This is a genomic window from Pseudarthrobacter sp. LMD1-1-1.1, assembly GCF_040676255.1.
Lineage (GTDB): Bacteria > Actinomycetota > Actinomycetes > Actinomycetales > Micrococcaceae > Arthrobacter.
On record NZ_JBEGHP010000012.1, the window covers coordinates 1007644 to 1063833 of the forward strand.

Consider the following 56190-nt stretch of genomic DNA (forward strand, 5'->3'; position numbering starts at 1 on the left):
TCCTTGACCCAGGCCAGCTGTTCCTCGCCGTAGATGTCCTCCAGCCACACGTTCTCGTCGACGGGTTCCGGCGCGGTTTCCCGGGAGTTGCTGCCGGAAGTGTCCCGGCCGGAGCCGGGTACGGACGCTTGATCAGCTGCTGTGGTGGTCATGCGCCCCATCCAAACAACATCCCCCATGGCTGGCAAGTCAAGCGTCCGGCGCACGCTCCGCTTCCAGCCCGTACGCTGGATGGCGTGGAAATATCGCAGAGCAACCGGGCCGTCATCATCGGTGGCGGTCCCCGCGGCACCAGCGTGCTGGAGCGGCTGCTCGCCCACACCGCCGTCGCCGGCAACCCGAAAACCGGCCTGCACATCGACGTCGTGGACCCCTGCCCGGCAGGCCCTGGACATGTGTGGCAACCGGGCCAGTCCCGGCTGTTCCTCATGAACACCCAGTCCTTCTACCCCACCCTGGTTCCCGAGGACCCTGCCCTTCCCGCTCCTGTTGCCGGCACCACGTTCGACCAGTGGCGGGCCCGGCAGCAGCGGGACCCGTTGCCGGCCCTCACCGCGGGGGACCGGGCGGAGCTGGCGGTACTGGGATCAAATGATTTTCCCAGCCGCGCCCTCTACGGACGCTACCTGCGCTGCACAGTGGAGGAATTGCTGGGCACGGCCCCCGACGGCGTCACCATCGAATTCCACGAAACGACCGCTGTGTCGGTGCGCCCCGCCGGGGACGGAATGTTCGACGTCGGCCTGGCCACCGGGGAGGGCATCCGCGCCCATTCCGTGGTGCTGGCCCTGGGGCACATCCCCTCCCGGCTGAATCCTGAACAGCGGGAGCTCCAGGCCGCCGCCGGGCACCTGGGCCTGCAGTACTTTCCCCCCGCCGTCCCGGCGGACGTGGACTGGTCCCTGATCCCCGCCGGCGAGCCGGTCCTGGTCCGCGGCATGGGCCTGAACTTCTTCGACACCATGGGCCAGCTCACCGAAGGCCGCGGCGGCAAGTTCGTGTCCAACGGCGCAGGCCTGGAGTACGAACCGTCCGGCCAGGAACCCCTGATCATCGCAGCGTCCCGGCGCGGGACCCCGTACCGTGCCAAGGCGGCACTGGACGGCTACTACGCCTCCTCCATCACGCTCCGCTACCTCACCGAGGCCGCCATCGAGCGGCTGGCGAAGGCCGGGATCCGCCCTTCGTTCGACCATGACCTGTGGCCGCTGCTGCACCGCGACGCGCTGTGGGCCTACTACTCGACGCTGGTGCGCTCGCAGCCCGGCGCAGTGCCCGACGCGCCCGCGTTCCTCGCAGCGCTGGAGGAAGCCCTGCAGCCGCACGCGCACAGCGCCGCGAACTGGGAGGACGGCGTTGAGAGCGTCCTGGCCGTCCACGTGGGTCCCCGGCACCGCCTGGACCTGCCCGGGCTCGCGGCTCCACTGGCAGGCCGTTCGTTCGATTCCCGCAGGGGCCACGACGCCGCCGTGGTGGAGTTCCTGCTCGACGATGCCCGCCGGTCGGCCCTGGGCGAGGACGATCCGGTCAAAATGGCCATCGCCGCGCTGCACCACGGGCGCGCCGTCCTGAAGACGGCAGTGGCCGACGGCGGCATCACCGACGAGTCATGGGTCGTAGGCCTGCGTGGCTGGTTCGAATCGTTCGTGGAGGGCCTGGCCAGCGGACCGCCGGCGCTGCGCTCCGAACAGCTCGCCGCCCTGGCCAGGGCCGGGGTGGTCAGCTTTGTTGGGCCGGACCCGAAATTCCGGGTGGACCGGAAGGCGGCCATGTTCACCGCTGCTTCGCCGTGGGTTTCCGCGCCGCCCGCCACGGCCCGGACCATGGTGGAAGCACTGGCCCCCGGAAACCGGGTCTCGGCCAACGATTCACCGGTACTGGAGCAGCTGCTGGCCGATGGGCTGGTGCGGCCCAAACTCATGATGACCGCCGAAGGTGCCCCCATCGAGTCCACCGGCCTGGACGTGGAGGCGCACCCGTACCGCCCGGTTGCGGCCAACGGGTCAGTGACCGAGGGCCTGTTTGTGCTGGGGCTGCAGTTGTCGTCAGCGCAGTGGGGCACCGCCATCGCCGCCGAGGCCGTCCAGCCCGGCGGCCCCGCGTACCGCAGTGGCCAGCGCACGCTCCGCGATGCGGACGAGATCGCCGTCGCCATCCTTCGCCGGGCTTAACTCACAGGGCTTAACTCGCAGGGCCTTAAACGGCGATGCGCCATCACTTATGGCCGCTGAACCGGCGGAACAGGGACCACAAGTGATGGCGCATCCAGGGTATTAGCCCCGCAGGCAGGCGCGGTAGGCGGCCATGGCCTGGCCGTAGTTCGCCTGCCCCCTGACGTCAGCGGGACGGGTGGGCTTGACCGGCGGAACACAGACCGGCTGCGCCGGCGTATCGGCTCCCACCAGCACGGCCACCTTCACCACGGTGCCGGACTCGACGGCGGTGAGCACCAGGGTTGCCGCGCCCTCCGCCGCCCCGGCCGGGACAGCCAGGTCCACCGAAGCCGCACCGGCGGCCACCGGTACTGTGCCCAGCGCGGTGACCTTGCCGGCGGCATCGGTGAACGAAGCCTCCAGGGCCGTGTTCACCGGGCTGCCCAGGGAGGTCAGGTCAAGCTTCGAGACCGCCAGGGTGACGGGCCCACCGGGCTTGACCCCGTCGGCGGTGGTGTTGGTGACCGCCACCGAACGCCGCGCGAAGTCCGGAGCCACAGGGCTGCTCTTCTGGAGGTAGCCGATCCAGGCGTCCCGGTCCACCAGCCCGGAATCCCGGGTATTGGTGCCCTCGGTGAAGATCCGGAAGTTGTCGCCTCCGGTGGCCAGGAAGCTGAACGTGCCCACCCGGTAAGACCTGGCCGGGTCCAGCAGTTCACCGTTCACCCGCACCGCGGTGATCCGGTCACCCGCGGCCCGGGCGGCGTCGTAGGTGTAGTTCACGTTCTTGGACAGGCCCAGCTGCAGGTAGGCGCGGCTGGGGACCGTGCCGTCCGGGTTGGTCTGCCACTGCTGCTCCAGCAGGGTCTTGAACTGCGCACCGGTCAGCGACGTGGTCCACAGGTTGTTCACGAACGGCAGGACCGCGTTGGCCTCCGCGTAGGTGATGGTGCCGTCCGGCGCGTAGTACAGCTCGTTGCGCAGGCCGCCGGGATTCACGACGCCGATTTCCGCGCCGCCGAGGCCGGCGGGCTTCAGCGAATCGAGCAGGGAGTCGGCCACCAGGTTGCCCAGGGTGGATTCGCTGCCGCGGTCATCGCGCTTGGCGGCGCCGGTGGCATCGGTGGTGAAAGCCGTGGTGATGTCCTTGGTGACCGAACCCACGGGGTGGTTGCCCACCACAGCGGCGTCCGCCAGGGCCTTCTTGACGATGGCGTCGACGGCGGCCACGCGCGGGTAGGCAGCCACCAGGCCGGCGGCGGCGTCCGTGGTGCGCTTGACGTTCCCGGCCTTGTAGGCGGTCACCTGCTTGCTGGCGGTGTCCACGGTCAGCTGGATCTGGCCCACGTTCTCGCCGTAGTTGCCGGTCTGAACGATGGGCCGGGTCTTGCCCGCCACGCCGGGAACGGGTGCGTCCCAGGCGTATTCCTTGTGGGTGTGGCCGGTGAAGATGGCATCAACGTCGGCGGACGTTTCGGTGACCAGCCTGGCGAACGGGCCGCCGGCTGCCACTTCCTGCTCCAGGGTGGCGCCTTCCACCACACCCGAGCCGGCGCCGTCGTGATCTTCCACGATGATGACGTCGGCAATCTTGTCCGCGGTGATCTTCGCGGCCACCCGGTTGATGGCGTCCACCGGGTCCCCGAAGTCGAGGTCGGCGATGCCGGCCGGCGTCACCAGGGACGGAACCTCCTGGGTGACGGTGCCGATGACGGCCACCCTGACGCCGTTCAGGTCCAGCACGGTGTACTCCGGAAGTGCCGGCTCGGTGGTGCCCTTCTTGTAGACGTTGGCGCCCAGGTAGGGGAACTTCGCATTCGTGCCTCCGGCGATGACGCGGTCGCGCAGGTCCGCCCAGCCGCCGTCGAACTCGTGGTTGCCCACAGCAGATGCCTTCAGTTCCAATGCGTTCAGCACGTCAATGGTGGGCTGGTCCTTGGCGACGGCCGAGGCGAACAGGGAGGCACCGATGTTGTCGCCCGCGGACAGGAACGCCGTGGTCCCCGGAGCGGCGGCGGCGCGCAACTTCTCGATGGTGCCCGCGAACTGGACCGTATTGGCGTCGATCCTTCCGTGGAAATCGTTGATGTTCAGGAGGTTCAGGTCAACAGTGGCAGGTGTGGATGCCAGATCCAGGCCCACCACCACAGGATCGTGGTCGCTGGCGCGGAACTGGTCCGGCGTGTAGTAGTCGGTGACGTTGCTGTTGTAGCGGCTGTACTCCAGCGCCACGGATTCCACCGAGTTGATGTTCCAGATGTCCGCGCCCGTGACCACACCGTTGGCGGCGGGGGAAGCGAGGATGTGGTCGAGTGAGCCCACCAGGCCGCCGAAAAGGTAGGAGTGCTTGGCTGAGCCGTCGGGGTTGCGCGCCTTGTCATCCTGGTTGACATACCCCGCGCCCGTGAGGACGTTGATGGGGTCTTCCTTGCCATAGGAGTTGAAGTCACCGATCAGGAACACCTTGTCGGTGCCCTTGTCCTGCTGGAGGGAGGTGGCAAAGTCCAGCAGGGACTTGGCCTGGGCCGTGCGGGCGAGGTTGGAGGCGCCCTGGCCCTTGTCCGTGTCGTCCGGGGTGGCGGCCGAGCCCTTGGACTTGAAGTGGTTGGCAATGGCGATGAACTCCCTGCCCGCGGCCCCGCCGACGGGCTTGAACACCTGGGCCAGCGGTTTGCGGGCGCTGGCGAAGGCAACGGTGTCGTTGTGGATGATGGATTCACCCACGGGTTCTGCCACGGCCTTCTTGTAGATGAATGCGGTGCGGATCATGTCCTCGTCCGTCAGCGGCGGAGCGTTGGCGGGCGTACGGACGTAGTCCCAGATGCCGGGCGTGGGGATGTTCAGGGCCTCGACCAGCTTGGCCAGGGCATCGTCCCGGTCCTTGCCGAACTGCGCGGAGTTCTCCACCTCCATCAGGGTCACCACGTCAGCGCCGGAGTTGCTGATGGCGGCAACGATCTTGTCCTGCTGGCGCTTGAAGTTCTCCGCGTTGGCTGCACCGCGGGCGTCGCAGCCGCCACGGACGGTGATGGGGTTGCCGGCGCGGTCCTCGTAGAACGTGCAGCCGGAGAGCATGTCACCGGTGGTGGGGAAGTAGTTCAGGACGTTGAACGAGGCGATCTTCAGATTGCCGCCCACGGCAGCGGGGGCCGCGGTGCGGGTGGCACCAAAGCTGGCCGGCTGGACGGTGGCCTTGTTGGCCTCGGTCAGGTGGGTCAGCGGCTGGAGCTTCCAGGAATTGTTGGCGTAACCCAGCACCACGTTGGTGGTGAAGTCCACCGGCGAACCCACGCGGACGGGGTCCGTGGTGGTCAGGTACGGCAGGACCTCGGCCTTGGTGGCGGCGTCCTTCAGGAAGTTGGTGCTGGACCCGTCGTCGAGCTTGATGCCGCGGGCAACGTTGTCAGCCACCACGGCGGTGTACCCGGCGGAGCCGAACGGTGCCACAGCTGTGGGCTGGACCAGGGGAGTGGTCCCGCCCGCCAGGCCAATCTCGCCGTACTGGTTCAGGCTGTAGTTGTCGCTCACCGTCATGGGCCCCTGGGGTGCCAGCAGCATGCCTTCCAGGGATTCGCGGAAGGTTTCCGCGGCGGGAAGGGTGAAGATGGTGGGCTTGACCTCGGGGGCAGCGTCGGTGAGCTTGGTGAGGCCTGCCGCTGCCGTGACGTTGAGCTGGGTCATGCCGTAGTACTCGGCCACCGTGCCCGTCACCTGGACGTAGTCACCGGCCTGCACCGAAGCCACGGTGGCGGGGGAGTAGACGAAGATGCCGTCGGATGCGGCGTGGTTGGTGGCCGTCAGGTCACCGCCCGTGCCGGGGGTCTGCAGGTAGTAGCCGTTGAGGCCGCCCGTGGGAAAGGCTGCCGTGACTTTGCCCTTGGTGGTGACGGTGGCTCCGGCCAGCGGGCTTTCCGTCCCGGTGCCCTGGATCTCCGCGATGGTCCTGGAAACGGGATCCGGCGAGGGCGCGGGGTCCGGAGCCGGAGCTGTGCCGCCCGAAGGTGTTGGCGTGATGGCGCCAAGGAGCGTGAAGTCAGCGGCGTTATTGTTGCTGTCCGCCCCGGCGGCCCTGTTGAGGCTCTTCACATCGGTGTTTCCGGCAGGCGCCGCAGCAGCCTGGGTCTCAAAGGTGTTGGAGGCGCCGTAGCCCAGAAGGTCTGCCACGCCGGCTGTTTCCACCACGGAACCGGTGGGAAGCGCGACGGCGGTGGGCTGCTTGGCGAGCACGATGGTTCCCGAGGCCCCGGCGAAGTTCATGGCGCCCGCCACCAGGTCAGGCTTGGGCAGGTCTGCGCCGTTGGTGCCATTGCTTCCGCCCTGCACCAGGTAGTAGCCCTTGGCCGGGATGGACCCGGACAGGGCAGCCACCCCGCTGGGCGCCGCAGCGCCGGTCCCGGAGCGGTACTGCACGGACCAGCCCTCGAGGGAGACCGGGGCATCCGAAGTGTTGTACAGCTCCACGAATTTGTTCTTGTAGGCGGCGCCGCTGCTGCCGCCGCTGAGGTAGGCCTCGTTGATGACAACGGGGGAGGTGCCGGCCGCGGCTGAGACCTCCGCGGCTGCCGGGACAGCTGCCAGCGGGGCGGCGATGAGCCCCGCGGACAACGCTGTGCCCAGCGATAACTTCCATGTTTTTTGATGCATCCGCTCTTACTTTCATTGAGGTGTCCCGGGTGGGGACCCGGTGGAGTGCGTCCGTGGTTGTACCGATCGGACGTGGGCCCGGACCCTGCTCCTGGTCAAGTGGTGTCCGGCACATGACAACAGCGCTGAATGAACGCAGGGTGGCTAGAGCGTGCATTCGGCGGGACGTTCCCCAGCGGAGCGGCCCGCCCTGCGGTCCGGGGCTTCCCTAGCCACGGACCGGAGGTGCTGTTGGCGGGAGTGATGCTGCCGGCAGACACGCAAATGTGCCGGCAGTCACAAACAATACCCGCGGGTAGCTTTGGGTCCCGGGTTCGGCAGGGGATTAGTCCAAAGAATTTACGTCCGCGCAACAGGGCAGGCAGGGGCTGTTAAAGCAAAAAACCCCTGGCGGCCGGTGCCGGCTGCCAGGGGTTCCCTTGCGGAAGGTAAGAGATTCGAACTCTTGGTACGGGGTTACCGCACACTGGTTTTCAAGACCAGCTCCTTCGGCCGCTCGGACAACCTTCCTCAGCTAGTAGTGTTTCATAGGCGCTTGCCTGCAACAAAACAGGCCCGGGGAAGCGCCCGGTGCACACTGGATGCAGCCAGGATTTTAGTCAGGAACGGGAGAGGTCCATGAAAGCCGTCTACATATCGGAACCGGGCGGCCCGGAAGTGCTGGAAGTGCGGGACGTGGACGCCCCTGTGCCCGGCCAGGGCGAAGTGCTGATTGACGTGGTGGCAGCCGGCCTGAACCGGGCCGATGTCCAGCAGCGCAGGGGCTTCTACCCGCCGCCGCCGGGTGCCTCCGAGGTCCCCGGGCTGGAAGTGTCAGGACGGATCGCCGGCTTCGGACCCGGTGTCAGCAAGCCGTTCTCGCTGGGGGACAAGGTAGTGGCCCTGCTGGCAGGCGGCGGCTACGCCCAGCAGGTGGCGGTCCCGGCCGAGCAGGTGCTGCGCGTCCCCGAAGGGGTTGACCTGGTCACCGCCGCGTCGCTGCCCGAGGTGGCTGCGACCGTGTACTCAAACCTCATCATGACGGCGCAGCTGCAGCCGGGCGAGACGGTCCTCATCCACGGTGCCACCGGCGGGATCGGCACCATGGCCATCCAGCTCGCCAAGGCCTTCGGTGCCAAGGTGGCCACCACGGCCGGAAGTGACGAGAAAGTCAGCACCGCCAAAGCCTTCCTCGGGGCGGACATCGCCATCAACTACAAAGAGGAAGACTTCCCGGAGAGCCTTCGGCGGCAGAACGAAGGCAAGGGGGCTGATGTCATCCTGGACGTGGTGGGGGCCAAGTACCTGCCGCAGAACGTGGATGCCCTGGCCGACTACGGGCGCCTGGTGGTGATCGGCCTCCAGGGTGGCACCAAGGGCGAGTTGGACCTTGGCCTGCTGTTGAAGAAGCGGGCGGCCGTGGTGGCCACCGCGCTTCGCCCCAGGCCCGTGGCGGAAAAGGGTGCCATCATGACCGCCGTGCGCGACGCTGTGTGGCCGCTGGTGGCAGACGGCAGGATCCGTCCCCTGGTTGCCAAGACGTTCCCCCTGGACCAGGTGGGCGCGGCGCACCGGTACTTCGACAGCGGCGACCACGTGGGCAAGGTCCTCCTGGTGATGTAAGGCCCCGGATGCATACCCGGTATTGCGTTCCGAATGCTTCCGGTTTAGGCTGCCTATACGCGGTATGCACGGGTCTTGGGGGCCTGTGCATGCCGGCAATGACTAAGCCCGGGGGAGCACCATGTCGATTCGCCACAGCCTCCTCGCCCTGCTGCAGGACCAGCCACGCTATGGCTACCAGCTGCGGGTCGAGTTCGAGAACCGCACCGGAGCCACCTGGCCCCTGAATATCGGGCAGGTGTACACCACCCTGGACCGGCTGGAACGCGATTCCCTGGTGGCCAAGGAAGGCGACGACGGCGAGGGCCACGTGGTGTACAGCATCACCGCCGCCGGCAAAGCGGAGGTGCAGAGCTGGTTCGCTGCCCCCGTGGAACGGAACAATCCGCCCCGCAACGAGCTCGCCATCAAGCTGGCGCTCGCCGTCACCCTGCCCGGGGTTGATGTCCAGGCCATCATCCAGGCCCAGCGCGTGGCGTCCATCAGGGCCCTGCAGGACTACACCAAAGCCCGGCGTGACACCGCGGCGAACCAGCGGGCCACGGATACCGCCTGGCTCCTGGTCCTGGACTCGCTGATCTTCCAGACCGAAGCGGAAGTCCGCTGGCTGGACCTCTGTGAGGCCAGGATGGTCCAGCAGGCGCAGGCCGCGGCCGCGGGGTCCGCCCGGAAAACGTCCAACGGGGTCACGGAAGACGCCCCGCTCAACGCGGACAGCCGCCGGTGAGCGTGCTGGGGCCGCAGCAGGTCCTGGAACTTGCCCAGGTTGGCCGGACCTTTGGGGAAGGCGCGACGGCGGTGGCAGCCCTCCGCGGCGTCGACCTCACGATCTGCGCGGGGGAGTTCGTCGCAGTGATGGGTCCGTCGGGCTCAGGCAAGTCCTCCCTGCTCGCCGTTGCCGGCGGACTGGACCGGCCGACGTCGGGCGCTGTCTTTGTCGAATCCACGCCCCTGGCCGGGCTGGGCCTGAACGAACTGGCCCGCCTGCGCCGCCGCGCCGTCGGCTACGTCTTCCAGGACTTCAACCTGGTCCCCACGTTGACTGCCGGCGAAAACGTGGCGCTGCCGCTGGAGCTGGATGGAACATCCGCGAGGAAGGCGCACCGGCAGGCCGCGGATGCGCTGCGGCAGGTGGGTATCCCGGAGCTGGCGGACCGGTTCATGGACCAGATGTCCGGCGGCCAGCAGCAGCGCGTGGCGATCGCCCGGGCCATCGTGGGCCAGCGGCGCCTGATCCTGGCGGACGAACCCACCGGTGCACTGGATTCGACCACCGGCCACGGGGTCATGGAGGTGCTGCGGGCCCGGGCCGATGCCGGAGCCGCCGTCATGCTCGTCACCCACGAGGCCAGGCACGCCGCCTGGGCGGACCGGGTGGTCTTCCTGCGCGATGGACGCATCATTGACCAGGCGGCGGCCATGCACGACCCCACGATGCTCCTGACGCAGGCCGGACTCTGATGCCGCTCGACCTCGCTCCCGCGCCGCAGGGCCGCCGGAGCGGCCGCCGAGTTGCCTTGCGGCTGGCCCGCCGCGACATCGCCCGCCATAAGGGGCGCTCGCTCCTGATCGTCCTTCTGATCATGCTGCCGGTGGCGGGCATGACCGGCGCCGCCACCCTCTACCAGAGCTCCCAGCGCACGCCCGGGGAGATTGTCCGGTACGAACTGGGCAACACCCAGGCGAGGTTCAGCGTCCTGCCGGTACCCAGCGCTGACTCCCTGCAGGACCCACTCAACGACGGTGTCGTCGCTTCCAGCTCCGGCCGCTACGACCCGGACTTCCAGCGGACAAACCCTGCCGACGCCATTCCTGCGGGCTACGAGGTCCTTCCGCAGCGGACGCTCACGCTGACCACCGGCGTGGGCGCGGCCCTGGTTTCCTTGCCGGGCCGCGAGGTGGACGCGCTCAATCCGGCCTTTGACGGCAAGTACAGCCTGCTGGCCGGCCGCGCACCGCGCGACGGGACGGAAGTGCTCGCCTCGCCCGGGCTGATGACGCGGTTCCACCTCGCCTTCGGCCAGGAATTTACGACGTCGGCAGGAACCTTTGTCCCGGTGGGTACCATCCGTGACGCGTCCGCCGCGGACAGCAACAGCATCCTGTACCTTAAGGCCGGCCAGGCGCCCGCGGACCTGGCACCGGGCCCTTCGACCCGCCAGTCCGTGTCCTATTACCTGGTGGGCCCCGAGCCGGTCACCTGGCAACAGATCAGGGAGGCCAACAGCGAAGGCGTGGGCGTGCTCTCCCGCAGTGTGGTGCTGGACCCGCCGCCCGCCGGCCAGCGCACGGTTCCCGGTTCCCAGCTGCACGACAACACCCCTGTCCTGGTGACCGTCTATGCCACTTTCGGCCTGGTCGGTGCGCTCGCACTGCTCGAGGTAGGCCTGCTGGCCGGTGCCGCTTTCGCCGTCGGTGCCAAGCGCCAGGTACGTGAGCTGGCACTGCTGGCCTCCTCCGGAGCGGACACTGCCACCGTCGGAGCCGTCGTCACTGCCGGTGGACTGTGGCTTGGCAGCCTGGCCGTGGCCGCCGGCGCCGCAGTGGGGCTGGGGGCTGCGGCCGTCGTCGTCCACGTGGTCCGTTCCACCGGCTCCGCCCGGCTGGCCGGCCTGCACCCGGACCTCCTCCTGACAGCCGTGGCCATGGCCATGGGATTGGGCGCCTGCCTGCTGGCCGCATTGGTCCCGGCGCGCCAGGTGTCAAGGCAGGCCGTCCTGGGTGCGCTCAAATCCGGGCGGGCGCCAGCGCCCACGGGGCGCCGCACCACGGTGGCCGGCGTCGTCGCGCTGGCACTTGCCTCAGGGCTGCTGATGGGCGGCTGGCTTCTCAGCAATTCCACGAACGATCCCGACCAGCGGGCGGAGCAACTGCCCGTGGTGGCCACCATGCTGATCGCCGGAGCGGTGGCCGCAGTTGCGGGCCTGGTAATGCTGACCGGATGGCTGATCGCCCGGCTGACGTCCCGGACGCGCTGGCTGTCCCTCTCCCTCCGGATGGCGGCGCGGGATTCGGCAAGGAACCGCGGCCGGAGCGTCCCCGCCGTGGCCGCCGTACTCGCCGCCGCCACCCTGGCCAGCGCTGCCCTGGTGCTGTCAGCCAGCCAGCAGGCCGGGCTGCGGGACTCGCATTACTGGGGCGCCCTGGAAAACCAGGCGTACCTGCCGCTAACGGTGGACCAGCCACTCGCTGCCGATGGCAGCATGCGGCCGCCCGTGCACATTGACGCCGGCGTGCTCTCCGCAGCGGTGGATGGTGCCCTGGGGACGGTTCAATGGACCCGGCTCATCACCGCCCCCGCAAGCCTGCGGAACTGCCCGGAGGGCCCCGCCGATCCTGGCCTGCCGGCGCTGACGGACACCTCGAATTGCCTGTTGTTTTCGCTTGCCAGGCCGCAGGCCAATACGTGCCCGACGACACCCGTGGGACGGGTAGTGGACCCGGGGGACTGGCGGTGCCGCGGGTCCATGGTCAATGAACAGCCCTCCGGCAGGGCCATCCTGGTGGGCGGCGCGGACGACATCCGGGCAGTGTTGGGCTGCGACCCCTCTGCGGAGTCCCTGGCGGTGCTGGAGGCCGGTGGGATGGTGGTGACCAACCCCGTCTTCGTCCGTGACGGATCTGTGCTGCTGCAGGCGCAGGATGTGCGGACCCAAGGGCCGGCGCCGTCAGGGCCGGGCACGGTGCCCTCAGTGGTGAGGAGCACTTCCCTGGCCGCAGCGGTGCTTGAGCCGGTGGTCCCGGTCCCCTACTACGGGGTTGTCTCACCGGAAACCGCCGCACGCCTGGAGCTCCACGCAGAGCCTGCCGGGCTGCTGGTTCAACTGGCGGCGTATCCGTCGGAGGCCGAGGCGGATGCAGCCTCCGCCGCCATCGCGGCCGTCTACCGGCAACCCGGCATGGCCTTCCGGGCCGAGCCGGGCATTTCCCAGGGCAGCCAGTGGATGACCTGGTCCATTGTGGCCGCGGCGGCCCTCATCACGTTCAGCGCAGCGGGCATCACCACCGGCCTCTCCCTGGCCGATGCCCGTACGGACCATGCCACCCTTGCCGGGGTGGGCGCCTCACCACGGCTGCGTAAGGCCCTGGCAGGATCGCAGGCCCTTTTCACCAGTGGCGTGGGCGCCCTGCTGGGAGTGCTGGCAGGGGTGGTACCTGCGCTCCTGCTTGTCCTGTCGACGGACATGCGGACGGCAGTGGACATTCCCTGGCTGCACTTGCTGGCCCTCGTGATGGCGGTACCGGTGACGGGCGCGGTGCTTGCCTGGACCTTCACCCCGTCCGGCCTGCCCTTGTCCCGGCGCAGCCTGGCATAAGGGCAGAGCCTCCGTCCCCTCATTCGTCGCCGCGTCGCTGCCGCTCACCGCACGGCCCGGCGCCGCGCCGCCGTGGCCGCTAAAGCGCGGACCGGCGTTGGTAGGGTGCCCAGTAGGAAAAGTGGGAAATCTCTCAAGGAGGAGACATGGCCGGAGTGCCTGACCAACGGAAGAACGGATCCCGGGCGGAGGGCGGGCTGGCTACTGATCCGGATCTTCCCCCGCCTGCCGTGGACGGCGCCCGGCTCGACGCCGAGGACCGGAAATGGACTCCGGCAAAGATCGCACTCTGGGCCGCGATCGCCCTGCTGGGCGGCGTCGCCTGGTTCATGCTGGCAATCGTCCGCGGCGAGACCGTCAACGCCATCTGGTTCGTCTTTGCCTCCGTGTGCACCTACCTGATCGGGTACCGCTTCTACTCCAAGGTGATCGAACGCTACATCACCAAGCCTGACGACCGCCGCGCCACCCCGGCCGAGTACAAGGCAGACGGCAAGGACTACGTCCGCACGGACCGCAACGTGCTCTTCGGGCACCACTTCGCCGCCATCGCCGGCGCCGGCCCGCTGGTGGGCCCGGTCATCGCGGCCCAGATGGGCTACCTTCCCGGAACCATCTGGATCATCGTCGGCGTCGTCTTCGCCGGCGCCGTCCAGGACTACCTGGTGATGTTCTTCTCCATGCGCCGCGGCGGCCGCTCCCTGGGTCAGATGGCCCGCGAGGAACTCGGCGTCATCGGCGGCACGGCGGCCCTGATCGCCACCCTGCTCATCATGGTGATCATCGTGGCCATCCTGGCGCTCGTCGTCGTGAACGCTTTGGGTGAAAGCCCGTGGGGTGTGTTCTCCGTGGGCATGACCATCCCCATCGCCCTCTTCATGGGCGTCTACCTGCGCTACCTGCGGCCCGGCAAGGTCATGGAAGTCTCCATCATCGGCTTCGTCCTGCTGATGGCGGCCATCATCGGCGGCGGCCTGGTGGCCCAGACCGAGTGGGGCGCAACCGTGTTCCACTTGGACAAGGTGACCATCGCCTGGGGCCTCATCATCTACGGCTTCATCGCCGCCATCCTGCCGGTGTGGCTGCTCCTGGCCCCGCGCGACTACCTCTCCACCTTCATGAAGATCGGCGTGATCGTGATGCTCGCGCTGGCCATCATCGTGGTCCGTCCCGAGGTCACCGTTCCCGCATTCAGCGAATTCGCCAGCCGGGAAAACGGACCCGTGTTCTCCGGGGCCCTGTTCCCCTTCCTGTTCGTCACCATCGCCTGCGGCGCCCTGTCCGGCTTCCACGCCCTCATCTCGTCCGGCACCACCCCCAAACTGGTGGAGAAGGAACGGCAGACCCGCTACATCGGCTACGGCGGCATGCTGATGGAATCCTTCGTGGCCATCATGGCCCTGGTGGCAGCCATCTCTATCGACCGCGGACTCTACTTCGCCATGAACGCCCCTGCAGCCCTGACGGGCGGGACCGTGGAAACGGCAGCCACCTGGGTCAACAGCCTGGGCCTGAGCGGTGTCAACATCAGCCCGGACCTGCTGTCCGAGACCGCCCGGAACGTGGGCGAGCAAAGCATCGTGTCCCGGACCGGCGGCGCCCCCACGCTGGCCGTGGGCCTGGCGCACATCATGCACCAGTTCGTCGGCGGCACCGCCCTCATGGGCTTCTGGTACCACTTCGCCATCATGTTCGAGGCGCTCTTCATCCTCACCGCTGTGGACGCCGGCACGCGCGTTGCCCGCTTCATGCTGCAGGACTCCATCGGCAACTTCGTCCCCAAGTTCAAGGAAGCCTCCTGGCGGCCCGGTGCCTGGCTCTGCACCGCCATCATGGTGGCAGCCTGGGGCGCGGTGCTGCTGATGGGCGTCACCGATCCGCTGGGCGGCATCAACACCCTGTTCCCGCTGTTCGGCATCGCCAACCAGCTGCTCGCCGCCATCGCGCTGGCCGTGGTCCTGGCCATCGTCGCCAAGCGCGGCACCTTCAAGTACCTGTGGATCGTGGCCCTGCCGCTGGCGTTCGCCGCGGTGGTCACCATCACGGCGAGCTACCAGAAGATCTTCTCCTCCACCCCGGCTGTGGGGTACTTCGCCAACAACGCCGCCTTCAGCAAGGCGCTGGCCGACGGCAAGAAGGAGTTCGGCACCGCGAAATCGGTCGCTGCGATGGAAGCCGTGGTCCGCAACACGGCCATCCAGGGCTGGCTGTCCGTGATCTTCGTGGTGCTGAGCATCATCGTGATTGCGACGGCGCTGCTCGCCACGGCCAAGGCATTCCGGGACCGGTCGGCAGGGGTGGCCACCACCGACAACGAGGACCCGGCTGTTCCGTCGCGCGTCTTTGCCCCCGCCGGGCTGGTGCCCACAACCGCCGAGCGTGAGCTTGCTGCGGAGTGGGCGAAGGTGCCCGCAGAGGCCCGCCTTGAACGGGCCGGGCACTGATGAGCACGGGCATGGCCATGGTTGCCAACGGGTTCCGCGGGTTTGCCCGCTACCTGGGCGGCGTCATGGGCGCGGACGCGTACGCCAAGTACCTGGAACATCACCGGGCGGCCGGGCATGCAGAAGCACCCCTGACCGAGCGGGAGTTCTGGCGGGACCGCACCGACCGCCAGGACAGCAATCCCCAGGGCCGGTGCTGCTGATTGAGCCCGCAGCGGACAAGCCTGCCACAGGGCTTCACCGGTGGGCCCTGTGCCGATGGGCCGTGAGAGTATGAACGCATGAGCGATCCCAATGACACTCAGGCAGCTGAGGACCTCCCTGTAGAAGGCACCCCCGTTGATGACAACGAGGCACCTGTCCAGGCCCCGTCTGACGGGGACGGCAGGCCGCGGGGCAGCAGCCTGCAGGACCTGGTGGATGAGCCCGCCAAAGTGATGCGGATCGGCACCATGATCCGGCAGCTCCTCGAAGAGGTGAAGTCCGCACCGCTGGATGACGCCGCGAGGGGCCGGCTCGCCGCCATCCACAAGCGCTCCATCAAGGAGCTTGAGGACGGCCTCGCACCCGAGCTGGTAGCGGAACTGGACCGGATCAACCTGCCCTTCTCCGACGACGCCACGCCCTCCGACGCCGAGCTCCGGATCGCCCAGGCCCAGCTGGTGGGATGGCTCGAAGGCTTGTTCCACGGTATCCAGACCGCCATCGCTGCCCAGCACGCCGCCCGGGAACACGCCGCAGCCCAGCTGCAGCTGCGCCAGCTGCCGCCCGGCACCATGATTGCCCCCGGCGTCGTGATTGGGGAAAACGGCGAGCCACAGCGGGCCCCGGCCGGCGCCCGGCCGGGGCAGGCTGCACGGCCCGGCCAGCGTGAGGACCCGGACCACGGCCCGGGCCAGTACCTGTAGGCCCCGCTTGGGCTTTTTCAGCGCCGCCAGGCAGGGGCGCAAGGATGACGCGGAACTGGGCAAGGGGTTGTGGCGCCGCGCGCACGACCGCTTCCACCGGGGCCTGGACCGCTTCCACCAGGTCCTCGAGGGCGTGGAGGATGACCAGCTGTACGGCGAGCTGGTGGACATCGCCAACCAGCTCGCTGCCCTGCTTCCGCGCGTCCGGACTGTCTGCATGGAGGCGCAGCGGCGTGCCCCAAGCGACGGGCTGGACATACCGGCGGCCCTGGCGGACGTCCATAGATCCTTGTCCAAGGCAGGGAACTCGCTGGCAACGACGGCAGAAGCGGCGGCTATGCTGCGGCTCGCCGTGGGGCCGGTACCGGTGGGTGCAGCATCCGTCCACCGCCGCGCCGAGTCTGTCTTCCAGCAGGTGGAGGACGCCGAGAGGCAGCTTCACGCGGAATAGCTGCGCGGGTGCCGCCGGAATATTCCCGATTTGGAAGCTTACTTTCCAGTTAAGCGTGTGGCTGACAGGGCCCGAATCAGGGGCGCCGGGGCGGGCAGCTTTGGCAGGATGAAAGCATGACTTTTTCACCTACCTTGACTTTCAACGACGGAAACACGATCCCTCAGCTCGGCTACGGTGTGTGGCAGGTTGAGGACGACGTGGCTGAAAAGGTCGTGCGCCAGGCGTTCGAGGCCGGCTTCCGGCACATCGACACCGCAAAGATCTACGGCAATGAGGCAGGCGTGGGCCGTGCCATTGCAAGCTCCGGCCTGTCACCGGAAGAAATCTTCATCACCACCAAGCTGTGGAACGCGGACCAGGGCTACGAGTCCACCCTCGCCGCTTTCGAGGAGTCCATGGACCGGCTCGGCCTGGAAACCCTCGACCTGTACCTGATCCACTGGATGCAGCCCAAGCAGGACAAGTACGTTGACACCTGGAAGGCGCTGATTGAACTCCAGAAGCGCGGACGGGTGAAGTCCATCGGTGTCTCGAACTTCACTGCAGAGGGCCTGCAGCGGCTTATCGACGAAACGGGCGTGGTGCCGGCCATCCACCAGATCGAGCTGCACCCCTACTTCAGCCAGCGCGAACTGCGCGAGTTCGGTGCCCCCAAGGGCATCCTGACCCAGGCATGGTCCCCGCTGGGCCAGGGCGGGGAACTGCTGCAGGACCCGGCGGTCGTCTCCATCGCTGCCAAGCACCAGGCCACCCCGGCCCAGGTGGTCATCGCCTGGCACCTGACGATCGGCAACGTGGTGATCCCCAAGTCCGTGACGGAGTCACGGATCAAGGAGAACTTCGCAGCCCTCGAGGTATCCCTCGATCCGGAAGACGTCGAAGCCATCAACAACCTGGACCGGACCGCCGGCGGCGAAGGCCGCATCGGACCCGATCCCGCGGTCTCCGACTTCGCCTAGGCCGCGACGGCGGCACCGGTCCCAGCGGCCGGTGGAAGCCCGCCAAGCCAAACTCCAGCCCGTGCTGCCGGCAACCGCCAGGCAGCACGGGCTGAGGCCTTTAATGTGGGCTGTACCGGGCCCGGAGGACGCGGCCGGTCAGGCAGCGATCTGGACGTGTTCCACGGTCACGGCGTCCACCACGGCCCAGCTGTCCTCGCCGTGGCAGTGCCGGCCGGCGAAGCGCTCGGCTTCTTCAAGCGTGTCAAAGACCTCGGACCGGGCCCGGCCGCAGTCGGCGTCGAAGTACGTCACGTGAAATTCCTGTGTTGCTTGGTTTTCCATGAATCCAGTCTGCAACCGGGGTCTGACATTTGTTGGAACCGACTCCGCGTGTTGTGGACAGACGCGAGTCGGACGAACCGGGAATTGCCGTCCATCAGTGCCCGGGATGAGCGATCGTCCGATTTCTCCCGTCGCCGGTTGTCTCCTTCAGGTGCGCTTCGAGGACATCGCGGACCGAGGTCCACTCTTGCCGGCCATAGCGGTCGTTGTTGACGTGCTGAAGCTCCGCCTCGCCGCTGAACATGCTGACGAAGTACTGCATGCCCTGCCACGCCGGGAAGGCCTGGTCATTGTCCTTCGAGAAATGGCGGCCGATCCTGCTTATGGCCGCCAAGACTGTGGTGGTCCCGGCCCATTGCAGGGCGAAAGGCGTCTCTGTGAGTTCGGTCATCGTCCGGGCTATGCTGCGCGCCGTGACGCGGTCGCCGGCTATTTCGACCACGCGGGGCGCGTCCTCATCGAGGGCGGTAAGGGCGACAAACCTTGCGACGTCATCTTTGGTCGTGAAGTCGAGGACCTGGTCCGGTGAGGACCAGAACAGGACCCGGCGGCGCTTAAACAGGATCATCGGCGCCTGCCCGGTGAGCATGTCGGTGAACGCCCCGTTCAGCACGGAAGTTACACGGAGGGGTGCGGCGTCGAGTTGGGCGGCGAACTCGCGGCGGAGCTCGAAGTTGCGGTTGCTGCCGGGGGTGACCCGGCGGTAATCCGCGGAGTAGTCCGACGGGATGAACCGCGCCACCCCTGCTTCGACGGCGGCCGCAAGGAGCGACCGCTGCGCGTCGACGATTACCGGACGCGCACCGCTGACGGCGGAAATGACGGTATCTACTCCGGACAACGCGGAGGCGAGGGCGGCCCGATCCGTGTAGGCGGCCTCGTAAATCTCCACACGGTCCTCCCTGCCGTAGATGCCGTGGGCCGTTCCGCTTCCGGGGCGTGTCAGGACCCGGACCGCGGCTTCGCGGCGGAGGAGTTCGCGCACGATGCGCTGGCCGAGGTCACCGGTGGCTCCGGCGACGAGGACGGTGATGGTAGTGATGATTTGCTCTTCTCGGTAGGTGTCGGTGCGGCGCCGGCGGGAGAATCTGTGCGAGGCCCACGGGTTGCAGGAGCCCAAGCGATGCCCTGCGCAGGGACGCCGGCGGGCGGCCGGGCCGCCCAAGCCCAGGCCCTTCGGATTTGGCCCCCATGCAGAAATAGTACTTGGCGACGGCGAGGGCTGGCCGCGGCCGAGCAGGGGAGTGCTTGCCACTGGGTGGAAACATCTACAGCGTAATGGCGTCTTCAAGGGCGATAGTGGGAGGTGACGTTCCGCAGCCGTCTGTGAAGCAGTTATTTGCTGCCCAGGCGGAGTACGCGCTCCTGCGCCAGCATGGCGGTCCGGCTGGCTTTGTCTGCCGCCCGTGCGGCCTGTTTCGCTTCGGCCGCGGTGGTGGCCAGCCGCTTGCGGGAGCGGTCAAGGCGTTCTTCGGCGGCCTTGAGCCGGCTCCTGAGTTCAGCCGTTTCCTGCTGCAGGTCCGCGATGTCCGCACGCGCCTGCTCTTCCTGCTCCCGCAGGCTGCCGGCCAGTTGGGATGCTGCTTCTTCGGCCTCCAGGGCCTCCGCGAGGGCGGCCCTGGCCCGTTCCAGCGCGGGCGGCGAGGCCGGGCGGGGAGTCTGCCGGACTGCCTCAAGCCGGGGCTTTGCCGGAGTTGGCCCGGTGCCGTGCGGCGGCGTCGTCCGCGTCTTCGATGCCGCCACGTTCGCCGCCGGCGTTTCCCCGCCCGGCGGCTTCGCTTCTGCCGTCTTCTTACCGGCCAACCGCCGTGCAGGCGGAGGAGTACCGGCGGCCCGGTTCGGCGGCGCGGCCGGGAGCAGGCCGGGGAGGGCCACCGCACCGTCCAGGTCCACGTCGTTGACGCCGTCTGCGGAGAGGACTTTCAGCAACCGCCCGCTGGCAACGGCGTTGGCTGCACCCGTGTCCGCCGTCAGGGCCCGGAGGGTTTCCTCGACGTCGGATGCCATCGCGTCGCTGATGGGCCGGCCCTGCTCCCGGGCCACAGCCCGGGCGGTGTCGACGGCGTCTGCGAGCATGGTGCGCCGCTCCCGGCCAAGTTCGCGCAGGGCAGCAGCGTCCAGTGAGTCCTGGGCGGCCCGCATCCGTGCCCCAAGGTCGCCCAGCCGGGCCGGCACGTCCGGCCGGTGCCTGGCAAGCATGTTGAGCGCCCAGGCGGCGACGGAAGGTTTCGGCAGTGCCCGCACCGCTGCCGCGAGGTCCTTGTCCCGGCCCGCTGCCTCCTTGGCGGCGGCGGCGCGGGCTGCAATGAAGTCCTCCAGCGCCCCCGCATACAGCCGGTCGGCAATGTCCGCCAGGGCTTCGTCTTCCATGCCGCCATCTTAGGTGCCGGGAACGCTGCCTTCCGTAGATTCACCGGCGTGGGAGACCGGCACACGCCCCCACGGCCGGTGCGGGAAAAGGCACCCTGTTACTCGCAGGCCGGGAGGGGTAAGTTGCACGAATGGACGATTCATATCAGGTCATCGTGGTTGGCGGCGGTTTTGCCGGGAAAGCTGCGGCTGAAGAGTTGGGCCGCAAAGGTGTCCGGGTTCTGCTGCTTGACGCCAACAGTTACCAACAGTTCCAGCCACTCCTCTACCAGGTGGCTGCGTCCCAGATCGGCGTGTCCACGGTGACGCGGCCGCTGCGCGCGGAGTTCCGCGGAATCAACAGCGTCCGGGTCCTGACGGCGGAGGTGACCGCCATCGACGCGGCGAACCGGACCGTGACCACCGCGGACGGGTCCACCTACCGGGCCCAGGCCCTGGTCATTGCCACGGGGGCAGTTCCGAATTTTTTCAACACCCCGGGCGCGGATGAGCATGCCTACCCGCTGTACTCGGTGGCGGATGCAACGCGGCTCAGCGCGGCCATCACCGCCATCCTGGACGAGGCCGACCGCGAGCCCGGGGCAGGCGCCGACGTCATTGTGGTGGGCGGTGGCCCCACCGGCGTCGAGACTGCCGGCGCGCTGGCCGAAAACGTCAAATACCTCGTGCCGAAGTACTTCTCGCCGGAGCTGGCGGATCGCTGCCATGTCCATCTGGTGGATATGGTTCCAAACGTCCTTGCGGCCTTTTCGGAGAAATCGCAGGCGTATGCCCGGGACCGCCTCACCAAACTCGGCGTGCAGCTGCATATGGGCCAGCCCGTGGCTGACGTCCGCCCGGACGGGGTGACCCTCAAAGACGGGACGGTGATTCCTGCCCGGGTGGTGGTGTGGGCCGGCGGGCTGCAGGCCGGGCGGATCATTACCGAGTCCGGCCTGAAGCAGGGCAGGGGCGGCCGCGTGGACGTCCAGCCCGATCTGAGCGTCCCTGACGTCGAGGGCGTCTATGTGCTGGGCGACTCTGCCAACATCACCGACGCCGCCGGGAACAAGCTGCCGCAGCTCGGGTCGGTGGCCCAGCAATCGGGTAAGTGGGCGGCCCGCAACATCTACGCGGACCTTACCGGCGGTGTGCGCGAGCCCTTCCGCTACTGGGACAAGGGGTACATGGCCATGGTGGGACGCGGCGCGGCGGTCGCGGAACTGGGCCGCCGGCGCCTGCAGCTGCAGGGGCCCTTGGCATTCGTGTCATGGTTGGCGGTCCACCTGGCCCTGCTCCCCGGATTCCAGCAGAAAGTCAGGGCGCTGTTTTCCTGGGCCAACGGCTACGTCACCCACAGCCCCTCCCAGGTGGTGGTGGGCAGGCCGGATTAGGGCCCTTCACCCGGCGGATGGGGCTGGCTGCCGGGCGCCAGCCCCGGTGGGCGGGCGCCAGCCCCGGTGGGCTGGCGCCAACCCGGTGGGCTGGGCCGCCGTCGTCAGTTCCTTTCGAAACTCACCAGACGGCCCGCAACGGCCCACCCGGATGCCTCGTAGGAGGCGGCAGCGTCCGGATTGACCACCATATGCAGGTACTCGGCGCCATGGAGGAATGCCTCCTCCGCCATCGCAGCGAACAGGCCCCGTTCGAAGGCCTCTTTCCCGGGCCCCTGCGGAGTTCCGTGATGGCCACCGCCGCGAAGGCATCCCGCACCTGGATGCGTCCCTTGGCGACGGGGTGGTCGAAAACGGTGATTTCGACGGCGTCATAGGTCTCCATCGGTGCCAGGGCCACCTGGGAGTTTTCAGGGAGCTCCACAGCCGCGTCGAGCCCGGCTGTCGGGGCCATGAGCAGGACCTGCTCAGCCACGGGAGCGAGGCCGCCCGGTGCCAGGCCCTCTGCGGCGCCGGCGTCGGCGCAAAGCAGGGTAAGGCGCACACCGGGTTCGCCCGCGGCCTGGCCTGCAAGTTTCTCAGCGTCAGGTTCCGGCCAGCCAGCCACGTACTCCTTGCCTGCGGGGTCCTGCCCCATGCCGGCCTCGACGACGAAGCCCGCGCCGATGGGGTCTGCGCCGCGTTCCTGGAGGTCCGCCCAGGCGGGAACCCAGCCGATTGCGGGAAGGCCGTGTTGTTCCGGCATGGGCAGCTCCTCACGTTCGGCAGCGTCAGGACAGGTCCTTCCGATGCGGCTTGGCAGGTTCCCTGTCAACGTATCGGATCGGCACGTGGGCCGCCAGCGGACCGGCACGGCGGAGCCAGGGCTGACGCTTCGGTGCAGTGGGTCAGGGCAGGTGGGCGAAGGATATGCCTGCCGCGAGCAGTTTGTCCACTGCCTGTTTCAGGCCTTCCGCTGTTCCGCCGTTGGGGTGGTTCCCGTGGCAGATGACCACGTCCCCCGCCCGGGCCTTGCCCACCTCCCTGGCAACGACGGCGGCGGGATAGGTTGCGCCGCCGTCGCCATTGATGCTGAAGCCCACCGGCTTGACGCCCAAAGCACCCAGGATGTCCGTGGCGACGTCGTCCATGTAGGCGGTGCCTGGGCGGAAGTACCGGGGACGCTTACCCGTAATGCCTGCCAGGGCGTCATCGTTCGGCATGACCTCGTCATAGACTTCCCCGGCGTTCCGGGTGCCCGGGATGCCATACGCCGTATTGCCGGTGGTGGACAGCGGCTTGTGGGAAGTCCCGTGGTTGGCCACCTCGAAGAGGGGGTCCGCCGCAAGCTGCCGCGTGGCAGCGGGGTTGGCACTGATCCAGCGGGAGTTCAGGAAGAGCGTGGCCGGGATGTGGCGTTGGCGCAGCGTGTCGAGCAGCGCCTGGTCATAGCCGCTGCCGCCGGGGCCGCCGCAAAAGTCAAAAGTAAGGGCGATTCCCTGTGATGGGGGCGGCAGTCGCGTCAGGACTCCGGGTGCCTCCAGGCCCCAGTACCGGGCCGGGTGCTTCCCGTAGGTGTCAACAATCCGGGCGCGTGACGGTACGGGCGCTGCTGGCGTGTTGGGGGCGGGCGCGTCGCCGTCGGGGCCGGAGTGCAGGACGGTCGAGCTGGTACCCGCTGCATCGTCGGGCGCCGGCGTATCCGATCCCCTCACTTGGTGCTTGGGGTGCGGCTGCAGGTCGGGCACGGCGGAGGACATCGTCAGCACTGCCGCCAGCAAAACCGCCCTGCGGCCGGGGCCCTTCCCGTCCTGGCTCATATGCCGGGGGACCTGTGGTTCCACCGCTAGTTCCCCTTCCGAAACTGTTCTGCGGCCCGTGCCCGGCTTGCCCTGTCCGGGCCGGCAGACGGGGAAGGCGCGGGCAGGCTGCAGCCTGCGGGAAATGCAGCGTCGAAGGCAGCAGCGCGCGCAACAGCAGCCTGGAAGTGGGGGGTCATACCGGGAGGATACCTTGGCTGCCTTGCCGTTTCCTGAACCTTGGCCGGCGCCGGGGCGGCGGCCGTAATAAAGCGCCCGCCGCAGGGACTTTGGTCCCTGTGCCCTCCGCCCGGGCCGGCGTTTACTTGTGGTTTGGGGTGGGCGCAGCAGCCCGCTTCAGAGTCAGTTTTGTCACCTGAGCACGGAGGCTACATCCAGCAATGAACCTCAAAGACCGGTGGGGCCGCCTTGACCCGGCAACCCAGAAGTGGCTGATCGACAACCCGGGATGCCAGATACTGCCACGAACAATCACGGCGGTGATCTCCAAAGAGAGCGGGGAGAGCCTTCCCACGGGACAGCACGGCGAGGCGGCCGTTTCCCGCGAAGACCAGGACTTCATCCGATCGAAGCTGAACGAGTTTCCAAAGGCCTGAGGCCCCGCCCGACCACGGCGTGGCCCGCGAAAATTCGGCGCACCCGCAGGTAGTAGACTCAGCGCAACATTGGCACTTGGGGGAGTGGGACATGACAGCAGCAACCTCACCGGCGGCGGCCGGGTTCACCGGCCCGGTGGTCCGTCGGACAGCCCGCGGTGCCGTTACTTTCCCGTCGTGCATCAAACCGTGAAGCCCATCATCCTGCTCGACATCGATGGCGTCCTGAATCCCGCCGTGCGCCCGGGCGGCGGGAGTGACGGGCCGCTGCTTCGGCTCTCCAACGAGAAGCGCGCCCTGGTCCGGCGCCTGGCCCGCAGCGGACGCATCGCGTGGGCGTCCACCTGGCCGGCGGACACGGTAGCCGGGCTGGAAGCCCAGCTGGAGCTCGACGTCGAACCGCTGCGGGTCACCATGGTGTTCCGGCAGTCCGACGCGGGCGTGCCGACGCCAAAACTGACATCGATTGCCCGGTGGCTGTCCAGGATGGACGCCGGCGACAACGCTGACTGGGACTCAGTCGTATGGATCGATGACGTCCTTGGCCCGGACGCCAGGGAATGGGCCAGCGGTCATGGCCAGCCGGTGCACCTCGAACAGCCTGATCCTGACCACGGCCTGGCGGAAGTCCACGTGGCACGGATCGAGGCCTTCATCGCCGGCAAGTGACGAGTTGGTTGCCAAGGAGAACAGCCCGTTGGGGACGGGTTCGGACGCAACGCGGCGGTGGGCCGGAACCACTGCCTGGATCCTGCTCGTCTTCAGCTCGCTGGTCCTGGTCGGCTACGGGATCGCTCGTGCCGATTGGTTTCCCTGGCTGCCCACGCCGGCTGAAATGGAGCAGTCGTGGACCGGCAACCTGTTTGTCTACGCCGGGTGCGCCGTGTCCGTTGCAGCTTCCATATGGTCACATGCCCGGGGTAACCCGGTGTGGGTGACCGTCTGTGTCGGGCTGCCAGGCGTCCTCGTGGGCTGGGCGGCGCTGGTGGACCCCTACAGCCTGCTGCGTCACCTGGCCGCCGTCGTCGCATTTCCCATGGCCCTCAGCGCCGTGGCTGAGGTCATCTGGGCCCGCGGCTACCGGCAGCGGGGGCTGGGCCGGTAACGGTGGCCATTTCCCGGGCGTGCGGTAGAAGCCGGAAAAGCCGGTTAACCAGCGAAAAACCCCGGAAACCCCTAAAAGAAGGGGCTGTCCGGGGTTTATCCCGAGCTTCCTATCAGAATCGAACTGATGACCTTTTCATTACGAGTGAAACGCTCTACCGACTGAGCTAAGGAAGCACCGCGTGAAATCCCCGGCGGAACCGGGCGCTTCATGCAAGAGTCAACTGTAATAGAGTCCCCGCGCCCCGGTCAAAATGGGGTGGGTCAAGGCTGCCGGGGCGCTCAGCAGACAGTGTTGTCGGCCGGAACCTTTCCACTCACCAGGTATTTGTCGACGGAGTCCTCGAGGCAGCTGTTGGCCCGGCCGTACGCGGTGTGCCCCTCGCCTTTCCAGGTCAGCAGCGCTGCGTTCCCCAGCTGCTTGCGCAGTGATGCAGCCCAGTCGACGGGGGTTGCGGGATCGCCGGTGGTGCCGATGACAACGATGGGGGAGTCCCCGCTGTATTCCACCGGCGCCGGTGTGCGGACGTTCTTGTACGGCCAGTCCGCGCAGGTGGTCCCGCCGTAGGCAAAGAAGTAGCCCAGGGTGGGGGAGTCCCGTTCCAGCCGCTTCTCTTCGGCCCGCATGCCCGCAGCGTCCGACACCATGGGGTAGTCAAGGCAGTTGATGGCGTTGAATGCGAAGGTCGAATTGGAGGTGTACGAACCGTCGGACGCGCGGTCGGCGCCGAGGTCGGCGAGCCGGAGCATGAGGCTCACATCCCCGGACATGGCGGCCTCAAGTGCCTGGGTGAGGGCGGGCCAGCTTTGGTCGTTGTAGAGCGGGGTGATCAGGCCGCTGACAAACGTGGTTGCGTTGACCAGCCGGCCGTCCTTGGCGGTGCGGGGCGTCTCCCGGATGGAGTTGATCAGGTCCCGGATCTGCTGCACGCCGGAGTCGGCGTCGCCGCTGAGCGGGCACTTGCCCTGTTTCTGGCAGCTGGCCACGTAGGTGTGGAGCGCTTTTTCAAAGGCCCGGGCCTGGCCGCTGGTCAGCTCTTCATTGCTGATGGAGGGGTCCAGGGCGCCATCAAGGACCATACGGCCCACGTTGTCCGGGAACAGCGAGGCGTAGGTGGACCCAAGGAACGTGCCGTAGGAATATCCGAGGTAGTTCAGCTTGGTGTCGTTCACCACGGCCCGGAGCACGTCCAGGTCCCTGGCGGCGCTGACGGTGTCGATGTGGGCCAGGACCGGGCCGGTTTGGGCCGCGCACTGGCCGGCGATGGCCTTGTTGTCCGCCAGCGCCTCCTGCAGCCCGGCGTCGGTGTCGAGGGCGTAGATCTTGGCCCGGGATGCGTCACGTTCCGCGTCTGTCATGCAGGCAACGGGGGCGGAGCGCTTGACGCCCCGCGGATCGAAACCGACAAGGTCATAAGCGTTGCGGACAGCAGCTGAAAAATGGGTTCCGGCGGCATCCTTGACGAAGTCATAGCCGGAGGCACCCGGGCCGCCGGGGTTGACCAGGAGGCTGCCCGTCTTCTTGCCCGTGCTCGGCGCCCGCAGCGCAGCAAGCTGGATGGTGTCGCCGCCCGGATTGGCGTAGTCCATGGGGACGGTCACTTTGGCGCACTGGAACTCCCCCTCGCAGGGCTGCCACACCACTTCCTGCGAGTAGAACTTTTCCAGCCCGGCAGGAGCGGAGGCAACGATCGAAGGATCGGCTTTGGCGGTGGCCGTCTCCGGCGGGTTCTTGCCGCTGCCGTTGAGGAGGCTGCACGAGGCCAGGATCATGGCCAGGACCAAGGCACCCGCGGCGCGGACGGCGGCCGTCAGGGACCTGTGGCGTGCGGGCAGGGGGCGGGCAGTCATCGGGTCTCCTTGGAGGGCTGGATCAGGCTGGCCGCCATGGACTCGATGGTCAGCAGCGGGGCAACATTGGTGGTGGTGATGCGGTCACGGGCTTTGTTGATGGCGTCCATCCGGGCCAGCGTGGATTCCGGAGTGCTGCGGGAGGCGAACTCCTCCAGCTCACTCCTCAACTCAACGTTGACCAGTTCCACGGCGTTCCCCAGCTGGATGACCAGTACATCCCTGTAGAACGACAGCAAATCGGTGAGCGTCCGGTCCAGAGAGTCCGTGATGGATCGCTTGGCGCGGCGTTTCTGGTCGTCTTCGAGCTGTTTCAGCTGGCTGCGCATGGCCGGGGGCAGGGTTCCGGATTCCGGCGCCCCCAAAGTGGCAAGGAGGGCGGCTTTCTCCGCGGCGTCCCGCTCCTCGTTGGAGCTGTTAGCCTCTGCGGTGGCGATTTTGACCAGCTTGTCCGCCATCATGACGGCGGCCGTTACGCCCCGCAGTCCCAGCGGAAAACGGACCGTCTCCAGGCGCCGTTCCCTTGCCGCTGGATCCCTGGCCAGCCGGCGGGCAATGCCCACATGGCTCTGCGCTGTGCGGGCTGCCTGTTCCGCCAGGGCCGGGTCCACGCCGTCGCGCCTGACCAGCAGGGCGGCGACATCCGAGGCCGGCGGCAACCTCAAGGCAACGCTGCGGCAGCGCGAGCGGATAGTGACCAGGACGTCGGCAGGCGATGGCGCACACAGCATCCACACGGTGCGCGGCGTAGGTTCCTCGATGGCCTTGAGCAGCACGTTGGTGGTCCGCTCCGCCATGCGGTCAGCGTCCTCCACCACGATGATCCGCCAACGCCCCGACGACGGCCGGTTCCCCGCCGTCGCTACGAGTTCGCGGGCCTCGTCAATGGTGATGGTGACCTTTTCGGTGCGCACGAACGTCACGTCAGAATGGGTTTCGCCCAAAATCGTGTGGCACGCCTGGCATTGTCCGCAGCCGCGCAGGCCCACGTCCTCCTGGTCGCAGTTCAACGCCGCGGCGAACGCCTTGGCCGCATTGGAGCGGCCGGACCCCGGCGGCCCGGTAAAAAGCCACGCATGCGTCAGGCCTTCACCGCTGGCAGCCTGGCGCAGTTGTTCGACGACGGCGGGCTGGCCCTGCAGGTCATCCCAAACGGTCACGAGCCACCGCCGTCGCTCGCGGCACCCGGGACGGCCGGCTGCGGAACAGCATCCTGCACGCCTGCATCCTGCACGGCTGCGAAGGGAGCATCAAGCAGGGTGTCGACCTTAGCGAGGATCCGTGCGGCCAGGTCATCGACCGGCAAATGGGCCGGCAGGACCAAATAGGAGGCGGGGCGGCGCGCCGCGAGCTCAAGGAAGGCGTCACGGATGCGGGTGTGGAACTCGTCAGCTTCGGATTCCAAGCGGTCCTCGGCTGCCTGGCCCGCTGTCCTGCGGGTACGCCCCAGCTGCGGGTCAACGTCCAGGAGGACAGTCAGGTGCGGCTGGAGGCCCGACGTGGCCCACTCATTGAGGGAACGCACAGCGTCCTGGCCCAGGCCGCGGCCGGCCCCCTGGTAGGCCACGGAAGAGTCGATGTACCGGTCGGTCAGCACAATCTCGCCACGGCCAAGTGCGGGGCGGATGACCTGGGCGGCGTGGGCAGCGCGGGAAGCCGCAAAGATCAGGGCCTCCGTGTGGGCGTCGATCTCGCCGTTGCCGTGGTCCAGGACCAGGGAGCGAAGTTTTTCGCCGACGGGGGTGCCGCCGGGTTCACGGGTCCGCAGCACGGTGTAGCCATGGGATTCCAGTGCCGCAGCAAGCCGGGCCGCCTGGGTGGACTTGCCGGCACCATCGCCACCTTCGAATGCGATGAATACGCCGGCCCTCTGTTTGTTCACTTCTCAAGCCTACCGAGGCGCGGCGACATTCCGGGCCTCCGAATATCCCCTGTGCAGGACGGGTGGATGGACCGGCGTCCACAAAGCGACATTACTTTTCCGCCCGATTGGACCGAACAGTACGCTTTTGACCATGAGTCTTTCCGAGCACCAGGCCGCGTCCCTTTCACCCGAGACGGTGGTGGTGGCAGCGGGACGTCCGCCACGGGAAAGGGACCAGCCGGTCAATCCTCCCATCACCCTTTCCTCCACCTATTTCGGGACCGGCCCGCTCGGTGACGGGGACCGGGGCTACGGCCGCTACTCCAACCCCACCTGGGACCCCTTCGAGGAAGCTCTTGGCCAGCTTGAGGGGGCCGCGCTTCCGGGCCTGCTCTACGCATCGGGCCTGGCGGCGGTCAGCTCGGCACTGTCCCTGATTCCCGCCGGCGGCGTGCTGGTCATGCCCAACCACAGCTACTCCGGCTCCCTGGTCATGGCCACGGAACTCGCGCAGAAAGGCTTCATCGAACTGCGGACCGTGGACATTGCCGATACCGATGCGGTCAAGGACGCCCTCGCTTCAAAAGGCCCGGCGGGGAAAGCCGCCGCAATGTTGTGGCTGGAGAGCCCCACCAACCCCATGCTGGGTATCGCTGACATGACCGCCGTCGCGGAGGCCGCGCATGAGGCCGGCGCAATCGTCGTCACGGACAATACGTTCTCCACGCCCCTGGTCCAGCAGCCCCTGCTGCTGGGATCCGACGTCGTCCTGCATTCGGTGACGAAGTACCTGGCCGGGCACTCCGACGTCGTCCTCGGTGCGCTGGTCACCTCCGACCCGGAAATCCGCTCCGCACTGCTGCACCACCGCATCATCCACGGCGCCATCGCCGGGCCGTTTGAGGCGTGGCTGGCCCTGCGCGGGCTGCGGACCCTCGCGCTGCGCGTGGAGCGGTCCCAGGAATCGGCCATGATCCTGGCGGAACGCCTTGCCGCGCACCCCGCCATTGAGTCCATCCGGTTCCCGGGCCTCGATACCGATCCGGGCCATGCCCGCGCCAAAGCGCAGATGAAGGGATTCGGTTCCATCATCTGCGTGCAGGTGGCGCCCGCAGCAGGGCTCAGCGGTGCCGACGCTGCGGACAAGCTGGTGGAGGCACTGGATCTTTGGCTCCCCGCCACGTCCCTGGGCGGTGTCGAGTCCCTCATCGAACGCCGGCGCCGCCACACAGCCGAACCCGCCAGCGTCCCCGAGAACCTGGTGCGGCTGAGCGTCGGGGTGGAGAGTGTCGAAGACCTTTGGGCTGACCTGAAGCAGGCGCTGAACACGCTGGACGGCTAGGCTGGGCTTGTGGACGGTCGAATAATAATCAGTTACATAGAGCAGGCAGTGTTCTTCATCCTCGGCCTGGTGGCCCTGGGGCTTGAGCTCTGGGCGTTCGTGGACTGTGCCCGGCACCGGCCCAACGCCTTCGAAGCCACCGGCAAGCGGACCAAGACGTTCTGGCTCGCCCTTACCGGCGGGTCGGCCCTGATTGGCGTAATTTCGCTGTTCGGCGCCGGCGGAGGCCTCTTCAGCACCCTTGGCCTGTTCGGACTGGCCGCGGTTGTCGCAGCCTCCGTCTACCTGGCCGACGTCCGTCCCGCCGTTAAGGACGCAGGTCGCGGCGGCAGCCGCAACATGGGCCCTTACGGTCCCTGGTGATCCGCCCCGGCAGGGCCTAAACCTGGGGGGCCACTGCCTCCCAGTCCACCGTCAGCTCCCCAAGGCGCCACCGGGCGGGGCCGTCCTGGACCGGCCACCCGGCCGCGCGCAGGCTGCGGCACATGCCAACCCAGCGCTGCCTGTTGCCGAATGAGGCCAGCGGTGCGCTCTCAAGCCATGCCCGGTCCATCGCCTGCATGAAGGCATGAACCGGTTCTCCGGGGATGTTCCGGTGGATGAGGGCCTTGGGAAGCCGTTCGGCCACTTCCGACGGCAGCTCGAAGCTGCCGAAACGGACCGAAATACTCAGGGACAGCGGCCGGTCCCGGTCCAGCGCCACCCAGGTGACGCGCCGTCCGATTTCGTCGCAGGTGCCGTCCACGAACAAACCGCCGGGGGACAGCCGGTCCTGCACCAGCCGCCAGATACCCTGTACGTCGGCTTCCTCATATTGCCGCAGGACATTGAACGCACGGACCAGGACGGGGCGCCCGGGAACGGGCAGTTCAAAGCCACCCACCTGGAAGGTCAGTCCGGGACGCTGCAGCGGAAGGGCCGCCCGCACGCGCGCGGGGTCAATTTCAATCCCGCAGACCCGCACGTCCGGCCGGATGGCGGCGAGCCTTTCATAAAGTTCGACGGCGGTGGCCGGCGTCGCGCCATAGCCCAGGTCAACCACCAGGGGGTCCGCCGCGGACCGGAGCCGCCAGGCCTGCGGTCCCGTCAGCCAGCGGTCCACCCGGCGCATCCTGTTGGGGTTGGTGGTGCCGCGGGTCACGTTGCCAACCGGCCGGCCCTGCCTGGCGGGGGACGTCCTCCCGGAAAGTTGCGGGGCGTTCACCCGTTCAGCCTTTTGAACCACTGCCCAACCCTATCCCTTGCCTCCGGGCCGGTGTCCTGCGGGTACCCCCGGGGCTTCCGGCAGGAGCCATGTAACGCTGGGCGGGCGGCAACACTGCTCGGCTAGGATGAAAATCATGACTTACAAGCTGATTCTGCTGCGCCACGGCCACAGCGAATGGAACGCCAAGAACCTGTTCACCGGCTGGGTGGACGTTGACCTGAACGACCAGGGCCGCGCGGAAGCAGCGCGTGGCGGCGAGCTGCTGGTGGAAAACAATATCCTCCCGGATGTGCTCTACACGTCCCTGCTGAAGCGGGCCATCAATACCGCAAACATTGCCCTGGACAAGGCCGACCGCGGCTGGATTCCGGTCAAGCGCGACTGGCGCCTGAACGAACGCCACTACGGTGCGCTGCAGGGCAAGGACAAGGCCCAGACCCTGGCCGAATACGGTGAAGAGCAGTTCATGGAGTGGCGCCGTTCCTACGACACCCCGCCGCCGCCCCTGGACGACAACAGCGAATTCAGCCAGGCCCACGACCCCCGCTACGCGGATCTGGGCGACGCCCTTCCGCGCACCGAGTGCCTGAAGGACGTCCTGGTGCGGCTCCTGCCCTACTGGGAATCGGACATCAAGGAAGACCTCAAGGCCGGCAAGACCGTCCTGGTCACCGCGCACGGCAACTCGCTCCGCGCGCTGGTCAAGCACCTGGACGGCATCAGCGATGAGGCCATCGCCGGCCTGAACATCCCCACGGGCATCCCGCTGGTGTACGACCTCGACGAAAACTTCCAGCCGATCAAGCCCGGCGGCACCTACCTCGATCCCGAGGCCGCCGAGCAGGCCATCCTGGCAGTCGCCAACCAGGGCAAGAAATAAGACTTCGCGGTTCTTCGCCGGGTGCTCGGTCGTTCCTCCCTTAGACGCACTCCGGCCGAAGAACGCGCTGCGTCAAAAGTGAAACGACGACGGCGGGCTGGTCACCTCAGGTGACCAGCCCGCCGTCGTACTCCGCGGTTTTTGTTTAGCTGTGTTCGGTGGCGTTCGGCTGCCACGCGCCGGTCACCAGGTAGGTCACCTTCTGCGCGACGGAAACACCGTGGTCTGCGAAGCGCTCGAAGTAGCGGCTGGCCAGGGCAACATCCACCGTGGTGGCGGGGGACTCCGACCACTCGGGGGCAGCGATGGCCTTGAAGACGCTCAAGTGCAGATCGTTGATGGCCGTGTTCGCCTTGAGGATGTCCCGGGCCACCTCGAGGTCGCGGCTTTCCAGCAGGACCGTCAGCTTGTCGGCGATCTCCTGGTCCAGCTCCGCCATCCGGTTGAAGGTCTCCGTCATGGACGCCGGAATCACCGTGGAGGGGTACCGGAGGCGGGCCAGCTGTGCGATATGGCGCGCCAGGTCACCCATCCGCTCCAGGGATGCGCTCATCCGGAGGGAACCCACGATCATGCGCAGGTCGCTGGCGACAGGACCCTGCAGCGCCAGGATGTCGATGGCCCGCTCATCGAGGCTGTTCTGCAGGAAGTCAATGCGCGCATCCGCAGCGATGACATCCTGGGCGAGGTCCACGTCCGCCACCTGGAACGAGGTGGTGGCTTTGTCCATCGCTTCGCTGACCAGCCGGGAGATCTCCACCAGCTGGTCACCAACCTGGGTGAGTTCTTCCTGAAAAACCTTACGCACTTAGGGCGTCCTTTCCTTGGAACTCCCGCCGGCCGCTCCAGGGCAGCAGGAATCGTGTCGCCGTTGGGCGCTCTGACCTCTAACTTTGTCATCGCCCGGTAAACGATTATGCCCACACAGGTGAACGTTAGTTGAACCGTTCGCGGTTAGTGCCTTGAGTCGGCTGGAGGCGCCGGGCAAGAGCATAAAGTGGAGCTGTGGATCCTATGCTCATTGGTCTGGTTGCCGGCCTTATCGGCCTGGCGCTTGGCACGTTCGGCGTGCTTGCCTACCGGGTCAGCGAGAAGCAGCGCGAACTGCTGGACGTCGATGCCGAAGAGATTGCCCTGCCGGCGGGAGCCGCGGAGGTGCTCGCCGTCGTCGGACGGGCCTTCGTGGTGCTGGACGACGTCGACGGCGTGGTCCGCGCCAGCCCCGCGGCCTACGCGTACGGCCTGGTCCGCGGGCACACCGTCGTGCACAAGGAACTCCTGGACATGACCGCGGGGGTCCGGCGGGACGGCGTCATCCTGGAAAAACAGCTCGAGCTTCCGCGTGGACCGCTGGGACAAGGCACCATCATCGTCCAGGTCCGGGCCGCCATGCTGGGTGAGGAATACATCCTCCTCCTGGCTGACGACAGGACCGAGATCACCCGGACAGAAGAGATCCGCAACGACTTCGTGGCCAACGTGTCGCACGAACTGAAGACCCCGGTGGGCGCCATCTCCCTGCTGGCGGAGGCCCTGGAGTCCTCCGCCGACGACGAAGAAGCTGTGCGCCGCTTCGCCAAGCGCATGCACAAGGAATCCGCACGCCTGGCCGCCCTGGTCCAGGACATCATTGAACTTTCCCGCCTGCAGGGCGCCAGCGTGACGCAGCAGGGCGGCCCCGTGGACATCAACGCCGTCATCGCCGAAGCCGTGGACCGGTCCCAGCTGCCCGCCGAAAGCAAGAACATCAGCATCGTGGTGGGCGGCCGCACCGAAGGCAAGGTGTTCGGTGACCAGGACCTCCTGGTCACCGCACTGCGGAACCTCATCGACAATGCCATTCGCTACTCGCCCCCGAACACCCGCGTTGGCATCGGCGTCCGGTCCCGGGACGGCCTGGTCTCCATCTCCGTGACCGACCAGGGGGACGGGCTCTCGCCGGAGGACCAGGAACGCGTCTTCGAGCGCTTCTACCGGGTGGATGCCGCCCGCTCCCGCCAGACGGGCGGCACGGGCCTTGGCCTGAGCATCGTCAAGCACGTGGCATCGAACCATGGCGGCGAGGTGACGCTGTGGTCCCAGCCCGGGCAGGGATCCACCTTCACCCTCCGGCTGCCCGAGATGGAAGGGCAGGACGGCGACGCCGGGCTGTCCCTTTCCGCCGCAACGGCACCTGCACCGGCTCCGGGGCCGGCGCACGGGGCGCCCGAACAGGCCACCCTGACCCAAGTACCCCGCGCCGCCGGCGCAACAGAACGAGGAGCTAGCGCTTGAGCAGGATTTTGATTGTTGAGGACGAGGAGTCGTTCAGCGATCCCTTGTCCTATTTGCTGGGCAAAGAAGGGTTCGAGGTTGAGGTGGTGGACAACGGGCTGGACGCCATTACCGAATTCGACCGCAACGGCGCCGACCTGGTGCTGCTGGACCTGCAGCTCCCCGGGCTTTCCGGCACGGAGGTGTGCCGCCAGCTCCGGCAGCGCTCCAGCGTCCCCGTGATCATGCTGACCGCCAAGGACTCGGAAATCGACAAAGTGGTGGGCCTGGAACTCGGCGCCGACGACTACGTCACCAAGCCCTACTCATCCCGTGAACTGGTGGCCCGCGTCCGGGCTGTCCTGCGGCGCCAGGGAGAACCTGAGGAACTGATCTCCGCCACGGTCCAGGCCGGGCCCGTCCGCATGGACATTGAACGGCACGTGGTGAGCGTGGACGGCGAGCAGGTCCTCCTTCCCCTGAAGGAGTTCGAGCTTCTGGAGATGCTCTTGCGCAACTCGGGCCGGGTGCTCACGCGCGGGCAGCTGATCGACCGTGTGTGGGGCTCGGACTACGTTGGCGACACCAAGACCCTGGACGTCCATGTGAAGCGCCTCCGCGGCAAGATCGAGCCGGACCCCTCGGCCCCCCGTTACCTGGTGACTGTCCGCGGCCTCGGCTACAAGTTCGAGCCGTAAGGCAGCATCGCCAAATACCGCAAAAAGGGAGGAGCCGCATGGCTCCTCCCTTTTGGTGTCCGCTGCTTGCAGCGCCCGCTTTAGCGGGTGGTGGCGGTTGCCGTTGCCGTGGCGCCGGAGGTTGCGCCGGCGGAGGACGTTGCGCCCGCACCTGCGGAAGAAGAGGACGACGGCGTGGGCGTCGCCGAGGGGCTCGGGGTGGGGACGTAGTCCTTGTACTCCTGCAGGGTGGCGTCCAGGACGGGAACCTTGACCGTGCTGCTGACGTTGGTGCCGTTCTCGCTGATCTTGACGTCCACCAGGGAGCCCGGCTTGCCGCCGGTGGTGCTCAGGATGGCCGCGTCGGTCTTCTCGGTCAGCATGGTGGAGGAGTTGGCCTTCACCGAGACCTCGGTCTGTGAGCCCTTCGCGCCGTTGACGGTCAGCTTCACGTCCTTGGAGGAGGAGTTGTAGACGGCACCGATCAGGCGGCCGGGCTCGTTCTCGCCGGTGGAGACGATGAGGATGTTCCGCAGCTGCAGCGGACCGAGGTCTGCGCGGATGCCGTCCGAGGCGGCGTACTGATGGCTGGTCTGCTGGGGCGTGATGTAACCGCAGCCCGCGGTCAGCAGGCTGGCGCCAAGGGCAGCAGCCGTCAGTGCCAGTTTGCCGCGCTGGGCCCGGTTCATCGCAGTGGAACGCACGTCACGTACTCCTCGAGAAATTTGAAGTCTTTTTCAGCCATAGCCTATCGGCAAAGAGGGGCAAACGAGGATTCGGCGGTGTCACATCCCCCGTGGGAGCGCTCACCTGATGCACTAATCAGCGCATCCGTCAAGGGGGTGGAGGGGGTTGATTGGGCCGTTTTCCCCCGTATTTTCGCGGTTGGGAGCCCTTTCTCCGGCCGGTCATATGCCTGAATCGTGATAAACTGGTCTGCGGGAAAGGGGAAATGTCCACATGGTATTTGAGGTCGGCGAGACAGTAGTTTACCCTCACCACGGTGCTGCGAAGATTGAAGAAATCAAGATGCGCACCATCAAGGGCGAAGAGAAGATGTATCTCAAGCTCAAGGTGGCTCAGGGTGATCTGACCATTGAAGTTCCAGCAGAGAACGTTGACCTTGTTGGGGTCCGGGACGTAGTGGGCAAGGAAGGCCTGGAGCACGTGTTCGATGTGCTCCGCGCCGAGTTCACCGAGGAGCCCACCAACTGGTCACGCAGGTACAAGGCAAATCTGGAGAAGCTTGCTTCCGGTGACGTCATCAAGGTGGCAGAGGTTGTTCGCGACCTGTGGCGCCGGGATCACGACCGGGGCCTTTCCGCAGGCGAGAAGCGAATGCTGGCCAAGGCCCGCCAGATTCTGATTTCAGAACTGGCGCTGGCTGAAAAGACCGACGAGGAGAAGGCTGCAAGCGTTCTCGACGAGGTCCTGGCTTCCTAAGAATTTAGCCCCGGCTGCACGCAAGTGCCGCCGGGGCTTCTTTTTTTGGGCCCACCGCGGCGGTGCCTAAATCGCCCATCGGAAGTGGCGGCGTCGTAGGCTAGTCCGCATGAGTGAATCACCCACGCGCCTGGTCACAGCGGTCATCGTGGTTGCCGCAGGTTCCGGGCAGCGCCTCGGCTACGGCATGCCCAAGGCAGCCGTTCCGCTGGGCGGAGAACCAATCCTGATGCATGCCCTGCGCGGCATTGTCGCGTCCGGTGTGGCCACCCAGGTGTGCGTCGCGCTGCCCGCCGGCGACCAGGACCTGCGCCGGCTGTGCGACGACTTCCGGGAGGAACTTGCCGACGGCGGCCCCCTCCTGACCGTTGTCGACGGCGGATCCACCAGGGCCGGGTCCGTGCGCGCCGGAATCGCCGCACTCATGGACGGCATCGAGGCCGTCCTGGTCCATGACGCCGCACGGGCCCTCACCCCCGAATCCGTCTTCCACCGCGTCAGCGACTCCCTCGTTGCCGGCGCCGCCGCGGTCATTCCCGTGCTCCCGGTGGTGGACACGGTCAAAACCGTGGCGGCCACGGCCGGCGATGACACGGCGCTTGCCCCCGAGGTCGTCACGGGGACCGCCCGGCGCGAGGAACTGCGGGCAGTGCAGACTCCGCAGGGCTTCACGATCGGCACCCTGCTGAAGGCGCACGAGGCGGCGCAGGGCCTGGACGGCCAGCAGGCCGCAGCGGTCACCGATGACGCGATGCTCGTGGAGATGCTGGGTACCCCGGTCCATGCAGTCCGCGGGTCCACACAATCCCTGAAGATCACCACCCCCCTGGACCTCATCTTCGCCGAAGGGCTCCTTGAGGGTCCGCTTGGTGCCCGCTGGGTGGAAGGATGAGCCCGGACGTGGTCCTTCCGCGCACGGGCGTGGGAATCGATGTCCATGCGTACGCCCCGGAGGACTCCCCCCGACCGCTGTGGCTCGGCGGCCTCCACTGGCCCGGCGAACGCGGCCTCGCCGGACACTCCGACGGCGACGCCGTGGCCCATGCCGCCGCTGACGCCTTGTTTTCGGCCGCCGGCATCGGCGACCTCGGCACCCACTTCGGTACGGACCGTCCGGAATTCGCCGGAGCGTCCGGTGCCACCCTCCTCGCCGAGGCCGCACGGATCGTCAGGGCGGCCGGGTTCGAGATCGGCAACGTGGCCGTGCAGTTCGTGGCCAACCGACCCAAGTTCGGGCCCCGCCGGGAAGAGTCGCAAAAGGTCCTGAGCGAGGCGGCAGGCGCCCACGTCGGCGTCACCGCAACCACCAGTGACGGCCTGGGATTCACCGGGCGCGGGGAGGGCATCTCCGCCGTAGCCACCGCCCTGGTGTATCCGCAGCCCCTACGCCCGTGAGGTGGCCGGGCCCATCAGTTAGTCTGGAGCGGTGACCCTGCGCTTCTATGACACTGCCTCCGCCGAAGTCCGGAACTTCGTCCCCCTCGTCGAGGGCAAGGTCAGCCTCTACTACTGCGGAGCCACGGTCCAGGGGATGCCGCACGTCGGCCACATCCGCTCAGCCATCGCGTTCGACCAGCTCACCCGCTGGCTGCAGTACCGGGGCCTGCGCGTCACGGTTGTCCGCAACGTGACGGACATTGACGACAAGATCCTGGCCAAGTCCGAGGCCTCCTTCGCCCCCGGTTTCAGCCCGGAACCCGGAGAAGTAGCCGGCGAAGAATGGTGGGCCCTGGCGTACCGCTACGAGCAGGAGTTCCTGAAGGCCTACGACACCCTCGGTGTTTCGCGCCCCACCTACGAACCCAGGGCCACCGGCCACATTCCGGAGATGCACGCCCTGATCCAGCAGCTGATCGACCGCGGCCACGCCTACCCGGCCCTGGATGACTCGGGCGACGTGTACTTCGACGTCCGCTCCTGGAACAAGTACGGCGCGTTGACCCGGCAGAACATCGACGACATGCAGGCAGCGCCCGACGCCGATCCCCGAGGCAAGAAGGACCCCCGCGACTTTGCGCTGTGGAAGGGTTCCAAAGAAGGAGAGCCGGCCACCGCCAGCTGGTCCTCGCCCTGGGGTAACGGACGGCCCGGCTGGCACCTTGAGTGCTCCGCAATGGTCACCAAGTACCTCGGCACCGCCTTCGATATCCATGGCGGCGGACTGGACCTGCGGTTCCCGCACCACGAAAACGAGATGGCGCAGTCGCAGGCGGCCGGACACCCGTTCGCCAACTTCTGGATGCACAACGGCATGGTGACCTACCAGGGCGAAAAGATGTCCAAGTCCATTGGCAACACGATCAGCCCGGCGGAAATGCTGGAACTCGCCCCGCCCCGCGTAGTCCGCTACTACCTGGGGCAGGCGCACTACCGGTCCATCCTGGACTACCGCCCGACGTCCCTGCAGGAGGCCGCCGCCGCCGTCGAACGCATTGACGGATTCCTGGCCAAGGCTGCGGCGCGCTTCGACGGCGACACGGGCCTCGCGGACGGCCCCCACGGTTCATCGTCCGCAGCCGTGGATGCCTTCTGCGAAGCAATGGATGACGACCTCAACGTCCCGCGCGCCCTGGCCGCCCTGCACGAAACCGTCAGGGCGGGCAACACAGCCCTGGCCGAGGGTGACGACGACGCCGCCCGGAACGCGATGCACGCCGTCATCCTCATGACCGGGGTCCTGGGCCTGAACGCCGTGGCAGGCTCCGCGGCGGTGAGCACGCGTGAAGCCGAGGCGCTGGGCGTTCTGGTGGAGGCGCAGCTGTCCGCCCGGGCGGCTGCCCGCGCCGACAAGGACTGGGCAAGGTCCGATGCCATCCGGGACACCCTCAACCAAGCCGGGGTCGTCGTGGAGGACGGCCCGGACGGCGCCACCTGGAGCCTCAAGCGGGACTGAACAGGCCGCTGCCCCCGATTTTTTTCGGGTCAGTAGACTGGTATGCAGATTCAGTCAGCACAATCAAGGGTGGAACATCATGGCCAACAATGGTCGCCGATCGGTTAAAGCGAAGAAGGGCCCAACCGTCGGAACCGGTGGCCATGGCCGCAAGGCCCTCGAGGGCAAGGGCCCCACGCCCAAAGCCGAGGACCGCGTGTACCACAAGGCGCACAAGGCACGGCAGCTTTCCGAGCGGTCCGCTGCGAAGCGCGGGACCGGTGCCCGCAGCGCCGGCGCCGCCAAGTCCGGCCCCAAGGGCCGTGCCACCGAGGAAGTAGTCACCGGGCGCAACTCCGTGGTCGAGGCGCTCCGCGCCGGCATCCCCGCGAAGGCCCTCCACGTTGCCATCCGCATCGAAATGGACGACCGGGTCAAGGAATCCCTGAAGCTCGCCGCCGAACGCGGCATTCCGCTGCTGGAGACGGGCAAGCCTGAACTGGACCGGATGACGGATGACGCCGTCCACCAGGGCCTGGTGCTGCAGATCCCGCCCTACGAGTACCTGGACGCCTACGAGCTGGCCGAGGAAACCGTGGACAAGTGGAAGAAGGGGCACATCGCCAACGCGCCGCTCTTCGTGGCCCTGGACGGCATCACCGACCCCCGGAACCTGGGTGCGATCATCCGCTCCGTCTCCGCCTTCAGCGGCCACGGCGTCATCGTGCCCGAGCGCCGTTCCGTGGGCGTTACCGCCTCGGCCTGGAAAACCAGCGCCGGCGCGGCCGTCCGCGTGCCCGTGGCCCGCGCCTCCAACCTGAACAACGCCCTCAAGCAGTTCAAGACCATGGGCATCTATGTCCTGGGGCTCGACGGCGACGGCGACGTTTCACTGCCCGATCTCACCCTGGCCACCGAACCGGTGTGCATCGTGGTGGGCTCGGAAGGGAAGGGCCTGAGCCGCCTGGTGCGGGAAAACTGCGACCAGATCGTCTCCATCCCCATCGATTCCGCCATGGAATCCCTGAACGCTTCGATGGCTGTGGGAATCTCGCTGTACGAGGTCTCCCGCCAGCGCGCGGCCGGATAGTTTCACCGGTCCGTAATCCGCGGGTGGGTTCCCGGCGCCGCAGGCGCGTATGGGCAGGTCAAGTGCCGCTGACCGCTACTATTTAGGTGATGGTCATGCCGCTTTTCGACACCGCTTCCACCATGGACGCCTCCACGGCAGTTCCCCTCGGTGTCAGCGTCCCGCGCGCTGATTCCGGCGGTACCCGCCACCACGCCGGCGGACGCGCCAACGTTGCCTGCTTCGCCCCCGGCGTCGCCAGCCTGGACATCGCCTACTGCCCTCCCGGCGGCCAATGGCGGACCCAGACCCTGCCCAACGTCACCAAGGGGGTCCACCACGGCATCGTGGAGGAGCTGCCCTACGGATCGCGCTACGGCTTCCGCCCGACGTCGGACAGCCAGCCGTTGCCGCCGGAGCTTCCGGCAGTCAACGGTTCCGCCCGCCAGCCCCTGCTGCTGGACCCGTACGGCAGGGGAGTGGACCAGCAGGAGGGCTTCCTCACCAGCGTCCGCACCGCCGTCGACTTCGACTGGGAAACAGACGAACGGCTGCGCCTGCCCTGGCGCAACACGATCGTCTATGAGGCGCATGTCCGCGGCCAGAGCATGCTCCACCCCGACGTACCGGAAGAACTCAGGGGCACCTACGCCGGCCTGGCCCACCCTGCCGTCGTGGAGCACCTCACGGGCCTGGGCATCACCTCCGTCCAGCTCCTGCCCGTCCACTTCCACACTGATGAGCCACACCTGCAGGACCTGGGACTGAGCAACTACTGGGGCTACAACACCGCCGCGTTCTTTGCCCCGCACCCCGGCTACGCCACCCGCGCGGCCCAGGAAGCGGGCCCCCAGGCGGTCCAGGACGAGTTCAAGGCCATGGTGAAGGCACTGCACGGCGCCGGGCTGGAGGTCATCCTCGACGTCGTGTACAACCACACTGCCGAAGGGACGCCGGACGGCCAGGTCCTGAGCTTCCGCGGCCTGGGGGAGGACACTTACTACCGGGTGGACGGCCACGGCAAGTACATCGACACCACCGGCTGCGGCAACTCCCTCAACTTCGGAAACCAGCACGTGGTCCAGCTGGTGACCGACTCCCTCCGGTACTGGGTGGACGAGTTCCACATCGACGGTTTCCGGTTCGACCTGGCAGTCACGCTGTGCCGCAACGCCGCGAACGAGTTCGACCCCCATCACCCTTTCCTCACCGCCGTCGCCGCCGATCCCGTTCTGTCCGGGGTCAAGTTGATTGCCGAACCCTGGGACATTGGCTACGGAGGCTGGCAGACGGGCCGGTTCCCCCGGGGGTGGGTCGACTGGAACGACCACTTCCGCGACGCTGTCCGGACCTTCTGGCTGGCAGACCGCGCAGCCATCGACTCCGGCGGGCACGGCGGGACCATGGCGAAACTCGCCGACGCGCTGTCCGGCTCCGCAGGCCTCTTCCAGGCGTCCGGCCGCTCGCGCCTGGCCTCGGTCAACTTCGTCACCGCCCATGACGGCTTCACCATGAACGATCTCGTGTCCTTCGACCGCAAGCACAACGAGGCCAACGGCGAAGAGAACAGGGACGGGCACGGAGACAACCGCAGCTACAACCACGGCGTGGAGGGCCCCACTGAGAACAGCGCCATCCTGGCACAGCGTGCGCAGTCGCGGCGTAACCTGATGGCCTCGCTGATGGTTTCGCTCGGAGTTCCCATGATTACTGCCGGGGACGAGCTGGCCAGGACCCAGCACGGGAACAACAACGCCTACTGCCAGGACAATGCCATCACGTGGCTGGACTGGACGCTGACACCGGAGGCGCACGAGATGTTGCGCAGCACCAAGCGGTACATCCGGTTGCGCAAGGAGTTCCTCGCCGCCCAGCCGCATGATTTCCCGGTCCGGGATGAACAGTCCTACCTGTACTGGTTCGACCAGCACGGCCAGCCCATGTCCAATGAGCGCTGGAACGATCCGCATCACCGCGTCCTGCAGCTCCTGCTCCGCGACGACGGCGGCGACCTTGCCGGGCTGGTGGTGGTCAATGGCAGCGCGCGGGACGTCCAGGTGACCCTGCCCGACGCCGGAAGGCCGGCTCCGAGCCTGTTCGAGCTCCGGCTGACCACCTCGCCCCGCCACAAGCAGCGGCAGGGCATCCAGGTGGCTGCAGGAGACATCGACCTGGCCGAGGCCAACTCCATCAGCATTTACCGCACGTAGCTACAGCACCACCAGACGCCAGTCCACCCCTCCGGCAGGTAAACCCGAATGCGCAACCGCTCCATCCTCCCGCTGCTCCTCACCACCCTGGTGGTACTGGCCATGGTGGCGTTCGGCGGTGCCGGGCTGCTGGGCGGGCAGACGGACGGCACGACGCCGGACGCTGGTTCCAGCCGCACGTCCACTCCCGGTGGAACGGCCACGTCCCCGGCAGCGAAGCAGTCAGCGCCCCACCGGGGAGCCAATCCGTCCAGCCTCCCGGAGATCAGGGAATCCGCGCTTCCGGTGGAGGGCCGCCGGGTGCTGGCGCTGATCCGGGCGGGCGGCCCGTTCCAGTACGGGCAGGATGACCAGGTGTTCGGAAACTTCGAGCGGGTCCTCCCAGCCAGGGACCGGGGCTATTACCGCGAGTACACCGTCCCCACTCCCGGGGAACCGGACCGGGGTGCACGGCGCATCGTGGCGGGCAATGGCGGGGAGAAGTACTACACCGGGGACCACTACGCAACGTTCAAGTACATAGCGGAAGGCAGCTAGCACAACCATGAGAATCTTTTCCGGTGACACCTGGACCCTTGAAGAACTGCAGGAGCAGGTGGCCGACGCCGGGCGCCGCAGCGTGGTGGTTCCCCCGGCGGACAGCAAGCGCGCCGTCCTGGAAACCTTCGGCGAGGTTTTGGACTTTCCCGAGCACTACGGCGTGAACCTGGATGCGTTGAACGACTCGCTCCACGACTTTGCGGACAGCATCAGCGAAAACGGCAACCCGCCCGTCACGGTCCTGTGGCAGGTGGCTGCACCGTTCCGCGCCGACAGGTCGTTCGGCATCATGTGCGAGATCCTGCAGGACGCGGAACGGTACGCGGGCAAGGACCTGGCCGTCACCGCAGTGCTGCTCTAAACCCGCAATCACCGGGCAACCAGTCCGCAGCTAGCTCCCCGGGCGTTCCTCGTGCGCCACGTAGGTGTCCAGCAGCGTAGAGGCCCTGCCGCCGTCGTCCTCCGCTGCCAACCCCTCGCGCATGCTTTCAGCCTTTTCGCGCCCGGCCGGGAACGGCGGAAGCAGCGGGATTTCCGGGTCGGTCAGGACCTCGATCACCACCGGGCAGTCGGCCGCGAAGGCCTGGTCCCAGGCCTCGCCCACCAGTTCCGGGTCCTCGACGCGGATGCCTTTGAGCCCGAGCAGGTCCGCGTAGGCGGCGAAGGGAAAATCGGGCAGTTCCTGGCTTGCAGCAAACCGCGGCTCGGCTTCCGATTCACGCTGCTCCCAGGTGACCTCCGTCAGCTCGCGGTTGTTGAAGACGCACACCACGAACCTTGGGTCCTGCCACTGGCGCCAGCGGTGCGCCACGGTGACCAGCTCCGCGATGCCCGCCATTTGCATGGCGCCGTCACCGGCCAGAGCCACCAGCGGGCGGTCCGGGCGGGCGAGTTTGGCAGCAAGCCCGTAGGGGATGGAGCAGCCCATGCTGGCCAGGGTCCCGGACAGGTGTGCGGGGACTCCGGCGGGCAGCACCAGCTGGCGGGCGTACCAGTAGACACAGCTTCCGACGTCGACGCTCACCTGGGCGTTCCCGGGCAGCCGGCCGTTGAGCTCGCGGACCACCCGCTCGGGATTGACGGGGCTGGCGGGCACGGCGGCACGGTCAGCTGCGAGGATACGCCAGCGGCTGACTTCCCTTTCCACATCCGAGCGCCATTGGGTGCGTGGCCGGCGCTCCAGCCTCTGGTTCAAAGCGTCCAGGGCTGACGCTGCGTCGCCGGCCAGGCCCACCTCCACGGGGTAGCGGTTGCCGATCTTCTTTTCGTCGATGTCGATCTGCACCGCACGGGCCGCCCCGGGCGGCGGATAGAACTCGGTCCAGGGATCATTGGAACCCACGATGAGGAGGGCATCACAGTTGCCCAGCAGGTGCGCACTCGCGGTAGTGCCCAGATGCCCCATGGTGCCCACGGCGAAGGGCAGGTTTTCGTCCACGTACGGCTTGCCGAGCAGACTGGTGGCGATGCCGGCACCCAGCTTTTCCGCCACGGCAACCACTTCCTGTGCAGCGTGCCTGGCGCCCTGTCCCACCAGGAGGGCCACCCGTTCCGCGGAGTTAAGGAGGGCGGCCGCGGCGGCCAGGTCCTCGTCGCGGGGACTCTTGGCCGCCGCGCTCCAGGACGGCGCCGTGACCACGATGCCGTGCTGCTGCTCCAGCCCGGGCGCGGGTGCGGACTGCACATCGTGCGGAATGATGACCACGCAGGGGGAGGCGGTGGCCTTGGCCGTCCGGAAGGCACGGTCCAGCACCATGGGCACCTGCTCTGCCGTGCTGACCAGCTGCACGAACTGGGACGCGACGTCCTTGAACAACGCGGTCAGGTCGATTTCCTGCATGTAGCCGGACCCCAGCACGGTGCGGCTCTGCTGCCCCACGATGGCCACCACCGGTACGCCGTCCAGCTTTGCGTCATACAGCCCGTTGAGCAGGTGGACGGCCCCGGGCCCCTGGGTGGACGTCACCACCCCCACGCCGCCGGTGTACTTGGCGTGGCCGACGGCCATGAACGCGGCCGCTTCCTCATGCCGGGCCTGGACAAACTCAACCTGCCCCTCGGGCCGGTCCCCGGTCCGGCGGAGGGCACCCATGAAGCCGTTGATGCCGTCCCCGCTGTAGCCGAAGACCCGGTTCACGCCCCAGGTAGTGAGGCGCTCCACGATTACATCGGCCACCGTACGTTCGGTCATCGGACCCTCCTGGTTGGGTATTGCTGCCTGCCAGGAGCCGTACCCAGGAGACCGGCGGGCTATGCGTTGACGATCAGTCCGAGCTCCGCTTTGGAGGCCAGGGCATCATGCCGGGGCAGGACGCGGACCGTGTAACCGAACGGGCCGGAGCGGTCGATGACCAGGGAACCGCTGAACAGGTGCCGCCCGCTGCCCAGGTCTTCCTTCACCTGGAGCTCCATCATGGTGATGTCGGCAAGGGCGTCATTCTCTTCGGCCCGGCCGTAGGCCACCTCGACGCAGACGTCCTCCGGGGTGAGGGCGTTCAGCGCCACGTAGGCGTTGACCTGGAGCGTGTCGCCGATCTGCGGATCCTCCGATACCCCCACCGAATCAACGTGCTCAACGTGGACCTGTGGCCAGGCGCCGCGTACCTTGGCGGACCAGGATGCCAGCGCACGTGCCTGGGCATAGGAGTTGGCGGTGGCGCTGCGTCCCGCTTCCGCGGCGGGGCGGTACAGGATGTTCACGTAGTCCCGGAGCATGCGCTCAGCGGACACGGCCGGGCCGAGGTGCGAGAGGGTGTGCTTGATCATGGACACCCAGTGCGTGGGCACCTTCTCGCTCCGGCTCGTGGACGGCCCGGCGGAGCCGGCTCCCTCGGACACCGTGCTGCCGTAGAATCGCGGCGCCACCTGTGTTTCCAGCAGCTCATACAGCGCTGCGGCCTCGATGTCGTCCCGTTCCTCGGGTGAAGCATCGTTGTTGGCCGTGGGAATCGCCCAGCCGTTCTCGCCGTCGTACATCTCATCCCACCAGCCGTCCAGGACGGAAAGGTTCAGCGAGCCGTTCAGCGCCGCCTTCATGCCGGACGTCCCGCAGGCCTCCAGCGGACGCAGGGGGTTGTTCAGCCAGACGTCGCAGCCCGGGAACAGGGTCCTGGCCATGGCGATGTCATAGTTGGGCAGGAACGCGATGCGGTGCCGGACCTCGGGATCATCCGTGAACCGAACCAGGTCCTGGATCATTTTCTTTCCCGCGTCATCGGCCGGGTGGGACTTGCCGGCGATGACCAGCTGGATGGGGTGCTCCTTGTGAAGGAGCAGCGCCTTCAGCCGCGCCGGCTCGCGCAACATCAGCGTGAGCCGCTTGTAGGTGGGCACGCGGCGGGCAAAACCGATGGTGAGGACGTCCGGGTCCAGGACGTTGTCGGTCCAGCCCAGTTCTGCGTCGGCCGCGCCGCGCTTCTTCCAGGCCGCCCGCAGCCTGCGGCGGACGTCCTCCACCAGGGCAGCGCGCATCTCGCGGCGCAGCGCCCAGACGTCGGCGTCGCTGACGTTGTAGGCCAGGTCCCATTTGCCCAGCGCTTCGGCCTCGCTGCCAAACTGGTCGCGGGCGAGCTTGGAGATGCGGCTGTCCACCCAGGTGGGCACGTGCACGCCGTTGGTGACCGAGGTGATGGGCACCTCGGAGTGGTCGAAGCCCGGCCAGAGGGCGGAGAACATGCCGCGCGACACCTCGCCGTGGAGCTTGGCCACGCCGTTGGCGCGCTGGGCCAGGCGCAGGCCCATGACCGCCATGTTGAACACGGCCGGGTTACCGTCCGCGTAGTTCTCCCGTCCCAATTCCAGGACACGGTCCACGGGCACGTCCGGAGCCAGTCCGGCCTGGAAGAAATGGCTGATCTGGTTAATCTCGAACCTGTCGATGCCGGCCGGCACCGGCGTGTGCGTGGTGAAAACGGTGGAGGCCCGCCCGGCGGCGAGTGCTTCGTCGAATGTCAGGGCCTGTTCGCCGGACATCAGTTCCTGGATGCGCTCGATGCCAAGGAACCCCGCGTGGCCTTCGTTGGTGTGGAACACCTCCGGTGCGGCGCTGCCCGTCAGCTTCTGGAAGGCGCGCAGGGCCTTGACCCCGCCCATCCCCAGCAGCAGCTCCTGCTGCAGCCGGTGGTCGCCGCCTCCGCCGTACAAACGGTCGGTGATGCTGCGGGCGGCGTCGTCATTGCCCGGCACGTTGGAGTCCAGGAGGAGCAGGGGAACGCGTCCGACGTCGGCCCGCCAGATGTGTGCCAGCAGCCGGCGCCCGTTGGGCAGGGGCAGGGATACCTCCAGGGCCTTGCCGTTGCCGTCGGGAGAGGGCTCCCGGAGCAGTGTCAGCGGCAGGCCGTCCGGATCCAGGACGGGGTAGGTCTCCTGCTGCCACGCGTCGCGGGACAGTGACTGCTTGAAGTAGCCCGCCTGGTACAGCAGGCCCACACCGATCAGGGGGACGCCGAGGTCCGAGGCAGCCTTCAGGTGGTCGCCGGCGAGGATTCCCAGGCCGCCCGAGTACTGGGGGAGGACCTCGGTGATGCCGAACTCGGGGGAGAAGTAGGCGATGGAGGCGGGTGCATCCGGGCCCAGGCCCTGGTACCAGCGCGGTTCCTGCAGGTACCGGTCAAGGTCCTGTTCTGCGGCGCGCACCCGGTCCACCACCGACTGGTCCGCGGCGAGCTGCTGGAATTCCTCCCGGCTGACCATGCCCAGGAAACCGATGGGGTCCTGCCCGCTTTCCTCCCACAGCCGCGGGTTCAGCCCGGCGAAAAGCTCCCGGGTGGGGCGGTGCCAGGACCACCGCAAATTGCTGGCCAGCCTGGCCAAAGGCCGAATGGGTTCGGGGAGGACTGTACGGACCGTAAACCTGCGGATTGCCTTCACCTGCGTCACACTAACCGACAACATGCGCGGCCGGAACCAGCTTTCGGTTTCTTTTGGGTAAATGACAGGGGCATGAAGAAATTAGGCCGCGGCACGGCGATTTTAGGGAGCAGGCTTAGCAATCCGGGTCATTTCTCGCTAACGTCGAGCCTGTGACGACTAACTCAGGAACCAGTGCCGCATCCACCAAAATGCCCCAGCGCAGTATCACCGAGGACTTGCGGTTTGGGCGTTTTCCCATCACTGCCGTGCAGCCCGTCGTCGAGGGCGGCAAATTCCCGGCCAAGGCCCTGCCCGGCGAGGCCATCGTCGTGGGCGCCACCGCCTTCCGCGAGGGGCATGACCAGCTCGGCGTCAGCGCCGTGCTCCTTGACGCCTCCGGCGCCGAGCGCCAGCGCGTCCGGCTTGCGCCACCGCGCGGGGAACGTGGCATGGGCACGGACCGCTGGGAAGGCGTGCTCACGCCGTCGGAAACGGGGAACTGGTCTTTTGTCATCGAAGCCTGGCACGACCGCTACGGCACCTGGCACCACAACGCCGAAGTGAAGATCGACGCCGGAGTCGACGTCGAACTCATGCTCGCCGAAGGTGCCAAACTGCTGGGCGAAGCGTCCGCGGAGGACTTCCGGGACGAGGTGGACCGGGCAGCCCTGCGGCATGCCTCGGAGGTCCTGGGCGACCAGTCCCGCAGCACGGAGGAACGGCTTGGGGCCGGGTTCAGCCAGGAAGTCGCGGACATCGTGTCCCGCCAGCCCATCCGGGAACTCGTCACCGTTTCTGAAAAATACCCCCTCCTGGTGGAGCGGGACCGGGCCGGGCGGGGCGCCTGGTACGAGTTCTTCCCCCGGTCCGAAGGCGCCGTCAAGGACCACAACACCGGCGCCTGGACGTCAGGCAACTTCCGTACCGCCGCCAAACGGCTGGACGCCGTGGCAGCCATGGGCTTCGACGTCCTCTACATGCCGCCCATCCACCCCATCGGCGTGCAGTTCCGCAAGGGACCCAACAACACCCTGGTGGCCGGCCCCAATGATCCCGGCTCACCCTGGGCCATCGGAGCCAAGGAGGGCGGCCACGACGCCATCCACCCCGATCTCGGATCCTTCGAGGACTTCGACGCCTTCGTGGCGCGTGCCAACGAACTGGGCCTGGAGGTAGCCCTGGACCTCGCACTCCAGGCCGCCCCGGACCACCCGTGGGTGCAGTCCCATCCCGAATGGTTCACCACCAGGGTGGACGGCAGCATTGCCTACGCCGAAAACCCGCCGAAGAAGTACCAGGACATCTATCCGCTCAATTTCGATAATGATCCGGAAGGACTTTCCCGGGAAATTCTGCGGATCGTGCTGCTGTGGGTCAGCCACGGCGTAAAGATTTTCCGCGTGGATAATCCGCACACCAAACCGGTGTGGTTCTGGGAATGGCTCATTGCGGAAGTGGAAAAAGCCGAACCCGGTGTTGTTTTCCTGGCCGAAGCCTTTACCCGCCCCGCCATGATGCACGCCCTGGGCAGGGCCGGCTTCCAGCAGTCCTACACGTACTTCACGTGGCGCAACACCAAGAAGGAAATCGCGACCTACTTCGAGGAAGTCAGCCACGAATCACCGGCGTTCTTCCGGCCCAACTTCTTCGTCAACACCCCGGACATCCTCACGGAATACCTGCAGTACGGCGGACCGGCGGCGTTCCGGATCAGGGCCGTCCTGGCATCCACCGGAAGCCCGCTCTGGGGCGTCTACGCCGGGTATGAGCTGTTCGAACACGTTGCCCGGCCCGGCGCGGAAGAGTACATCGACAACGAGAAGTTCGAGTACAAGGCCCGCGACTGGGACGCCGCCGCCGAGTCCGGACGCACGCTGGCCCCCTACATCACCAGGCTGAACCACATCCGGCGGGACCACCCCGCGCTGCTGGACCTGCAGAACCTGACGGTCCACCAAAGCACGGATGACTCCACTGTTGTCTACTCGAAGCACAAGACCCTTCCAGACGGCTCCAAGGACACCATCATCGTGGTGGTCAACGTGGACCCGCACGTTACGAAGGAATGCAGCGTCTCCCTGGACCTGGCGGCCCTTGAACTGGACCCCCAGGACATCACCCCGGGCGGCGGCTTCTATGTGGATGACCTTATCTCCGGCCAAAGCTGGGAGTGGGGCGAGTTCAACTACGTGCGGCTTGATCCGCACGTCGAGCCCGCCCACATCCTGAGCGTGAGGAGAATGCATCAGTGAGTTTCAACCCGCAAAGTTCCGGCCACTTCACTCCCAAGAGCACGTTCGAGCTAAATGCGCCTGGCCTTCAGCATGACCCTCTGTGGTACCGCAAGGCAGTGTTCTATGAAGTACTGGTCCGGGCCTTTGCGGATGCCAACGGCGATGGGTCCGGGGATTTCTCCGGACTCATCGACCGGCTGGACTACCTCCAGTGGCTGGGCGTGGATTGCCTCTGGCTGCCCCCGTTCTTCCAGTCGCCGCTGCGGGACGGCGGCTACGACATCTCCGACTACAACTCGGTCCTGGATGAATTCGGCACCATCAGCGACTTCAAGCGGCTCGTGGCAGAAGCCCATGCCCGCGGCGTCCGGGTGATCATCGACCTCCCGCTGAACCACACCTCTGACCAGCACCCCTGGTTCCAGGAATCCCGGAAGGACCCGGACGGTCCCTTCGGCGACTTCTACGTCTGGAGCGACACGGACGAGAGATACCAGGACGCACGCATCATCTTCGTTGACACGGAGGAATCGAACTGGACGTTCGATCCCATCCGCCGGCAGTTCTTCTGGCACCGGTTCTTCAGCCACCAGCCGGACCTGAACTTCGAAAATCCCAAGGTGATCGAGGCCGTCTTCGACGTTGTCCGGTTCTGGCTGGACCAGGGGATTGACGGTTTCCGCGCGGACGCCATTCCCTACCTCTTCGAGGAGGAGGGCACCAACTGCGAAAACCTTCCGGCCACCCACGAGTTCCTCCGCCGGCTGCGGGAAATGGTGGATGAACGCTATCCCGGCCGCGTGATCATCGCCGAAGCAAACCAGCCGCCCAACGAGGTGGTGGAATACTTCGGCACCGTCGATGAACCCGAGTGCCACATGGCGTTCCACTTCCCCATCATGCCCCGCCTCTACTACGCGCTGCGGGACCAAAAGGCGGCGCCCATCATCGAAACGATGCGCGACACCCCGGACATCCCCGAGGGCGCGCAATGGGGCACGTTCCTCCGCAACCACGACGAGCTGACCCTGGAAATGGTCACCGCCGATGAGCGTGCGGCAATGCTGGGCTGGTACGCCCCGGACCCGCGCATGCGGGCCAACATCGGCATCCGCCGCCGGCTGGCACCCCTGCTCGACAACTCGCGGGCCGAGATCGAACTGATCAACGCCCTCCTGCTCTCGCTTCCGGGCAGCCCGTTCCTGTACTACGGCGACGAGATCGGCATGGGGGACAACATCTGGCTGGAGGACCGTGATGCCGTCCGCACCCCCATGCAGTGGAACCCGGACCGGAACGCCGGCTTTTCCCATGCCGATCCCGGCAAGCTGTACCTGCCGCCCATCCAGTCCCTGGTGTACAACTACGCCATGGCCAACGTCGAAGCTGAGGCTGCCCACTCCGGGTCCCTGCTGCGCTGGACCCGGCAGATCCTCAGCGTCCGCAAGAACCACCCCGCGTTCGGACTGGGCGGCTTCAAGCATGTGGAAGCAGACCACGACGCCGTTCTGGCGTACCTGCGCGAACTGCCGGACACCAACCCTGCCGGGGCCGACGGGGAGACCATCCTGTGCGCCTTCAACCTCTCCCAGCATCCGGTCGCTGCCACGCTGCGGATCCCCGAATACGCAGGCCGGGGGCTCCGCGATGTGTTCGGCGGACAGATCTTCCCCGGCATCGGCGACGACGGCACCCTTACCCTGACCATCGGAAGCCACGATTTCTTCTGGCTTCGGATGCGCTCGGCGGGGTCGAACCCGTCCTCGCCGTACACCCAGGCCATGCCCATCCTGTCGATAGAGAACTGAGATGAACCAGCCAATCCTCACTCCCGCCCTCACCGCGCTGCTCAAGGAATGGCTGCCGCAGCAGCGTTGGTTCCCGGTCAAAACCCCGGATTTCGCCATCTCCCAGGCCGGCAGCCTGGGACTGGCGGACCCCAGCGGACACGCGGCGCTGGCCGTGTTCCTCCTCAACGTCGCCACCCAGGGGCCCGACGGCGGTCAGCGCACCGCCGTCGTCCAGGTTCCCTTGAGCTTCCGGCCGGCGCCGGCAGGGGGCATGGAGCGTGCGCTGGTGGGTGAAGCGGCAGGAATGGATCCCACCCGCCCCTGGGTGTACGACGCCGTCCACGACCCCGACTTCGTGGGCGCGTGGCTGGAGCTCATTCGGCAGGAAGGAAAGGCGGACAGCGGCACCGCGACGGGATTCCGCGTGGAAGGACCCTACCGCCTGCCCACGGCGAAGGGCGTCGTGAAGGTGCTCTCCGGTGAGCAGTCCAACAGTTCCGTCATTGTGGACGACGGCGAATCGGCCGCCATGGTGAAATTCTTCCGGGTCCTGTCGGACGGAACCAACCCGGAGATCGAGGTGGGAGCGGCACTGACCAAGGCAGGGACGTCGGAAGTCCCCGCCACCCTCGGCTGGGTCCGGGGCGAGTGGCTGGGGCACGGCAACCACACCCCAACCGGCACCGGCCAAGCTACCCGGTACGTCCAGGGTGAGCTTGCGGTGGCCCACGAATTCCTCGCCGGTGGACGCGATGCCTGGCGGCTGGCGGTGGACGCAGCCCGCTCGGGTACGGACTTTACGGCGGAAGCAAGGGCCCTTGGCGCCGCCACCGCCACAGTGCACAAGCGCCTTGCGGAGGCCCTGGGGCAGTCGAGCGGGCCTGAACCCGGCAAGGGTGCAGGACCCGCCGTTGCCCAGCGCGTCCGGGCCGCCTGGGCGGAGGCGCGTGCCGCCGTCGGACCTTACGACGATGCCCTGGACGCCCTGCTGGCAAACCTCGACAAGGCACCCGAGGGGCCCCTCCAGCGCATCCACGGCGACCTGCACCTGGGCCAGATCCTCCAGGTCACCGGCCAGTCGGGCGACGGGTCCCGCTGGGCCATCCTGGACTTCGAGGGCGAGCCCCTGCGGCCCATCGCCGAACGGAACGTGCCGGACGTGCCCCTGCGCGACGTCGTCGGCATGCTGCGCTCCTTCGACTACGCCGCCGGCGCAGCCCAGCGCGAGCAGGAGGGTGCCCAGGTGCCGGACAGCTGGGTGGATGACTGCGCCGACGCCTTCCTGGCAGGGTACGCCGGGGTCATTCCCGGAACGGTGGACCAAACCTCACCGCTGTTTGTGGCATTGTGGCTGGACAAGGCGCTGTACGAAGTTGTTTATGAAATGCGTAACAGGCCCGACTGGGTGGCGATTCCAGTAAACGCCGCCAGGCGGCTCCTGGGCAGTAACGGTGCCGGCGACTCCGCCGGTGCAGCATCGGAAGGTAACGAAATGACTGGCTCAGCACGAACTGACCGCCCGGGTGTGCCCCTGCACGTGGATGAAGGCACCCTGGGCAGGATCGCGAACGGTGAACACCACGCCCCCCACTCCGTCTTGGGCGCGCACCTGGACGATTACGGGCATGTCACCATCCGGACCGTGAAGCACCTCGCCGAAGCAGTCACCGTGGTCACCCGTGCCGGTGAAGTTCCCATGGAACACGAGGCCCACGGCGTGTGGGTTGCCGTCCTGGAACCGCTGGAGCAGGGGCACGTTCCCGACTACCGCCTCACGGTCGCCTACCCGGGCAAGGACCCGGTGACCGTTGACGAGCCCTACCGCTACCTGCCCACCGTGGGCGAAGTTGACCTCCACCTCATCGGTGAAGGCCGGCACGAGAAACTGTGGCAGGTGCTCGGCGCCCATGTCCGGCATTACAAGTCGGCGCTGGGAGACGTCAACGGTGTGTCCTTTGCCGTCTGGGCCCCCAACGCGCAGGCCGTCCGCGTCAAGGGTGACTTCAACGCCTGGGACGGACGGGAACACTCCATGCGCTCCCTGGGTTCCTCCGGCGTGTGGGAGGTCTTCATCCCCGGCGTCGCCGCGGGGGCCTGCTACAAGTACGAAATCCTGACCCGGGGCGGCTACTGGGTTGAAAAGGCCGACCCGCTGGCGTTCGGCACCGAAGTTCCCCCCTTGACCGCGTCCAGGGTGGTGGAACCCTCGTACGCGTTCAAGGACGAGGAATGGATGGAAGCGCGGGCCAAACGCGATCCCCACAACTCCGCCATGAGCGTGTACGAGGTGCACCTCGGATCCTGGCGCCTGGGCCTCGGCTACCGCGAGCTCGCCAAGGAACTGGTGGAGTACGTCAAATGGCTGGGATTCACGCACGTGGAATTCATGCCCGTCGCAGAGCACCCGTTCGGCGGTTCCTGGGGTTACCAGGTCACCTCCTACTTCGCGCCCACATCCCGGTTCGGACACCCGGACGAGTTCCGCTACCTGGTGGACGCCCTCCACCAGGCAGGAATCGGCGTCCTGCTGGACTGGGTGCCCGCACACTTCCCGAAGGACGCCTGGGCCCTGGCCCGGTTTGACGGCGAGCCGCTGTACGAACACTCCGACCCGGCACTTGGCGAACACCCCGACTGGGGCACCCTGATCTTCGACTTCGGGCGCACCGAGGTCCGGAACTTCCTGGTGGCCAACGCCCTCTACTGGCTGGAGGAATTCCACATCGATGGCCTGCGCGTGGACGCGGTGGCCTCCATGCTCTACCTCGACTACTCACGCCAGGAAGGCCAGTGGCGGCCCAACCGCTTCGGCGGCAGGGAGAACCTCGAGGCCATCTCCTTCCTGCAGGAAGTCAACGCCACCGTCTACAAGACCCACCCCGGCGCCGTCATGATCGCGGAAGAATCCACGGCATTCCCGGGCGTTACTGCGCCCACCAGCCACGGCGGCCTGGGCTTCGGCCTGAAGTGGAACATGGGCTGGATGCACGATTCCCTCAAGTACATCTCCGAGGACCCCTACAACCGCAGGTGGCACCACGGGACGGTGACGTTCTCCCTGGTTTATGCCTTCACGGAGAACTTCCTGCTGCCCATCAGCCACGACGAGGTTGTCCACGGCAAGGGCTCAATGCTCCGCAAGATGCCCGGTGACCGCTGGCAGCAGCTGGCGAACCTCCGGGCCTTCTTCGCCTACCAGTGGGCGCACCCCGGCAAGCAGCTCATCTTCATGGGCACCGAGTTCGGCCAGGAAGCCGAGTGGTCTGAACAGCACGGCCTGGACTGGTGGCTCGCCGACATCCCCGCACACAGGGGACTGCAGTTGCTCACCAAGGACCTCAACGAGCTGTACGCGTCCACCCCGGCGCTGTACACGCAGGACAATGTTCCGGATGGTTTCCAGTGGATCAACGGTGGCGACGCGGACCGCAACGTCCTGTCCTTCATCAGGTGGGACGCCGACGGCAACCCGGTTGTCTGTGCCATCAACTTCTCCGGCGCCCCGCATGTCGGCTACACCCTGGGTGTCCCCACTGCCGGGGCCTGGACCGAGGTCCTGAACACCGACCACACCACCTACGGCGGATCCGGTGTACTGAACGACGGCGAGCTGAAGGCAGTGGACGAAGGACAGGATGGCCAGCCGGCGACGCTGACTGTCACGCTGCCTCCGCTCGGGGCGTCCTACTTCAAGCCGGGAGCATCAACGGCTGGCTGACCCCCACGGCGGTCATCCACGAAAGGCCCGGAATCCGCGTGATTCCGGGCCTTTCGGCTACCTGCGGGACACCGTCTGGGGGCGGACTGGCGATCCGGGAGGAGTGGTGGTAGAGTTTATTTCCGCGCTGCTCCACGGAGTCAGACGGAAAACCGATCCCCCAAGCATATGCTGAGGATGGTCGCGGACGCCGGTTTGACACGCAGGAAGCCAGCCGGTAAGTTTGAAAAGTTGCTCCGGAGCGATCCTGAACGTTGGTTTGGGTGGTGCCGGGTGTGTCTGTTGTTTGAGAACTCAATAGTGTGCCAAGTTTGTTGATACCGATTATGTATGTAATTGGTTG

45 protein-coding genes and 2 tRNA genes (1 of these 47 only partly in view) are annotated in these 56190 nt (G+C 67.2%); 30 read left to right on the forward strand and 17 right to left on the reverse strand.

The genetic code is table 11. From position 1 onward, the window contains the following. On the reverse strand, positions 1-152 hold the start of the coding sequence (locus MRBLMD1_RS10310) for a prolyl oligopeptidase family serine peptidase (RefSeq protein ID WP_364399242.1). It extends 2092 nt beyond the left edge of the window; only the first 152 of its 2244 coding nucleotides appear in the window; its start codon is at positions 150-152; the stop codon falls past the left edge of the window. An 84-nt stretch (positions 153-236) separates the two neighbouring features. Here MRBLMD1_RS10310 and MRBLMD1_RS10315 point away from each other — a divergent pair, with 84 nt between their 5' ends. Next, entirely contained in the window at positions 237-2171 is a 1935-nt protein-coding gene (locus MRBLMD1_RS10315) for an FAD/NAD(P)-binding protein (RefSeq protein WP_364399244.1), read from the forward strand. Positions 2172-2273: 102 nt separating this feature from the next. On the opposite strand, the gene MRBLMD1_RS10320 is transcribed toward MRBLMD1_RS10315, so the two are convergent. Both MRBLMD1_RS10320 and MRBLMD1_RS10325 read right to left on the reverse strand, forming a co-directional pair. Further along, the gene (locus MRBLMD1_RS10320; protein ID WP_364399246.1) at positions 2274-6797 is read right to left on the reverse strand and encodes an ExeM/NucH family extracellular endonuclease; all 4524 of its coding nucleotides are present in this window, start codon (positions 6795-6797) and stop codon (positions 2274-2276) included. 422 nt (positions 6798-7219) lie between these two features. Continuing rightward, positions 7220-7307 (reverse strand) — tRNA-Ser (locus tag MRBLMD1_RS10325). 108 nt (positions 7308-7415) lie between these two features. On the opposite strand from MRBLMD1_RS10325, the gene MRBLMD1_RS10330 reads away from it, so the two are divergent. From MRBLMD1_RS10330 to MRBLMD1_RS10370, 9 genes are all read left to right on the forward strand, one after another. Beyond that, positions 7416-8399: an NAD(P)H-quinone oxidoreductase gene (locus MRBLMD1_RS10330; RefSeq protein ID WP_159632936.1), complete on the forward strand. Its 984-nt coding sequence runs from the start codon at positions 7416-7418 to the stop codon at positions 8397-8399. A gap of 121 nt (positions 8400-8520) precedes the next feature. Continuing rightward, complete coding sequence (locus tag MRBLMD1_RS10335; protein WP_224024946.1) at positions 8521-9126, forward strand: PadR family transcriptional regulator; 606 nt, start codon at positions 8521-8523, stop codon at positions 9124-9126. After that, a complete protein-coding gene (locus tag MRBLMD1_RS10340; protein WP_307488018.1) occupies positions 9123-9860 on the forward strand; it encodes an ABC transporter ATP-binding protein in 738 nt (245 codons plus the stop codon). Before MRBLMD1_RS10335 ends, MRBLMD1_RS10340 begins: the two co-directional genes overlap by 4 nt. Beyond that, positions 9860-12715, forward strand: a complete 2856-nt coding sequence (locus MRBLMD1_RS10345) for a hypothetical protein (RefSeq protein ID WP_364399249.1) — start codon at positions 9860-9862, stop codon at positions 12713-12715. Before MRBLMD1_RS10340 ends, MRBLMD1_RS10345 begins: the two co-directional genes overlap by 1 nt. 146 nt (positions 12716-12861) lie before the next feature. Next, a complete protein-coding gene (locus MRBLMD1_RS10350) occupies positions 12862-15159 on the forward strand; it encodes a carbon starvation CstA family protein (protein ID WP_364399251.1) in 2298 nt (765 codons plus the stop codon). 11 nt (positions 15160-15170) lie between these two features. After that, entirely contained in the window at positions 15171-15362 is a 192-nt protein-coding gene (locus tag MRBLMD1_RS10355; protein WP_414703681.1) for a YbdD/YjiX family protein, read from the forward strand. A 78-nt stretch (positions 15363-15440) separates the two neighbouring features. Continuing rightward, the gene (locus MRBLMD1_RS10360; protein ID WP_159632930.1) at positions 15441-16067 is read left to right on the forward strand and encodes a bacterial proteasome activator family protein; all 627 of its coding nucleotides are present in this window, start codon (positions 15441-15443) and stop codon (positions 16065-16067) included. A 7-nt stretch (positions 16068-16074) separates the two neighbouring features. Continuing rightward, positions 16075-16518: a hypothetical protein gene (locus tag MRBLMD1_RS10365; RefSeq protein ID WP_159632929.1), complete on the forward strand. Its 444-nt coding sequence runs from the start codon at positions 16075-16077 to the stop codon at positions 16516-16518. A 116-nt stretch (positions 16519-16634) separates the two neighbouring features. After that, positions 16635-17480 (forward strand): aldo/keto reductase, encoded by an 846-nt coding sequence (locus tag MRBLMD1_RS10370; protein ID WP_364399256.1) that lies wholly within the window; start codon positions 16635-16637, stop codon positions 17478-17480. Between the two features lie 138 nt (positions 17481-17618). Here MRBLMD1_RS10370 and MRBLMD1_RS10375 read toward each other — a convergent pair whose 3' ends face one another. The 3 genes from MRBLMD1_RS10375 to MRBLMD1_RS10385 all read right to left on the reverse strand — a co-directional run bounded on the left by MRBLMD1_RS10375 (position 17619) and on the right by MRBLMD1_RS10385 (position 20174). Next, complete coding sequence (locus tag MRBLMD1_RS10375) at positions 17619-17804, reverse strand: hypothetical protein (RefSeq protein WP_159632927.1); 186 nt, start codon at positions 17802-17804, stop codon at positions 17619-17621. Positions 17805-17898: 94 nt separating this feature from the next. Next, the gene (locus tag MRBLMD1_RS10380) at positions 17899-18849 is read right to left on the reverse strand and encodes an NmrA family NAD(P)-binding protein (protein WP_364399338.1); all 951 of its coding nucleotides are present in this window, start codon (positions 18847-18849) and stop codon (positions 17899-17901) included. A 290-nt stretch (positions 18850-19139) separates the two neighbouring features. Continuing rightward, entirely contained in the window at positions 19140-20174 is a 1035-nt protein-coding gene (locus MRBLMD1_RS10385; RefSeq protein ID WP_364399258.1) for a hypothetical protein, read from the reverse strand. Positions 20175-20305: 131 nt separating this feature from the next. On the opposite strand from MRBLMD1_RS10385, the gene MRBLMD1_RS10390 reads away from it, so the two are divergent. Further along, positions 20306-21547 carry an NAD(P)/FAD-dependent oxidoreductase gene (locus MRBLMD1_RS10390; protein ID WP_159632924.1) on the forward strand — a complete coding sequence of 414 codons (1242 nt, stop codon included), beginning with the start codon at positions 20306-20308 and terminating at the stop codon, positions 21545-21547. Between the two features lie 121 nt (positions 21548-21668). Here MRBLMD1_RS10390 and MRBLMD1_RS10395 read toward each other — a convergent pair whose 3' ends face one another. Together MRBLMD1_RS10395 and MRBLMD1_RS10400 are read right to left on the reverse strand one after the other, a co-directional pair. Beyond that, positions 21669-22292, reverse strand: a complete 624-nt coding sequence (locus MRBLMD1_RS10395; protein ID WP_364399261.1) for a hypothetical protein — start codon at positions 22290-22292, stop codon at positions 21669-21671. A 142-nt stretch (positions 22293-22434) separates the two neighbouring features. Continuing rightward, complete coding sequence (locus tag MRBLMD1_RS10400) at positions 22435-23346, reverse strand: polysaccharide deacetylase family protein (RefSeq protein WP_364399263.1); 912 nt, start codon at positions 23344-23346, stop codon at positions 22435-22437. A gap of 380 nt (positions 23347-23726) precedes the next feature. On the opposite strand from MRBLMD1_RS10400, the gene MRBLMD1_RS10405 reads away from it, so the two are divergent. The 3 genes from MRBLMD1_RS10405 to MRBLMD1_RS10415 all read left to right on the forward strand — a co-directional run bounded on the left by MRBLMD1_RS10405 (position 23727) and on the right by MRBLMD1_RS10415 (position 25047). Beyond that, a complete protein-coding gene (locus tag MRBLMD1_RS10405; RefSeq protein ID WP_224024964.1) occupies positions 23727-23942 on the forward strand; it encodes a hypothetical protein in 216 nt (71 codons plus the stop codon). Positions 23943-24119: 177 nt separating this feature from the next. Next, positions 24120-24611: an HAD domain-containing protein gene (locus tag MRBLMD1_RS10410; RefSeq protein ID WP_224024965.1), complete on the forward strand. Its 492-nt coding sequence runs from the start codon at positions 24120-24122 to the stop codon at positions 24609-24611. Positions 24612-24639: 28 nt separating this feature from the next. Beyond that, entirely contained in the window at positions 24640-25047 is a 408-nt protein-coding gene (locus MRBLMD1_RS10415; RefSeq protein WP_364399266.1) for a hypothetical protein, read from the forward strand. Positions 25048-25150: 103 nt separating this feature from the next. Here the strand turns inward: MRBLMD1_RS10415 and MRBLMD1_RS10420 are convergent. The 4 genes from MRBLMD1_RS10420 to tmk all read right to left on the reverse strand — a co-directional run bounded on the left by MRBLMD1_RS10420 (position 25151) and on the right by tmk (position 28779). Continuing rightward, a tRNA-Thr gene (locus tag MRBLMD1_RS10420) sits at positions 25151-25223 on the reverse strand. Between the two features lie 105 nt (positions 25224-25328). Beyond that, positions 25329-26897, reverse strand: a complete 1569-nt coding sequence (locus MRBLMD1_RS10425; protein WP_364399268.1) for an alpha/beta hydrolase — start codon at positions 26895-26897, stop codon at positions 25329-25331. Beyond that, complete coding sequence (locus MRBLMD1_RS10430; RefSeq protein ID WP_224024971.1) at positions 26894-28057, reverse strand: DNA polymerase III subunit delta'; 1164 nt, start codon at positions 28055-28057, stop codon at positions 26894-26896. Before MRBLMD1_RS10430 ends, MRBLMD1_RS10425 begins: the two co-directional genes overlap by 4 nt. Next, positions 28054-28779 (reverse strand): dTMP kinase, encoded by a 726-nt coding sequence (gene tmk, locus MRBLMD1_RS10435; protein WP_364399270.1) that lies wholly within the window; start codon positions 28777-28779, stop codon positions 28054-28056. The genes MRBLMD1_RS10430 and tmk overlap by 4 nt, the downstream gene beginning before the upstream one ends. Positions 28780-28912: 133 nt before the next feature. On the opposite strand from tmk, the gene MRBLMD1_RS10440 reads away from it, so the two are divergent. Both MRBLMD1_RS10440 and MRBLMD1_RS10445 read left to right on the forward strand, forming a co-directional pair. Next, positions 28913-30103 carry a trans-sulfuration enzyme family protein gene (locus MRBLMD1_RS10440; RefSeq protein WP_364399272.1) on the forward strand — a complete coding sequence of 397 codons (1191 nt, stop codon included), beginning with the start codon at positions 28913-28915 and terminating at the stop codon, positions 30101-30103. Between the two features lie 9 nt (positions 30104-30112). Beyond that, a complete protein-coding gene (locus MRBLMD1_RS10445; RefSeq protein WP_159632915.1) occupies positions 30113-30466 on the forward strand; it encodes a DUF2516 family protein in 354 nt (117 codons plus the stop codon). Between the two features lie 16 nt (positions 30467-30482). On the opposite strand, the gene MRBLMD1_RS10450 is transcribed toward MRBLMD1_RS10445, so the two are convergent. Next, a complete protein-coding gene (locus MRBLMD1_RS10450; protein ID WP_364399274.1) occupies positions 30483-31307 on the reverse strand; it encodes a class I SAM-dependent methyltransferase in 825 nt (274 codons plus the stop codon). Between the two features lie 136 nt (positions 31308-31443). On the opposite strand from MRBLMD1_RS10450, the gene MRBLMD1_RS10455 reads away from it, so the two are divergent. Continuing rightward, positions 31444-32190, forward strand: coding sequence for a phosphoglyceromutase (locus MRBLMD1_RS10455; protein ID WP_159632913.1), 747 nt, complete (start codon positions 31444-31446; stop codon positions 32188-32190). Positions 32191-32335: 145 nt separating this feature from the next. Here MRBLMD1_RS10455 and phoU read toward each other — a convergent pair whose 3' ends face one another. Continuing rightward, positions 32336-32998 (reverse strand): phosphate signaling complex protein PhoU, encoded by a 663-nt coding sequence (phoU, locus tag MRBLMD1_RS10460; protein WP_159632912.1) that lies wholly within the window; start codon positions 32996-32998, stop codon positions 32336-32338. 206 nt (positions 32999-33204) lie between these two features. Here phoU and MRBLMD1_RS10465 point away from each other — a divergent pair, with 206 nt between their 5' ends. Together MRBLMD1_RS10465 and MRBLMD1_RS10470 are read left to right on the forward strand one after the other, a co-directional pair. After that, entirely contained in the window at positions 33205-34464 is a 1260-nt protein-coding gene (locus MRBLMD1_RS10465; RefSeq protein WP_275181025.1) for a sensor histidine kinase, read from the forward strand. Next, positions 34461-35141, forward strand: a complete 681-nt coding sequence (locus MRBLMD1_RS10470; RefSeq protein ID WP_142119926.1) for a response regulator transcription factor — start codon at positions 34461-34463, stop codon at positions 35139-35141. The genes MRBLMD1_RS10465 and MRBLMD1_RS10470 overlap by 4 nt, the downstream gene beginning before the upstream one ends. Positions 35142-35221: 80 nt before the next feature. Here MRBLMD1_RS10470 and MRBLMD1_RS10475 read toward each other — a convergent pair whose 3' ends face one another. Next, on the reverse strand, positions 35222-35809 hold the full coding sequence (locus MRBLMD1_RS10475; RefSeq protein WP_364399340.1) for a hypothetical protein: 588 nt from the start codon (positions 35807-35809) through the stop codon (positions 35222-35224). A 271-nt stretch (positions 35810-36080) separates the two neighbouring features. Between MRBLMD1_RS10475 and MRBLMD1_RS10480 the strand changes: the two genes are divergently transcribed. The 8 genes from MRBLMD1_RS10480 (at position 36081) to MRBLMD1_RS10515 (ending at position 43615) form a co-directional block, all read left to right on the forward strand. Further along, positions 36081-36563 carry a CarD family transcriptional regulator gene (locus tag MRBLMD1_RS10480; protein WP_011690592.1) on the forward strand — a complete coding sequence of 161 codons (483 nt, stop codon included), beginning with the start codon at positions 36081-36083 and terminating at the stop codon, positions 36561-36563. 109 nt (positions 36564-36672) lie between these two features. Beyond that, the gene (gene ispD, locus MRBLMD1_RS10485) at positions 36673-37455 is read left to right on the forward strand and encodes a 2-C-methyl-D-erythritol 4-phosphate cytidylyltransferase (protein ID WP_364399278.1); all 783 of its coding nucleotides are present in this window, start codon (positions 36673-36675) and stop codon (positions 37453-37455) included. Continuing rightward, a complete protein-coding gene (ispF, locus tag MRBLMD1_RS10490) occupies positions 37452-37958 on the forward strand; it encodes a 2-C-methyl-D-erythritol 2,4-cyclodiphosphate synthase (RefSeq protein ID WP_364399280.1) in 507 nt (168 codons plus the stop codon). Before ispD ends, ispF begins: the two co-directional genes overlap by 4 nt. A 31-nt stretch (positions 37959-37989) precedes the next feature. Beyond that, positions 37990-39456 carry a cysteine--tRNA ligase gene (cysS, locus tag MRBLMD1_RS10495; RefSeq protein ID WP_159632909.1) on the forward strand — a complete coding sequence of 489 codons (1467 nt, stop codon included), beginning with the start codon at positions 37990-37992 and terminating at the stop codon, positions 39454-39456. A gap of 79 nt (positions 39457-39535) precedes the next feature. Next, entirely contained in the window at positions 39536-40525 is a 990-nt protein-coding gene (gene rlmB / locus MRBLMD1_RS10500) for a 23S rRNA (guanosine(2251)-2'-O)-methyltransferase RlmB (protein WP_159632908.1), read from the forward strand. Between the two features lie 89 nt (positions 40526-40614). Continuing rightward, entirely contained in the window at positions 40615-42714 is a 2100-nt protein-coding gene (gene glgX, locus MRBLMD1_RS10505; protein WP_364399283.1) for a glycogen debranching protein GlgX, read from the forward strand. Between the two features lie 48 nt (positions 42715-42762). Beyond that, positions 42763-43251 (forward strand): ribonuclease domain-containing protein, encoded by a 489-nt coding sequence (locus tag MRBLMD1_RS10510; RefSeq protein ID WP_364399285.1) that lies wholly within the window; start codon positions 42763-42765, stop codon positions 43249-43251. A gap of 7 nt (positions 43252-43258) precedes the next feature. Further along, positions 43259-43615 carry a barstar family protein gene (locus MRBLMD1_RS10515; RefSeq protein ID WP_255174466.1) on the forward strand — a complete coding sequence of 119 codons (357 nt, stop codon included), beginning with the start codon at positions 43259-43261 and terminating at the stop codon, positions 43613-43615. Between the two features lie 30 nt (positions 43616-43645). Here the strand turns inward: MRBLMD1_RS10515 and MRBLMD1_RS10520 are convergent, their stop codons facing one another. Both MRBLMD1_RS10520 and glgP read right to left on the reverse strand, forming a co-directional pair. Beyond that, positions 43646-45445 carry a thiamine pyrophosphate-requiring protein gene (locus tag MRBLMD1_RS10520; RefSeq protein ID WP_364399288.1) on the reverse strand — a complete coding sequence of 600 codons (1800 nt, stop codon included), beginning with the start codon at positions 45443-45445 and terminating at the stop codon, positions 43646-43648. A gap of 59 nt (positions 45446-45504) precedes the next feature. Continuing rightward, complete coding sequence (gene glgP / locus MRBLMD1_RS10525; protein ID WP_364399290.1) at positions 45505-48123, reverse strand: alpha-glucan family phosphorylase; 2619 nt, start codon at positions 48121-48123, stop codon at positions 45505-45507. A 191-nt stretch (positions 48124-48314) separates the two neighbouring features. Here glgP and MRBLMD1_RS10530 point away from each other — a divergent pair, with 191 nt between their 5' ends. From MRBLMD1_RS10530 to MRBLMD1_RS10540, 3 genes are read left to right on the forward strand one after another with little or no spacing between them, the layout of a single operon-like run. Next, positions 48315-50357 (forward strand): alpha-1,4-glucan--maltose-1-phosphate maltosyltransferase, encoded by a 2043-nt coding sequence (locus MRBLMD1_RS10530; RefSeq protein WP_364399342.1) that lies wholly within the window; start codon positions 48315-48317, stop codon positions 50355-50357. Further along, positions 50354-52147, forward strand: a complete 1794-nt coding sequence (gene treS / locus MRBLMD1_RS10535; RefSeq protein WP_307488057.1) for a maltose alpha-D-glucosyltransferase — start codon at positions 50354-50356, stop codon at positions 52145-52147. The genes MRBLMD1_RS10530 and treS overlap by 4 nt, the downstream gene beginning before the upstream one ends. 1 nt (position 52148) lies before the next feature. Next, positions 52149-55847, forward strand: a complete 3699-nt coding sequence (locus MRBLMD1_RS10540; RefSeq protein ID WP_364399292.1) for a 1,4-alpha-glucan branching enzyme — start codon at positions 52149-52151, stop codon at positions 55845-55847. Positions 55848-56190 lie beyond the last annotated feature (343 nt).

Bases quoted from the DNA above. Each gene is read 5' to 3' on its own strand.
- MRBLMD1_RS10320 (WP_364399246.1), bottom strand. From the start codon at position 6,797: ATGCATCAAAAAACATGGAAGTTATCGCTGGGCACAGCGTTGTCCGCG.
- MRBLMD1_RS10330 (WP_159632936.1), top strand. From the start codon at position 7,416: ATGAAAGCCGTCTACATATCGGAACCGGGCGGCCCGGAAGTGCTGGAA.
- MRBLMD1_RS10335 (WP_224024946.1), top strand. From the start codon at position 8,521: ATGTCGATTCGCCACAGCCTCCTCGCCCTGCTGCAGGACCAGCCACGC.
- MRBLMD1_RS10345 (WP_364399249.1), top strand. From the start codon at position 9,860: ATGCCGCTCGACCTCGCTCCCGCGCCGCAGGGCCGCCGGAGCGGCCGC.
- MRBLMD1_RS10350 (WP_364399251.1), top strand. From the start codon at position 12,862: ATGGCCGGAGTGCCTGACCAACGGAAGAACGGATCCCGGGCGGAGGGC.
- MRBLMD1_RS10355 (WP_414703681.1), top strand. From the start codon at position 15,171: ATGGCCATGGTTGCCAACGGGTTCCGCGGGTTTGCCCGCTACCTGGGC.
- MRBLMD1_RS10360 (WP_159632930.1), top strand. From the start codon at position 15,441: ATGAGCGATCCCAATGACACTCAGGCAGCTGAGGACCTCCCTGTAGAA.
- MRBLMD1_RS10370 (WP_364399256.1), top strand. From the start codon at position 16,635: ATGACTTTTTCACCTACCTTGACTTTCAACGACGGAAACACGATCCCT.
- MRBLMD1_RS10375 (WP_159632927.1), bottom strand. From the start codon at position 17,804: ATGGAAAACCAAGCAACACAGGAATTTCACGTGACGTACTTCGACGCC.
- MRBLMD1_RS10385 (WP_364399258.1), bottom strand. From the start codon at position 20,174: ATGGAAGACGAAGCCCTGGCGGACATTGCCGACCGGCTGTATGCGGGG.
- MRBLMD1_RS10390 (WP_159632924.1), top strand. From the start codon at position 20,306: ATGGACGATTCATATCAGGTCATCGTGGTTGGCGGCGGTTTTGCCGGG.
- MRBLMD1_RS10395 (WP_364399261.1), bottom strand. From the start codon at position 22,292: ATGCCGGAACAACACGGCCTTCCCGCAATCGGCTGGGTTCCCGCCTGG.
- MRBLMD1_RS10400 (WP_364399263.1), bottom strand. From the start codon at position 23,346: ATGAGCCAGGACGGGAAGGGCCCCGGCCGCAGGGCGGTTTTGCTGGCG.
- MRBLMD1_RS10405 (WP_224024964.1), top strand. From the start codon at position 23,727: ATGAACCTCAAAGACCGGTGGGGCCGCCTTGACCCGGCAACCCAGAAG.
- MRBLMD1_RS10425 (WP_364399268.1), bottom strand. From the start codon at position 26,897: ATGACTGCCCGCCCCCTGCCCGCACGCCACAGGTCCCTGACGGCCGCC.
- MRBLMD1_RS10440 (WP_364399272.1), top strand. From the start codon at position 28,913: ATGAGTCTTTCCGAGCACCAGGCCGCGTCCCTTTCACCCGAGACGGTG.
- MRBLMD1_RS10455 (WP_159632913.1), top strand. From the start codon at position 31,444: ATGACTTACAAGCTGATTCTGCTGCGCCACGGCCACAGCGAATGGAAC.
- MRBLMD1_RS10465 (WP_275181025.1), top strand. From the start codon at position 33,205: ATGCTCATTGGTCTGGTTGCCGGCCTTATCGGCCTGGCGCTTGGCACG.
- MRBLMD1_RS10475 (WP_364399340.1), bottom strand. From the start codon at position 35,809: ATGAACCGGGCCCAGCGCGGCAAACTGGCACTGACGGCTGCTGCCCTT.
- MRBLMD1_RS10480 (WP_011690592.1), top strand. From the start codon at position 36,081: ATGGTATTTGAGGTCGGCGAGACAGTAGTTTACCCTCACCACGGTGCT.
- ispD (WP_364399278.1), top strand. From the start codon at position 36,673: ATGAGTGAATCACCCACGCGCCTGGTCACAGCGGTCATCGTGGTTGCC.
- ispF (WP_364399280.1), top strand. From the start codon at position 37,452: ATGAGCCCGGACGTGGTCCTTCCGCGCACGGGCGTGGGAATCGATGTC.
- rlmB (WP_159632908.1), top strand. From the start codon at position 39,536: ATGGCCAACAATGGTCGCCGATCGGTTAAAGCGAAGAAGGGCCCAACC.
- glgX (WP_364399283.1), top strand. From the start codon at position 40,615: ATGGTCATGCCGCTTTTCGACACCGCTTCCACCATGGACGCCTCCACG.
- MRBLMD1_RS10510 (WP_364399285.1), top strand. From the start codon at position 42,763: ATGCGCAACCGCTCCATCCTCCCGCTGCTCCTCACCACCCTGGTGGTA.
- MRBLMD1_RS10515 (WP_255174466.1), top strand. From the start codon at position 43,259: ATGAGAATCTTTTCCGGTGACACCTGGACCCTTGAAGAACTGCAGGAG.
- MRBLMD1_RS10520 (WP_364399288.1), bottom strand. From the start codon at position 45,445: ATGACCGAACGTACGGTGGCCGATGTAATCGTGGAGCGCCTCACTACC.
- MRBLMD1_RS10530 (WP_364399342.1), top strand. From the start codon at position 48,315: ATGCCCCAGCGCAGTATCACCGAGGACTTGCGGTTTGGGCGTTTTCCC.
- MRBLMD1_RS10540 (WP_364399292.1), top strand. From the start codon at position 52,149: ATGAACCAGCCAATCCTCACTCCCGCCCTCACCGCGCTGCTCAAGGAA.